General features: G+C 74.5%; 42 protein-coding genes and 1 pseudogene. 22 read left to right on the top strand and 21 right to left on the bottom strand.

Annotated elements, in window-relative coordinates:
* The 7 genes from ACFO4E_RS27285 to ACFO4E_RS27255 form a co-directional block, all read left to right on the top strand.
* Positions 1 to 274 (top strand): YciI family protein (locus tag ACFO4E_RS27285; protein WP_378579691.1); only part of this gene is annotated, 274 nt, incomplete at its 5' end.
* Entirely contained in the window at positions 271 to 1,500 is a 1,230-nt protein-coding gene (locus ACFO4E_RS27280) for an RNA polymerase sigma factor (protein WP_378579689.1), read from the top strand. The genes ACFO4E_RS27285 and ACFO4E_RS27280, both read left to right, overlap by 4 nt.
* Before the next feature lie 184 nt (positions 1,501 to 1,684).
* On the top strand, positions 1,685 to 2,326 hold the full coding sequence (gene mftR, locus ACFO4E_RS27275) for a mycofactocin system transcriptional regulator (protein WP_378579687.1): 642 nt from the start codon (positions 1,685 to 1,687) through the stop codon (positions 2,324 to 2,326).
* Between the two features lie 312 nt (positions 2,327 to 2,638).
* Complete coding sequence (gene mftC, locus ACFO4E_RS27270) at positions 2,639 to 3,889, top strand: mycofactocin radical SAM maturase (RefSeq protein ID WP_378579685.1); 1,251 nt, start codon at positions 2,639 to 2,641, stop codon at positions 3,887 to 3,889.
* A 138-nt stretch (positions 3,890 to 4,027) separates the two neighbouring features.
* Positions 4,028 to 5,266 (top strand): pre-mycofactocin synthase MftD, encoded by a 1,239-nt coding sequence (gene mftD / locus ACFO4E_RS27265; RefSeq protein WP_378579682.1) that lies wholly within the window; start codon positions 4,028 to 4,030, stop codon positions 5,264 to 5,266.
* A gap of 1 nt (position 5,267) precedes the next feature.
* Positions 5,268 to 6,056, top strand: coding sequence for a mycofactocin biosynthesis peptidyl-dipeptidase MftE (gene mftE, locus ACFO4E_RS27260; RefSeq protein ID WP_378579679.1), 789 nt, complete (start codon positions 5,268 to 5,270; stop codon positions 6,054 to 6,056).
* A 547-nt stretch (positions 6,057 to 6,603) separates the two neighbouring features.
* On the top strand, positions 6,604 to 8,307 hold the full coding sequence (locus tag ACFO4E_RS27255) for a glycosyltransferase (protein WP_378579675.1): 1,704 nt from the start codon (positions 6,604 to 6,606) through the stop codon (positions 8,305 to 8,307).
* Positions 8,308 to 8,384: 77 nt separating this feature from the next.
* On the opposite strand, the gene ACFO4E_RS27250 is transcribed toward ACFO4E_RS27255, so the two are convergent.
* Genes ACFO4E_RS27250 through ACFO4E_RS27240 form a run of 3 tightly spaced genes read right to left on the bottom strand, consistent with a single transcriptional unit; the run spans position 8,385 to position 12,894 of the window.
* Positions 8,385 to 10,565 carry a tripartite tricarboxylate transporter permease gene (locus ACFO4E_RS27250; protein ID WP_378579672.1) on the bottom strand — a complete coding sequence of 727 codons (2,181 nt, stop codon included), beginning with the start codon at positions 10,563 to 10,565 and terminating at the stop codon, positions 8,385 to 8,387.
* 2 nt (positions 10,566 to 10,567) lie between these two features.
* Positions 10,568 to 11,743, bottom strand: coding sequence for a hypothetical protein (locus tag ACFO4E_RS27245; RefSeq protein ID WP_378579669.1), 1,176 nt, complete (start codon positions 11,741 to 11,743; stop codon positions 10,568 to 10,570).
* Entirely contained in the window at positions 11,740 to 12,894 is a 1,155-nt protein-coding gene (locus ACFO4E_RS27240) for a PrpF domain-containing protein (RefSeq protein WP_378579666.1), read from the bottom strand. Before ACFO4E_RS27240 ends, ACFO4E_RS27245 begins: the two co-directional genes overlap by 4 nt.
* Before the next feature lie 149 nt (positions 12,895 to 13,043).
* Between ACFO4E_RS27240 and ACFO4E_RS27235 the strand changes: the two genes are divergently transcribed.
* A complete protein-coding gene (locus ACFO4E_RS27235) occupies positions 13,044 to 13,967 on the top strand; it encodes a LysR family transcriptional regulator (protein ID WP_378579664.1) in 924 nt (307 codons plus the stop codon).
* 84 nt (positions 13,968 to 14,051) lie between these two features.
* Here ACFO4E_RS27235 and ACFO4E_RS27230 read toward each other — a convergent pair whose 3' ends face one another.
* The 4 genes from ACFO4E_RS27230 to ACFO4E_RS27215 form a co-directional block, all read right to left on the bottom strand.
* The gene (locus ACFO4E_RS27230; RefSeq protein ID WP_378579662.1) at positions 14,052 to 14,963 is read right to left on the bottom strand and encodes a glycoside hydrolase family 16 protein; all 912 of its coding nucleotides are present in this window, start codon (positions 14,961 to 14,963) and stop codon (positions 14,052 to 14,054) included.
* Between the two features lie 303 nt (positions 14,964 to 15,266).
* Entirely contained in the window at positions 15,267 to 15,989 is a 723-nt protein-coding gene (locus ACFO4E_RS27225; RefSeq protein WP_378579660.1) for a sugar isomerase domain-containing protein, read from the bottom strand.
* Between the two features lie 29 nt (positions 15,990 to 16,018).
* On the bottom strand, positions 16,019 to 16,318 hold the full coding sequence (locus tag ACFO4E_RS27220) for a PTS sugar transporter subunit IIB (protein ID WP_378579658.1): 300 nt from the start codon (positions 16,316 to 16,318) through the stop codon (positions 16,019 to 16,021).
* Positions 16,315 to 17,796 (bottom strand): PTS transporter subunit IIC, encoded by a 1,482-nt coding sequence (locus tag ACFO4E_RS27215; protein WP_378579656.1) that lies wholly within the window; start codon positions 17,794 to 17,796, stop codon positions 16,315 to 16,317. The genes ACFO4E_RS27220 and ACFO4E_RS27215 overlap by 4 nt, the downstream gene beginning before the upstream one ends.
* A gap of 288 nt (positions 17,797 to 18,084) precedes the next feature.
* Between ACFO4E_RS27215 and ACFO4E_RS27210 the strand changes: the two genes are divergently transcribed.
* The gene (locus ACFO4E_RS27210) at positions 18,085 to 18,909 is read left to right on the top strand and encodes an ArsR/SmtB family transcription factor (RefSeq protein WP_378579654.1); all 825 of its coding nucleotides are present in this window, start codon (positions 18,085 to 18,087) and stop codon (positions 18,907 to 18,909) included.
* Between the two features lie 30 nt (positions 18,910 to 18,939).
* Here the strand turns inward: ACFO4E_RS27210 and ACFO4E_RS27205 are convergent, their stop codons facing one another.
* The 5 genes from ACFO4E_RS27205 to ACFO4E_RS27185 form a co-directional block, all read right to left on the bottom strand.
* Positions 18,940 to 19,941 carry an extracellular catalytic domain type 1 short-chain-length polyhydroxyalkanoate depolymerase gene (locus tag ACFO4E_RS27205; RefSeq protein WP_378579652.1) on the bottom strand — a complete coding sequence of 334 codons (1,002 nt, stop codon included), beginning with the start codon at positions 19,939 to 19,941 and terminating at the stop codon, positions 18,940 to 18,942.
* A 282-nt stretch (positions 19,942 to 20,223) separates the two neighbouring features.
* A complete protein-coding gene (locus tag ACFO4E_RS27200) occupies positions 20,224 to 20,448 on the bottom strand; it encodes a hypothetical protein (RefSeq protein WP_378579650.1) in 225 nt (74 codons plus the stop codon).
* Positions 20,449 to 20,491: 43 nt separating this feature from the next.
* Positions 20,492 to 21,835: a TRAP transporter large permease subunit gene (locus ACFO4E_RS27195; protein ID WP_378579648.1), complete on the bottom strand. Its 1,344-nt coding sequence runs from the start codon at positions 21,833 to 21,835 to the stop codon at positions 20,492 to 20,494.
* A 98-nt stretch (positions 21,836 to 21,933) separates the two neighbouring features.
* On the bottom strand, positions 21,934 to 22,815 hold the full coding sequence (locus tag ACFO4E_RS27190) for an HpcH/HpaI aldolase/citrate lyase family protein (RefSeq protein ID WP_378579646.1): 882 nt from the start codon (positions 22,813 to 22,815) through the stop codon (positions 21,934 to 21,936).
* The gene (locus ACFO4E_RS27185) at positions 22,812 to 23,999 is read right to left on the bottom strand and encodes a CaiB/BaiF CoA transferase family protein (RefSeq protein WP_378579644.1); all 1,188 of its coding nucleotides are present in this window, start codon (positions 23,997 to 23,999) and stop codon (positions 22,812 to 22,814) included. Before ACFO4E_RS27185 ends, ACFO4E_RS27190 begins: the two co-directional genes overlap by 4 nt.
* Positions 24,000 to 24,116: 117 nt before the next feature.
* On the opposite strand from ACFO4E_RS27185, the gene ACFO4E_RS27180 reads away from it, so the two are divergent.
* On the top strand, positions 24,117 to 24,845 hold the full coding sequence (locus ACFO4E_RS27180) for a GntR family transcriptional regulator (RefSeq protein ID WP_378579642.1): 729 nt from the start codon (positions 24,117 to 24,119) through the stop codon (positions 24,843 to 24,845).
* 188 nt (positions 24,846 to 25,033) lie between these two features.
* Positions 25,034 to 25,942 carry a hypothetical protein gene (locus ACFO4E_RS27175; RefSeq protein ID WP_378579640.1) on the top strand — a complete coding sequence of 303 codons (909 nt, stop codon included), beginning with the start codon at positions 25,034 to 25,036 and terminating at the stop codon, positions 25,940 to 25,942.
* A 56-nt stretch (positions 25,943 to 25,998) separates the two neighbouring features.
* Here the strand turns inward: ACFO4E_RS27175 and ACFO4E_RS27170 are convergent, their stop codons facing one another.
* Positions 25,999 to 26,697 (bottom strand): TetR/AcrR family transcriptional regulator, encoded by a 699-nt coding sequence (locus tag ACFO4E_RS27170; protein WP_378579638.1) that lies wholly within the window; start codon positions 26,695 to 26,697, stop codon positions 25,999 to 26,001.
* Positions 26,698 to 26,884: 187 nt separating this feature from the next.
* Here ACFO4E_RS27170 and ACFO4E_RS27165 point away from each other — a divergent pair, with 187 nt between their 5' ends.
* Positions 26,885 to 27,823 (top strand): NAD-dependent epimerase/dehydratase family protein, encoded by a 939-nt coding sequence (locus ACFO4E_RS27165; RefSeq protein WP_378579636.1) that lies wholly within the window; start codon positions 26,885 to 26,887, stop codon positions 27,821 to 27,823.
* 17 nt (positions 27,824 to 27,840) lie between these two features.
* Here the strand turns inward: ACFO4E_RS27165 and ACFO4E_RS27160 are convergent, their stop codons facing one another.
* Complete coding sequence (locus ACFO4E_RS27160; protein ID WP_378579634.1) at positions 27,841 to 28,458, bottom strand: TetR/AcrR family transcriptional regulator; 618 nt, start codon at positions 28,456 to 28,458, stop codon at positions 27,841 to 27,843.
* Positions 28,459 to 28,594: 136 nt separating this feature from the next.
* On the opposite strand from ACFO4E_RS27160, the gene ACFO4E_RS27155 reads away from it, so the two are divergent.
* On the top strand, positions 28,595 to 31,066 hold the full coding sequence (locus tag ACFO4E_RS27155; RefSeq protein ID WP_378579632.1) for a PEP/pyruvate-binding domain-containing protein: 2,472 nt from the start codon (positions 28,595 to 28,597) through the stop codon (positions 31,064 to 31,066).
* Positions 31,067 to 31,139: 73 nt separating this feature from the next.
* Here the strand turns inward: ACFO4E_RS27155 and ACFO4E_RS27150 are convergent, their stop codons facing one another.
* Positions 31,140 to 31,934 carry a YqeB family protein gene (locus ACFO4E_RS27150; RefSeq protein WP_378579629.1) on the bottom strand — a complete coding sequence of 265 codons (795 nt, stop codon included), beginning with the start codon at positions 31,932 to 31,934 and terminating at the stop codon, positions 31,140 to 31,142.
* Positions 31,935 to 32,029: 95 nt separating this feature from the next.
* The gene (locus tag ACFO4E_RS27145) at positions 32,030 to 32,257 is read right to left on the bottom strand and encodes a hypothetical protein (protein WP_378579626.1); all 228 of its coding nucleotides are present in this window, start codon (positions 32,255 to 32,257) and stop codon (positions 32,030 to 32,032) included.
* Positions 32,258 to 32,437: 180 nt separating this feature from the next.
* On the opposite strand from ACFO4E_RS27145, the gene ACFO4E_RS27140 reads away from it, so the two are divergent.
* The 7 genes from ACFO4E_RS27140 to ACFO4E_RS27110 all read left to right on the top strand — a co-directional run bounded on the left by ACFO4E_RS27140 (position 32,438) and on the right by ACFO4E_RS27110 (position 38,212).
* A complete protein-coding gene (locus ACFO4E_RS27140) occupies positions 32,438 to 33,619 on the top strand; it encodes a sensor histidine kinase (protein WP_378579623.1) in 1,182 nt (393 codons plus the stop codon).
* Entirely contained in the window at positions 33,616 to 34,302 is a 687-nt protein-coding gene (locus tag ACFO4E_RS27135; RefSeq protein ID WP_378579620.1) for a response regulator, read from the top strand. Before ACFO4E_RS27140 ends, ACFO4E_RS27135 begins: the two co-directional genes overlap by 4 nt.
* Before the next feature lie 74 nt (positions 34,303 to 34,376).
* A complete protein-coding gene (locus ACFO4E_RS27130) occupies positions 34,377 to 34,805 on the top strand; it encodes a hypothetical protein (RefSeq protein ID WP_378579617.1) in 429 nt (142 codons plus the stop codon).
* Positions 34,806 to 35,030: 225 nt separating this feature from the next.
* Positions 35,031 to 36,083, top strand: a complete 1,053-nt coding sequence (locus ACFO4E_RS27125) for a C40 family peptidase (RefSeq protein WP_378579614.1) — start codon at positions 35,031 to 35,033, stop codon at positions 36,081 to 36,083.
* A gap of 182 nt (positions 36,084 to 36,265) precedes the next feature.
* Complete coding sequence (locus ACFO4E_RS27120; protein WP_378579612.1) at positions 36,266 to 36,919, top strand: class I SAM-dependent methyltransferase; 654 nt, start codon at positions 36,266 to 36,268, stop codon at positions 36,917 to 36,919.
* A gap of 64 nt (positions 36,920 to 36,983) precedes the next feature.
* Positions 36,984 to 37,325, top strand: a complete 342-nt coding sequence (locus ACFO4E_RS27115) for a BlaI/MecI/CopY family transcriptional regulator (protein WP_378579610.1) — start codon at positions 36,984 to 36,986, stop codon at positions 37,323 to 37,325.
* Complete coding sequence (locus ACFO4E_RS27110; RefSeq protein WP_378579608.1) at positions 37,322 to 38,212, top strand: M56 family metallopeptidase; 891 nt, start codon at positions 37,322 to 37,324, stop codon at positions 38,210 to 38,212. The genes ACFO4E_RS27115 and ACFO4E_RS27110 overlap by 4 nt, the downstream gene beginning before the upstream one ends.
* Before the next feature lie 124 nt (positions 38,213 to 38,336).
* Here the strand turns inward: ACFO4E_RS27110 and ACFO4E_RS27105 are convergent, their stop codons facing one another.
* The 5 genes from ACFO4E_RS27105 to ACFO4E_RS27085 form a co-directional block, all read right to left on the bottom strand.
* Positions 38,337 to 40,688 (bottom strand): heavy metal translocating P-type ATPase, encoded by a 2,352-nt coding sequence (locus ACFO4E_RS27105; RefSeq protein ID WP_378579604.1) that lies wholly within the window; start codon positions 40,686 to 40,688, stop codon positions 38,337 to 38,339.
* Between the two features lie 49 nt (positions 40,689 to 40,737).
* Positions 40,738 to 41,718: a hypothetical protein gene (locus tag ACFO4E_RS27100; protein ID WP_378579601.1), complete on the bottom strand. Its 981-nt coding sequence runs from the start codon at positions 41,716 to 41,718 to the stop codon at positions 40,738 to 40,740.
* A gap of 225 nt (positions 41,719 to 41,943) precedes the next feature.
* Positions 41,944 to 43,296 carry an MFS transporter gene (locus tag ACFO4E_RS27095; protein ID WP_378579595.1) on the bottom strand — a complete coding sequence of 451 codons (1,353 nt, stop codon included), beginning with the start codon at positions 43,294 to 43,296 and terminating at the stop codon, positions 41,944 to 41,946.
* On the bottom strand, positions 43,293 to 44,447 hold the full coding sequence (locus ACFO4E_RS27090; protein ID WP_378579591.1) for a PLP-dependent cysteine synthase family protein: 1,155 nt from the start codon (positions 44,445 to 44,447) through the stop codon (positions 43,293 to 43,295). Before ACFO4E_RS27090 ends, ACFO4E_RS27095 begins: the two co-directional genes overlap by 4 nt.
* 171 nt (positions 44,448 to 44,618) lie before the next feature.
* Complete coding sequence (locus ACFO4E_RS27085; RefSeq protein WP_378579586.1) at positions 44,619 to 45,029, bottom strand: hypothetical protein; 411 nt, start codon at positions 45,027 to 45,029, stop codon at positions 44,619 to 44,621.
* Between the two features lie 503 nt (positions 45,030 to 45,532).
* On the opposite strand from ACFO4E_RS27085, the gene ACFO4E_RS27080 reads away from it, so the two are divergent.
* A complete protein-coding gene (locus ACFO4E_RS27080; protein WP_378579582.1) occupies positions 45,533 to 45,931 on the top strand; it encodes a hypothetical protein in 399 nt (132 codons plus the stop codon).
* Between the two features lie 134 nt (positions 45,932 to 46,065).
* Positions 46,066 to 47,263 (top strand): annotated as a pseudogene (locus tag ACFO4E_RS27075) (hypothetical protein); the annotation flags it as partial.

Raw genomic sequence — 47,263 nt, 5'->3', positions numbered from 1 at the left:
CGCGGAGGAGGGGTGCGTCGTCGACTTCGCCGCTGAGGACCCCATCGTCACCGACGGTCCCTACGGCGAGACCCACGAGCTGTTCAACGGCTTCTGGATCATCCAGACCGCCGGCAGGGACGAGGCCATGCAGTGGGCGAAGCGGGCTCCGCTCGGGGCCGGCTCGAAGCTGGAGGTCCGCCGGGTCACCGACGAGAGCGACTTCGCGGACTTCTCCGACAACGAGTACGTCCAGAAGGAGCAGGGCTGGCGCGAACAGCTCGACCAGCAGTGAGCGACGAGACACGGCGCAGCGTCGAGGCGATCTGGCGCATCGAGGGCGCCCGCGTCGTCGCCACCGTCGCCCGGATGGTGGGCGACGTCGGCCTCGCCGAGGACCTCGCCCAGGACGCGCTCGCCGACGCGCTCTCCCAGTGGCCGGAGTCCGGCGTCCCGCGCAACGCGGGCGCCTGGCTCACGGCCGTGGCCAAGCGCCGGGCGATCGACGGCTGGCGCCGGCGCGAACGCCTCGACGAGCGGTACCGGACCATCGCCCGCGAACTGGAGGACACGGCGGAGGACGAGTGGGAGCCGATCGGCGACGACGTGCTCAAGCTCGTCTTCGCCGCCTGCCATCCGGTCCTCTCCCGCGAGGCGCAGGTGGCGCTGACACTGCGGATCGTCAGCGGTCTGACCAGCGATGAGATCGCGCGGATGTTCCTCGTGCCGGTGTCGACGATGCAGCAGCGCATCGTGCGCGCGAAGAAGACGCTCACCGCGGCCCGGGTGCCGTTCGAGGTGCCCGAGCCGCACGAGTGGGGCGGGCGCCTGGCCGGCGTGCTCGCGGTCGTCTACCTCGTCTTCACCGAGGGCTACGCCGCGACATCGGGAGACCGGTGGATCCGGCGGGACCTCGCCGACGAGGCGCTGCGGCTGGGCCGGATGGTGGCGGCGCTGACCCCGCGCGAGCCGGAGGCGCACAGCCTGGTCGCTCTCATGGAGCTCCAGGCGTCCCGCTTCGCGGCCCGGGAGAGTCCCGGCGGCGACCCGATTCTCCTCGCCGACCAGGACCGGGGCCGCTGGGACCGCGGCCAGATCACGCGGGGACGCGCGGCGCTCTCCCGCGCCGACGCGCTGGGCCGCGGCCGGGGGCCCTACGCGTTGCAGGCGGCGATCGCGGCCTGCCACGCGCGGGCGGTGAGCGTCGACGCGACCGACTGGGGGGAGATCGTCACCCTCTACGAGGCGCTGGAACAGCTCACGAGGAACCCTGTCGTGACGCTGAACCGCGCCGTCGCGGTGTCGAAGGCGGCGGGTCCGCAGGCCGCGCTGCGCATCGTCGACAAGGAGGTCGACGCCGGCAAGCTCCGCGGCTGGTACCTGCTGCCGAGCGTCCGCGGCGAACTGCTCGCCCAGCTCGGCCGGCCCGACGAGGCCCGCAAGGAGCTGCTCCGCGCCGCCGGCCTCACCGGCAACGAGCGTCAGCGGGCCGTCCTGTTGGAGAAGGCCGCCGCGTTGTGAGCCGCCACGCCGGCCGGAGACCCGTCGGACGGGATCCCGGCCGGCGCGGCAGCGGAAGCTTGTCCTCCCGGAGCGGGGCACGGGTCGGCGGACGCGCCCCGTCCCGGCCGCCCGCACGGCGATCGCGCCGAACGGCGGCCTCGGGGGACTCGCAGGTGGTGCCGGGGCGTGGCAGCCTGGGCCCGTGGGAACCGAGAGCGGGGTGGCGACCGGTGGACGGCCGGTCATGGGGCGGCCGCGGGTGACGTCGCGGGCCGTGCTGGAGCGGCTGGCGTTCGACCTGTTCGCACGGCAGGGGTTCGACGCGACCACGGTCGACGACATCGCAGCCGCGGCGGGAATCGGGCGGCGGACGCTCTTCCGCTACGTCGCCTCGAAGAACGATCTCGTGTGGGGCGATTTCGAGCAGCACCTGGGGAAGCTGCGGAGGCTGCTGGACGCGTCCGATCCGCGGGCTCCGATGACGGACGCGCTGCGCCGGGCCGTCGTGGAGTTCAACCGGTTCGACCCCCGCGAGGTGCCCTGGCATCGGCAGCGTATGGAGCTGATCCTGGGCGTGCCGACGCTCCAGGCCGACGCGACCCTGCGGTTCGCGTCGTGGCGGGCGGTCGTCGCCGGGTTCGTGGCGAAGCGAACGGGCATCGCGCCGTCCGCGATGGTGCCCCGGCTGGCCGGCCACGTCCTCCTCGGGGCCTCCCTCACCGCACACGAACTGTGGCTGGAGGGCGGCCCCGATGCCGACCTCTCCGCCCTGCTCGACACGGCGATCCGGCGGTCGGGCGCGGGGCTGGCCGCACTCCTGGAGGGCTCCGCCACCGCTCCATGACCGGCCACCGGAACGCGACCACCGTGCACGTGAGAAGGAGTGGGCGCGGGGCCGGTGCGGAGGCGGATATCCGTCCTCGGGGATCGGAACGCGCCCCGCGTCCCGCCCCGAGGAGGCTCCCGCCTCGCGCGCCCCTGTCGCAGGGCGGCCGGGAACCGCCGCGGCGCAGGGTCCGCCGCGCCATGGCGGCCGCGATCCCCGAGGGGTTTCTTTTGGCACTCGATGCATTTACGATCCCCTCATACTCCGGAGATGTGAACCACGTCTCACGGTCGTGACCGGTCGCCGCACTGCCCCCGCGGAGGAGACGCCATGACCACCACGACGCCAGAGGGCTCCGCCCCCGCGCCAGGAGCGCGGCTGGCCGATCTGTTCGAGCGCGGGCTCGCCGCCCCCATCTGCCTGACCTGGGAACTCACCTACGCCTGCAATCTCTCCTGCGCGCACTGCCTGTCCAGCTCGGGCCGACGCGACCCGCGCGAGCTGAGCACGGCCGAGGCCAAGGCCGTCATCGACGAGCTCCAGGCCATGCAGGTCTTCTACGTCAACATCGGCGGCGGCGAGCCGACCGTCCGTCCCGACTTCTGGGAACTCCTGGACTACGCCACCGCCCACCGCGTCGGCGTGAAGTTCTCCACCAACGGCGTCCGGATCACCCCGCAGGCCGCGCGGCGGCTCGCCGCCGACGACTACGTCGACGTCCAGATCTCGCTCGACGGCGCCACCGCGGAGGTCAACGACGCGCTCCGGGGTCCCGGCTCCTACGACACCGCCGTGCGCGCCATGCGCAACCTCGCCGACGCCGGCATGGCGAACTTCAAGCTGTCGGTCGTGTGCACCCGGCACAACATCCCGCAGATGGACGCCTTCAAGGCGCTCGCCGACACCTACGGGGCCCAACTGCGCCTGACCCGGCTGCGCCCCTCCGGCCGGGGCGCCGACGTCTGGGACGACCTGCACCCCGCCCCCGGCCAGCAGCGCGAGCTGTACGACTGGCTGGTCGCGCACGGCGAGAACGTGCTGACCGGGGACTCCTTCTTCCACCTCTCCGCCTACGGCCGGGCGCTGCCGGGGCTCAACCTGTGCGGAGCAGGCCGGGTGGTCTGCCTCATCGATCCGGTCGGTGACGTGTACGCCTGCCCCTTCGCGATCCACGACGACTTCCTCGCGGGCAGCGTGCGCGGCCCCGGCGGCTTCGCCCGGGTCTGGCGCGAGTCCGAGCTGTTCCGCGACCTGCGCGCGCCGCAGACCGGTGGCGCCTGCGCGTCGTGCACGTTCTACGACACCTGCAAGGGCGGCTGCATGGCCGCCAAGTTCTTCACCGGACTGCCGCTGGACGGCCCCGACCCCGAGTGCGTCCGCGGCCACGGCGAAGCGCTGCTGGCCGAGCGGCCCGCGGACCGGGCGGGGATCCCCGCCCCGTCGGCCGACCATTCCCACCGCACCGCTCGCGCCGCCCGGCGCGGCCCCGTCCCGGTGACGCTGACCCGCCACCGCCCTCCGGACCGGCCGCCGGTGAGCGCGTGCGCCGAAGACCCCCTGGCGGGGCTGCGCGCCCCCTGACCTGCGCCGGGTCGTTCCCGCCCCGTCGACCGGCCGCCACCGCTCCCCGTTCCCGGTCGGGTGCGGGCCCGCGGCGAGCACCCGACCCGCACCCGCCCGGCCCGGACCGGCCCGGCTACAGCCGAGGAGACTCCCCCCATGCGAAGGAACCCCTGGTTCGAGACCGTCGCCGAGGCACGGCGCCGGGCCGAGAAGCGGCTGCCGGGCATGGTCTACGGGGCGCTGGTCGCCGGCTCCGAGCGCGGCCGGACGATCGACGACAACCTCAAGGGCTTCGCCGACCTCGGCTTCGCCCCCCGCGTCGCCGGGCACCACGCGGAGCGCGACCTGTCCACCACGGTGATGGGGGTGAAGACGTCGATGCCCGTCCTCATCTCGCCCACCGGGGTCCAGGCCGTGGACCCCGACGGCGAGGTCGCAGTGGCGCGCGCCGCCGCCGGCCGCGGGGTCATCATGGGGCTGAGCTCCTTCGCGAGCAAGCCCGTGGAGGAGGTCGTGGCCGCCAACCCCGACGTCTTCTTCCAGATGTACTGGAGCGGCGACCGCGACACGATGGCGCGGCGTATGGAACGGGCCAGGAACGCCGGCGCCAAGGGGCTGATCGCGACGCTGGACTGGTCGTTCTCCAACGGCCGCGACTGGGGCAGCCCCGCCATCCCCGAGAAGGTCGACCTCCGCACGCTGCTGCGGCTGGCCCCCGGAGTCCTGCCGCGCCCCGGCTGGCTGTGGCGGTACGCCCGGACGGGCCGCGTCCCCGACCTCACGGTGCCCAACCTCCGGCCCCCGGGCGGCGCGGCCCCCACGTTCTTCGGGGCCTACGGCGAGTGGATGCGGACTCAGCCGCCCACCTGGGAGGACGTGGCGTGGCTGCGCGACGAGTGGGGCAGCGGCCCCTTCATGCTCAAGGGGGTCACCCGCGTGGACGACGCCAAGCGCGCCGTCGACGCGGGGGTGACGGCCCTGTCGGTCTCCAACCACGGCGGCAACAACCTGGACACGACGCCCGCGACGATCCGCGTGCTCCCGTCCATCGCGGAGGCGGTGGGCGGCCAGATCGAGGTCCTGCTCGACGGCGGGGTGCGGCGCGGCGGGGACGTCGCCAAGGCGCTCGCCCTGGGCGCGCGGGCCGTGCTCATCGGACGCGCCTACCTGTGGGGCCTGGCCGCCAACGGACAGGCCGGGGTGGAGAACGTCCTGGACATCCTGCGGGGCGGCCTCGATTCCGCCGTCCTCGGCCTGGGCCGCTCCTCCGTCCACGACCTGTGCCCCGACGACCTCGTCATCCCGCCGGGGTTCCGCCTGACCCTCGGCGGCGGTGCCGGCCCTCCGGGGCGCGGCTCGGCCCCCGGCGGTGGCGCCGACGCGCCGGAGAGCTGAGGTGCGGGGCGACGACCTCGTGGGCGACGGCGATCTGGCGGCGGCCGTATGGCCGTCGGTCCCTGAAGGCGCCCTCGTGCTGGTCCCCGTGGGGTCGACCGAGCAGCACGGGCCGCATCTGCCGCTGTCCACCGACAGCGTGATCGCCCGGGCCGTCGCCGAAGGCGCGGCCGAAGCCCTGACGGGCACTCCGGTCGGCCCGCCGCTGGTGGCGCCGGTGATCGCCTACGGCGCGAGCGGCGAGCACGCGGGCTTCCCCGGCACCGTCTCGATCGGCCGTGCGGCGTTGCACGCGGTGATCGTGGAGACCGCGCGCTCGCTGGCGCTGTGGGCCGGCCGTGTCGTCTTCGTCAATGGGCACGGGGGCAACGTGCCGACCCTCGACGCCGCGGTGGGCCGGCTGCGCTCGGAAGGGCACGACGCCGTCTGGACGGGCTGCGGCGTCCCGGACGGCGACGCGCACGCCGGCCGCACCGAGACCTCCGCCATGCTGCACGTTGCCCCGCGCCTGGTGCGGCCGTTCGCTTCGGTCGCCGGTGATCCCCGGCCACTGGCGGAGCTGATGCCCGACCTGGTCGCGCGGGGGGTCCGGGCGGTGTCGCCATCGGGCGTCCTCGGCGATCCGGCCGGAGCCTCAGCGGAACAGGGCCGCGCCATCATGGCGTCCATGGTGGCGTCGGTCGCGGACCGGATCGGCGTCGGACGCGCCGATGCCCGAGGCCGGCTCCTCGTCCGCGACGACACGGCCGGCACCGGCGAGACGGGCGACGCTGTCGGACCGACCGCATGACCCGCGACGGGTGGCGGACGGATATCCACCGGTGCCGGCGGTCCCGGATCCGGCCCGCCACGGCCCAGGCGCGTGCCCCACTGTCCTCGCCCCGTCACGGCGACCCGCCTCGCGCCGCCGCGCGTGCGGCGGGCTCCTGGCCGAGTGCGGCTTGCGCCGGTCCGGCCACGAGACCGCGGCGCGTGCCGGCGCGAACGCGAATTCGCACGTGTCCGCTCTGGACCGGCGCCGTCTCGTCCGCGGGATCGGCGGCGGGCGATGGTCACCGCCGTTGCTTTGGGGGCCGGTCTCGGCCGGGGTGTCGAGGGCGTCGGAGGAGCGCGTTTCGCGTGTGGGCGTGGTCGGGTCCCGGTGGGTGGCGGGGTCTCGGCCCTCTCTCCTGCACGGGGTTCCCCCTTCATCGCGCGGGGAGGGCCGCCGGCCGCGCGCGTCCGGCGGGGCCCGTCGCTCATCGGCGATGCGATGAAGGCGTGGGCCCGGCCCCTTGTGTGTTCGGTCCCGGACGGCATCGGTCGACCGTCCGTCCATTCTGAGAGTGAGGCCGGCGATGTCCCCGCACACCGAGAACGCCGCCTCCGCCCTCGGCGGCCCGCCGATCGGGCGGGGGGCCGCCGCGCTCCCGGCCGGGTTCCGTATCGCCCTCGACCCGGGCACGGCCTTCTGGTCCGGCGGGCGGATGGCCACCGGTGGAGCGCCCTGGGCGGTGGTCCGGTTCGGTGCGGCGGCCGGACCCGGGTTGGCCGCTCTGCGCCGGGCGGGCCCCCGGGGCGTGGCCGTCACCTCCGCCACCGCGCGGGCGCTGGCACGTCGGCTGCTCGACCGCGGGCTCGCCCATCCCGTGCCCGAATCGCGGCCCGGGCCCCACGACGTGACCGTCGTCGTTCCGGCGTTCGGGCGGGCCGGGGAACTCGACCGCTGCTTGGCGGCCGTCGAGGGCGCCCGGGTGATCGTCGTGGACGACGGGTCCCCCGACCCCGGGGAGCTGCGCCGTGTGGCGGCGGCACACGGCGCGCGCCTGGTGCGGCACCGCCGCAACCGCGGGCCGGCCGCCGCACGCAACACCGGTGCGCGACTGGCGGACACGCCCTTCGTGGCGTTCGTGGACTCCGACTGCCGCCCCGAGCCGGGGTGGCTGGACATCCTCATGCCCCGGTTCGACGACCCGATGGTCGCGGCCGTGGGTCCGCGCGTCGTGCCGCGGCCCGCCGGCCCCGACCCGACCGTGGTGACGCCCGCCATCCTGGGTGGTCGCGTCGCCGCGGCTGCGGATCCTCGCGACGTAGCCGCGAACCTGGTTCCCTCCGCTGCCGCGGTCACCGGTGACGGCCTGCTGGCGCGGTACGAGGCCGCGCGGTCCGCGCTGGACATGGGGTCCCGGCCGGCTCTGGTGCGCCCAGGGGCGAGGCTCGGCTTCGTGCCGACCGCGACCCTCGTCGTCCGGGTGGCGGCGGTGCGGGGGCTCGTCTTCGACGAGGCGCTGCGGCTGGGGGAGGACGTCGACTTCGTCTGGCGGCTCACGGACCGCGGTTGGCACGTGCGCTACGCGCCCGAGGCACGGGTGGCGCACACCGCCCGCCTGGAACCGGTGGCCTGGGCGCGGCGCCGTCACGAGTACGGCACTTCGGCGGCGGCGCTGGCCGACCGCCATCCCGGGCGGCTCGCGCCCGCCCGGCCGTCGGCGTGGAATCTCGCCGTACTGGCCTGCCTGGCCTCCGGCCGCCCGCTCCCCGCCGCGGCATGTGCCGCCCTGGCCACGGGACTGCTCGCCCGCGGCCTCCGCGGTTCGCCGGGGCGCTGGACGATGAGCGCTGCGATCGTCGGGCAGGGCGCCGTCGCCGACGCCGCGGCGATCGGCCACGCACTGCGCCGTGAATGGTGGCCCCTCGGCCTCCTCTGCCTGGCCGCGAGCGGGGCCAACGGCGCCGCCCGTGCCGGGGCCGCCGCGATGCTCGCCCCCGTCGCCGCCGAATGGCTGACCGACCGGCCCGCCGTCGACCTCATCCGCTATACCGCGCTCCGGCTCGTTGACGACCTCGCCTACGGCTCCGGTGTCACCGCCTCCGCCTGGCGGCACCGGTCCCCGGCCCCTCTGCTGCCGCGCGTCCGCCTTCCCCTCCCCGGTCGGCGCCGGCGACGCCTCGGCGCAGCGGGCCCGCCGGGTGGGGACAAGGGGCGGGGCGTGCCGGGGAGTCCGGCCCGCGAGGCGGGCGGGCCCCGCCGGAGCGGCGCGTCCACGGGGGCAGGCGCGTGACCTGATGCGGGGGCAGGGCCTTGGTGGGAGGCGGGGCGGCGCGGCCGACGGGGACAGGGTCGGCCGGGCCCGTGCGGTCACATCGGGAACAGCAGCCCGAGCGGCAGGTCGACCGGGAGCAGGGCCGGGAGGATGCCCACCACCGCCGCCGCCACCAGGGTGTAGGCCACGACGGTCCGGACCCGTGCCCGCGCCACGTAGAGCAGGAACGCCGGCACGAACAGCAGCAGCGCGGCGACGTACCCGCCGAGGGCGACGAGGACGAGGAACGCGGCCATCCAGGCGAAGGTGCGCCCTGCGACCGCGACCTCCCGTCGCCCCGCGGCGGCGGTGGCCTCCGGCCGCGCCGCCGCGGTCGCGGGCCCGCGCTCTGCCGCTGCGACCAGGACCTCCGACGTCGCGCCGGCGGGCGTCGCACCGGTGTCACCCCCGGGGACGACCCCACCGCCGATGGCGGACGTGTCCCCGGAGCCGGAACCGGGGCCGTCGTCGGTGCCGGGCGTGTCATCCGGGTTCCTGCGGCGGCCGGCCTCCTGCCATTCGCGCCACAGCAGCCAGGCCGACACGATGGTGCCCGCCGCGCAGATGAGGCGCGGTACCAGCCGGGCCTCCTCCGAGTACGTGCCCGCTACGAGGAAGGCGGCGGCGAAGAGCACCAGCGCGCCCGCGGCGGTGAGCAGTGACCACCGCGAATCCGCGAGCACGGCCTCGTCGCGGGGCTCGCGGGACTCCGCTGCGCCGGGGCCGGTCTCCCGGGCCCCGGCCTGCCCCGCCTGTGCGGCCCGCGTGGCCCGCCGGGTGCGCAGGGCGCGGATGGCGGCGAGGACGCAGGGCGCGGCCAGGATCGCGAGGAACACCAGGACCCAGGGGCGCGCCAGCCAGTCGAGGCCGTCGTAGACCTGGTCGGTGAGGAAGTAGTACCGCTCCAGCGGGATCGCCAGGACGAAGCCGATGAGGAACGGGGCGCGCGGGAAGCCGGTGGCCTTGAGCAGCCACCCCAGGACGCCGAGGGCCAGCATGACCCACAGGTCGCCGATCTGGCCGCTCTCCTGGAACGCCCCCAGCAGCATGATCACGACGAGCCCCGGGCCGAGCACCGCGAACGGCACCTCGGTCAGGCGCGCCAGCCAGCGCGTGCCCAGGAAGCACAACAGGGCGCCGAGCACGCTGGCGATGGCGAAGGACCACACGATAAGGTACATCAGGTCCAGGTGGTCGGTGACGATGGCCGGGCCGGGCTGGACGCCGTAGGTCAGCAGCATCCCGAGGAGCATCGCCGCGGGCACCCCGCCGGGGATGCCGAACAGGAGGGTGGGGATGAGGTCGCCGGCCTCGACGGAGTTGTTGGCGCTCTCCGGCCCCACGATGCCGCGCGGGTCGCCCTTGCCGAACCGGCGCTTGTCCTTGGCCGTTGCGACCGCCTGCCCGTAGGCGAGCCAGGTCCCGGCGGTCGCGCCGATGCCGGGAAGGATCCCCGCCCAGATTCCGATGAGGGCCCCGCGCAGGACGTGGGCCCAGTGGCCCGCCCATTCGCGGATCCCGGCGATCCAGCCGCCGCCCAGGCGGACCTCGTGGCCCGTCGTGCCGCGCTGGCCCACCCGGGAGGCGATCTCGGCCAGGCCGAAGACGCCCAGCGCCACGGCGACCAGGGAGAAGCCGTCGCCGAGGAACAGGCTGCCGAACGTGTAGCGGTACTCGGCGGTGGTCGGCGAGGTGCCCACCATGCCCAGGAGCAGGCCGAGGAAGCCGGCCACCAGCCCCTTGGCGACGTTGCCCCGGGACAGCACGGCGGCGAGTGCGACGCCGAGCACGGTGAGCATGAACAGCTCGGGGCTGCCGAAGGACGTCACCAGCGGCCCGGCCAGCGGGATGGCGACGGTCAGGCCGATGGCGCCGAGCAGGCCGCCGGCCATGGAGGACAGGAACGCCAGGCTCAGCGCCCGCGCGGCCTGCCCCTTGCGGGCCATGGCGTAGCCGTCGAGCATCGTGACGCTGGCCGACGCCGATCCCGGGGCGCCGAGGAGGACGGCGGCGACGGTGTCGGAGGTGTGCACCACGGCCAGCGCCCCGATCAGCAGCGCGAGCGCCTGGGGCGCCTCCATGCCGAAGGTGACCGGCATGAGGACGGCAACGGCCCCGGTGCCGCCGAGGCCGGGGATGAGCCCGATGACGAGGCCGGCGACGACCCCGGCGAGGAGCATCACCAGCAGGGACGGGTCGGCCAGCGAGGTGAGTGCGGCCAAGGCTGCTTCGCCCATGGTCAGACCTCCTCATCCAGTTCGACGCCGTAGCCGGTCTCCAGCAGCGTTACGAGGTAGTCGCGGACGGAGCCGTCCACGCTGTAGGTGTCGCGGGTGCGCTCCGCGATGTCGGGGCGGGCCTCCAGGGGGTATCCGCCCAGGACCTCGGCGGCCTCCTCCTCGAACCCGCTGTCCTGGCTCAGCTCGTGGGCCGACGACCGCAGCGCCTCTACGGCCTCCTCGGGGGTGTCCTGCGGCACCCACATGGCCTTCTGGTAGGTGTAGGTCACGCCGAGCATGGTGCGGTAGGCCTCGTAGGCCTCGCCGTCGGGCTCGGATCCGTGCAGGCGCTCGTAGACCTCGGGCACGGTCTCCAGGTCGGGGAAGTTGGGGTCGCGGACGACCTCGCCGTTCTCGTCGAGCTGCCCGAGCGACATCAGCGGCACCGCCGTGCCGTCCTCCAGCAGCGGCTCCACCGAGGGGGCCCACGCGGACGTGGTCTGGTAGTCCAGGTCGATCTCCCCCCGCTGGAGGGCGAGGTTGACGGGGCCGCGGCCCTCGAAGCCGAAGACCGCTGTGGTCTCGACGCCGAGCAGGTCGAAGGCGACCATCGTCGTCAGGTCGAGGCCGGTGGGGCTGATGCCGCCGAACCGCAGCGGTCGGTCGGGGTCGGCGAGGTCGTCGACCCCGTCGATGCCCGCTCCGGTGCGGCCGTAGACGGCGCCGCCGGTGCCGTTGACGACGATGGGGGTCAGCCTGTCGAAGTCGTAGCCGACCTCGGAGCGGCCCAGGACCCAGGGGACGACGGTGGTCGCCGTGCTGACCAGGACCTCGGTGCCGTCGGCGGGGGCCGACCGGGCGAAGTCGTTGGTGGCGATGATGCCCTCGCCCCCGCCGTCGTTGAGCGGCGAGAAACCGGGCTGTCCGGGGACCGTGCGCATGAGCTCCTGGCCGACGAAGCGCGCCCAGGTGTCGGTGCCGCCGCCTTCGGCGAGCGGGATGACGACCTCGACGGTCGCCCCGGCGAAGTCGCCGTCGGCGGTGGAGGCATGGCGGGTGAACAGCTCGCCGCCGGCCAGGGCGGCGAGGAGGGCGAGGGCGGAGAAGCCCCCCATGACGGCCATGGCCGTCCGCGGCTTCGGCGGGGCCGGCTCCGCGGGGGTCTGGACCGGGTCCCTTTCGAGGACGTCGCTCATCGGACGGCCACCTCCTCTGGCAGGTGGTGATCATCGTGCCCCGGTCCGGCCGCTGTGACCAGGGGTCCGGGGCCGGACTCCGCTTCGGGGAGCACCAGGGTGGCCTCGGCGAGCCGCCTGGTGGTGCGGGTGACGGCGACGGCGAGCCGCCCCTCGTGGTCGCCCGTCCGCGTCGTCACCGTGCCCGCCGGGGTGGCGAGCCGAAGGTCGGTGCCCGTGGCGGTGCCGACCAGCCGGTCGATCACCGTGCCCGGGGTGCGCGCCGCGAGGGTGAGGCCGACACTGCCGGTGATGGCGAGCGCCGGGTGCGCCCGGCCCATCGACAGCATCCGCACCGCCAGGTCGGCGCCGTCGTCGTGCGGCTCGGCCACCAGGGCGAGTTTGGGGACGGCGCGTTCCGCGGCGGCGGGCGAGTCGGCCAGGCCGATCGCGACGGCGGCGTGGCGGCGCAGCGCGTCGAGGCGCGCCGCCAGGCCGGGCCGCGCGTCGATCTCGGCCGGCGACTCGTCGCCGGCCAGGCCGGCCGCCCGCGCGGCGAGGACGACCAGGGGCGCGCCGGCGTCGACGATCGTCACCGGGAGGGTGCCGTCGCCGTCGGGCAGTTCGTCGATGTGGGCGCCGGTGGGGAACAGCTTGCCGGTGGTCCGGCCGGCCGGGTCCACGAACCACATCCGGACCGGTACGCCGGGGAAGGGGACGCCGGGGATCCACGCCGAGCCGCGCTCGTCGGGGATCCCGCCGGGGGTGGGCACCTCCTGCACGATCAGCTGGCCGGTGTTGGTGTTGCGCACCCGCACGGTGGTGGAGCCGTCGCGCGGCGCCACCCAGCCGCGGCGCACCGCGTAGAGGCCCGCCACCGACGAGCAGTTGCCGCAGTTGCTGCCCCAGTCGACCACCGCCTGATCGGTGCCGACCTGCGCGAACGTGTAGGCGACGTCCGCGTCGTCCTCCTCGGCCGGGGAGAGGATGACCGCCTTGCTGGTGGTCGAGGTCCCGCCGCCCACGCCGTCGACCTGGCGCGGGTCGGGGCTGCCGAACAAGCGGGGCAGCACGTCGTCGAGCGGGCGGCCCACGGCGGTGAGGTCCGCGCGATCGAAGACCCAGCACTTGCTCGTTCCGCCGCGCATCCACGTGGACGCGATTTCCGGCATGGACTTCCTCCCAGGTCGTGGCCGGTGCGTGGACCGGCGTGTGGCGTGCACCACGATCATGGGGGCGGAGCTATGTGTAGCACCATCACAAATGTCTTCATGGTCATGTAGCGATGCTTAACTGGTGCTCGGAGGAGGCGGTGTTTGGCGTGCTGGATGTACGGCGGCTCGTGTTGCTGGCGAAGGTGATCGAGACCGGTTCGGTGACAGCGGCGGCGGGGGAGGTGAACTACACGCCGTCGGCGGTGTCGCAGCAGCTGAGGCGGCTGGAGGCGGAGGTCGGGCAGCCGCTGCTGCAGCGGCTGGCGCGCGGCGTCGTGCCGACCGAGGCCGGCGAGGTGCTGGCGGCGCACGCCCGGCGGGTCGAGGCGCAGCTGGCCGCCGCGGAGGCCGACCTCGCGGAGGTGGCCGGGCTGCGCCGCGGGAGCGTGGCGATCGGCACCTTCCCCACCGTGGGCAGCTCCCTGCTGCCGCTGGTGGTGCGCCAGTTCAAGGCCGAGCACCCGCGCATCCGGATCAGCGTGCAGAGCGCGCGGCTGGACCTGCTGATGGACATGCTCTCCAGGGGCGAGGTGGGCCTGTCGCTGCTGTGGGACTACGAGTGGAACCGGCTGCCCGGCGACGAGTTCGAGCTGACCGACCTGCTGGAGGACCCGACCGTCCTGGTGGTCTCGGCCGACCACCGCGTCGCCGCGCGGAGCACCGTCACGATGGCCGAGCTCGCCGGCGAGGAGTGGATCGTCCGCGAATCCGACCACCCGGTGGCGGAGGTGCTCGAACGCAGCTGCCGGGCGGCGGGGTTCAAGCCGCGGATCGCGTTCCACGCCAACGACTACCAGGAGGCGCAGGCGATGGTCAGCGTGGGCCTCGGTATCGCGCTGGCGCCCCGGACGGCGGTCGCCAACCGCAACCCCGAGGTGCGCGTCGTGTCGGTCGGCAGCACCGCGCCGTCGCGGCGGGTGGTCGTGGCGCGTCGGCGCGACCGCGTGAGCGCGCCCAGCGAGAAGGAGATGCTGCGGGTCATGCGGGAGGTCGCGGCGGACTACCGGAGGTCCTTCGGCCCGAGCGCGTGACGCGGGCCGTTCGCGCGCGGGCGCGCCCGCCCCCGGCGGGGGCGGGCGCGCCGTGGTGCCGGTGATCCCGGAGGGGCGCCGGGATCAGCTGAGGTCGTAGACCCGCACGTAGTCGACCCGCATCTCCTGCGGGAAGCGGGTGGTGCTGTTCGGCGGACCCGGCCAGTTGCCGCCGACGGCGACGTTGAGGATCATGAAGAACGGGTGGTCGAAGACCCACCGGTTGCCGCCGACGCTGGCGCGGGTGAACGTCTGGTAGGCGACGCCGTCGACGAACCAGGTGACGGAATCCGGCCGCCACTCGACCGCGAAGGTGTGGTAGGTGTCGGTGAAGCCCCAGCCCTGCGGGTGCTGGTAGTAGCCGGTGAGCGGGTTGCCGCCGGAGTAGCCGGGGCCGTGCAGGCTGCCGTGGACGCGGTGTGGCTCGTGCCCGACGTTCTCCATGATGTCGATCTCGCCGCTGTTGGGCCAGCCGACCTGGCCGATGTCGTCGCCGAGCATCCAGAACGCCGGCCAGACGCCCTGGCCGGTGGGGATCTTGATCCGGGCCTCGAACCGGCCGTAGGCCTGCGTGAACTTGCCGGACGTGTTGAGGCGGCCCGAGGTGTACTGGCAGGTGCCGTAGTGGCACTGGTAGTTGGCCGGGTTGCCCTGGCGGGCGGTGATCACCAGGCTGCCGGAGCCGTCGAGGGCGATGTTGTCGCGCCTGTTGGTGTAGTACTGCAGTTCGTTGTTGCCGCCGCCGCTGCCGTTGACCTCGATCTGCCACTTGGACGGGTCGGGGCCGCTGCCCGCGGGCCCGTTGAACTCGTCGGACCAGACGAGGGCCGCCTGCGAGGGCGCGTCCGCGGATACGGGGGCGGCGGCCGGGGTCTCGGCCGCGCGCGCCTCGTGCATGTTGTAGGCCGCGACCCCGGTGGCCGCCAGGGCCGTGGCCAGCAGAGCGGCCAAGAGCCGGCGCGGCGTCCGCGCCGCGCGTGGTGTCGTCGTGTGCATCGTTCTCCCGGTCCGGGGGACGGCCGGTCCGCATGCGATCGCGGTCGCAGCGGGGTGACGGGCCGGCCGGTCGCCCTTCGGTAAGGCGGGCCGCGGCCTCGCTCCCTTCGCCGTGCTTGGGGGTGGGCTTAGGGGGGTCGGCCCGGCACGCGGTGATGACGGAAGATCACGATTCGTCACCCTTTGAATTGATAGGAGACTTTACTGTTTGGTCCGGGTCCGCGCAAGAGGCCCGTGTGCCGGGGCGCGCGGGCTCGCGCGGACCGGGTGCGGGGCGGGGCGCGGCGATCGGGCCGCCCCGGGTCAGCCCAGTTCCGGGATGCGGCCGGCGTAGCGGTGCAGCAGCGCCGCGTTCGCCGCGTCGCCGTCGGCGGTGTTGGACGAGCGCCACAGCGGCAGTTCCAGGCCGGCGTCGGCGGCCCGCCGGTGGAGCCGGGCGAGCAGCAGGTTCCACAGGAACCCGTTGGCCAGCGTGGACATGGCGGCGGTCACCGGCTCCCCGGGCGGGTAGGCCGCGTCGCCGGGGCGGACCAGGGTGTCGAGGACGTGGTCGGCCTCGGCGTCGAGCGTGCCGCCCGCCCGCCGCGGTGCTGCCGCGCTGCACGCCCGCGACGTCACCGCGACCACGGGCAGGCCGCGCCGGCGCGCCTCCCGTGCCAGTTCGACCGGGTAGGGGTTCACCCCGGACGTGGAGAAGACGGCCACGACGTCGTCCGGTCCGGGCGCGGTCTCGGCGAGGACCCGGGCGGCCAGCCCGCTCGTGCGCTCGGCGGCGGTGCTCGCCCGCGCGCCGTTCAGCGGCAGCAGCGCGGGGCGGAACAGCGGACGCACCGGCGCCAGCCCGCCGGCGCGGTAGAACGCCTCGCCGACACCGATCATCGAATGCCCCGCGCCGGCCGCCAGCAGCAGGCCCGTGCGCCGGACCAGGCGGTCCAGCAGCAGGTCGGCCACGCCGCCCAGCGCGTCCTCGTTGTGCTCCTCGACGTGTGCCAGGTGGCGGAGCATGTCCTGGCCGAATTCCGACATGGTGCTCGCTTTCCCTCGGTCGGCGCGGATCACAGCCAGCCGTGCTCGGTCAGCCGCTCCCGCAGGGCGCGCACCAGGGCGTCCCGGTCGAGGAAGTCGTGCACGGTCAGGACCAGCGGGGCGAGCCGGCCCAGTTCGGCGGTGTGCATCCCCTGCCCGATGACGATATCGGGGGACATGCCGCGGGCGGCGGTGATGTCGGTGCTCTCGACCCGTGCGCTCACCCCCAGCTCGCGCAGCGCCTCTTCGGCGGTCATCCGCAGGATCAGGCTCGACCCCATGCCCGCGCCGCACACGGCGAGGACGTGCAGGGGAAGGGTTCGGGTCACGGTGCGGGCTCCTCTGGGTGCGGGGACGGGGGGCGAGGACCAGGCGGGGTCTCGTCGGCCGGGCCTCCGGGGGCGGACGCGCGCCGGTCCGCCCGGCGCGCGCGGACGGCCGGCCAGGCCAGGACGGCGATGGTGACGGCGGCGGCGAGGGCGGGCGCCGCCCACACGCTCGGCACGAGGTGGCCCACCGCCAGCAGCAGCCACGCGATGACGTACCAGTCGGGATCGGCCAGCGTCGCCAGCTCGGGCGCGGTGGAGCCGAGCATGCCCCAGGTCAGCGCCTGTCCGGCGGCGAGCAGCACGCCGTTGAGCACCCCGCCGATGACGGCGCCGCGCCACCCGGCGACCGCGTTGCCGAACACGCCCCCCGCCCCGCCGCCGAAGAACAGCATGATCATGGGCGGGACCAGGGTGAACCACCCCGTTGCGGCGAAGGCGATCAGCAGCAGGAGGAAGGTCGCCGTACTCGCCGCGAAGCCGATCATGACGGCGGTCGGCGCGAAGGGGAACACCGTGGGGATGTCCAGCGCCGGCCGGGTGCCCGGCGCCAGCTTGTCGCCGATGCCCTTGAACGCGGGGACGATCTCGGCGAGGAACATCCGGACGCCGAAGAGCAGGACGGCGATGCCGGCCGCGAAGCGCAGCGCGGCCAGCACGCCCCAGGACCACACGCCCACGCTCGCGCCCTCCGCGGCGTTGTACTCGGCCACGATGCCGGCGAGGACGCGGTGGTCGGCGAAGGCCATGGCGGTCAGCAGGATGGCGCCGATGACCAGCGCGGTGCTCACGTTGACGTCGGTGAGGAAGGAGAGCCGGCGGGGCGGCGCGATCCGCTCGGTTCCGTGCCGGTCCGGGTCGCCGAAGGGGCGCGCGACCGCGGCGGTGAGCAGCGCCAGCGTCGATGTGGTGTGGCCGAACCCGAAATCGTCCTTGCCGGTGACCCGCCGCATGAGCGGGCGCATCCACAGCGGTTGCAGCGTCCAGTAGCAGGCGGCCAGAACGGAGCCCGCGAGGACGAGGGCCGCCTGCGGCACGTCGTCCCCGTACGCCTCGACCAGGCACGCCGTGATGAGGGCGCTCACCCAGAACATCAGGTGCCCGGTGAGGTAGACGTAGCGTGCCGCGCTGAAGGCGCGCACCAGCACGACGTGCAGGAGGAAGCCGAAGGTGGTGGTCAGCGCCACCGCGCCGCCGTGGGAGGCGAGGAAGCCGTCGAGGGAGTCGTCCGCTGCGGGCGGCGCGACCCCCACGGCGCTGGAGACGACCTGCTGGAAGGCCGACAGCCCGCCGGTGAACAGGTCGACGCCGACGAACAGGATGACGATGCCGAGCGCGGCGCGCAGCGTGCCGCCGACGACCTCTTCGAGGGGTTTGCGCTGGAGGACGAGCCCGAGCAGGGTGATCAGGCCGATGAGGATGGCGACCTGGCCGAACACGTTGTCGGCCACCCAGATCAGGGCGTGTTCCGTGGACGGCATGGTGCCACCTCGGCGGGTCGGGGGCGCCGGGCGGCGGGGCCGCCCCGCGGGGGCGCCGGAGGGGGACCGGTGCCCTCCACCTGATCACAGTCCACCTACGCGCCCCGCGTCAAGACCTCGCGGCGGCCCCCTGTATCCGTCGCCCCCCGGCCCCGAGGAGAGGGGGCGCGAGTGGGCGGGCCGGCCTCCGGGCGCGGACACGCGGGCGCCGGCCGGTCGTTGACATGCAGCCTCACGGCTGCCTATTGTGCACATGCAGCCGTACGGCTGCGTATGTGGAGGTGCGGGATGGACGAGGTGTTCAAGGCGCTGGCCGATCCCAGCCGCAGGCGGCTGCTCGACAGCCTGAACACCCGCAACGGACAGAGCCTGCGGGAACTGTGCGCCGGCCTGGACATGGCGCGGCAGTCCGTCAGCAAGCACCTGGCGCTTCTGGAGGCGGCCGGCCTGGTGACCACGGCGCGGCGCGGGCGCGAGAAGCTGCACTTCCTCGACGCCGCGCCGATCAACGCCATAGCCGACCGGTGGATCCGGCGCTACGACCGCGAGCGCGCGACCGCGCTCGCCGACCTGAAGACGGCATTGGAGCAGACCGACATGAGCGGCGACGACGCGTTCGTCTACACGACCTACATCAGGACGACACCCGAACGCCTCTGGCAGGCCCTGACCGACCCGGCGTTCACCGCCCGCTACTGGGGGGTGTCCTTCGACACGGACTGGGCGGTGGGATCGCCCGTCACCTGGCGGGAGGCCGGGGGGACCGTCGCCGACCCCGCCCAGGTGGTCCTCGAATCGGTGCCGGGGCGCCGGCTGTCCTACACCTGGCACACCTTCACGCCGGAGTGGGCCGAGGCCGTCGGTGTGAACGCCGACGTGCTCGCGGAGCTGGCCGGCGAACGCAGGTCGAAGGTGACGTTCGATATCGAGCCCCTCGACGGGCAGGTCAAGCTCACCGTCGTGCACGACGACTTCGAGCCCGGCGGCACCCTGCGCACGATGGTCGGCCAGGGCTGGCCGCACCTGCTGTCCGGCCTCAAGACCCTGCTGGAGACCGGCGAACCGCTGCCGGACCCGGCCGCCGAGCCCGGCCCGGCCGGCCCGGGGGACTGACCCGCGGGCGGCCGGGGGCCGGGCGGCGCCTCATCCGACGAGGCCCCAGGACCGGGCGGTGTGATAGGTGGAGCAGATGCTGTCCAGGAAGTAGGCGGCGGCGGTGCCGCACTGGTCGGCACCGGATCCCGGGTCGACCGGCGTCCCGTGTCCCAGGCCGGCGATCAGGTACGTCGTGACGGCCGGGGTGCCGGACGCGTCGGCGTACTCCTCCACCGTGGTGCCGCCGGGCAGGCTCCGGGTCGAGGTCGGGGTCGGGGGCAGCCCCCAGACATCCGTCCACTGGTCGCGGGACTCGCGGGCGTTGGCGGGGACCACGGTCGTGTCCGCGGTGCCGTGCCAGACGGAGACGCGCGGCCACGGCCCGGTGTAGCCGGGGTTCTTGCCGCGGACCGCGTCGCCCCATTGCGCGGGCGTCCGGTCGCGTCCGGGGCTCTGGCAGGTGAACGCGGACAGGAGATCAGCGGCACAGCCGGCGGGCAGCCCGGCGACGACGGCGCCGCCCGCGAAGGCGGCGGGGTAGGCCGAGAGCAGCTCCGAGGTCATGGCGCCGCCCGCGGACAGGCCGGACACGTAGGTCCGGCGCGGATCCGCGCCGTAGGCGGCCTGCGCGTGGTCGACCATCTGCTTGACCGACAGCGCTTCGCCCGCGCCCGGGGCGGTGTCGCGCGGCTGGAACCAGTTGAAGCAGCGGGAGGCGTTGTTCGCCGTGCGCTGCTCGGCGTAGACGAGGACGATCCCGGCGGCGTCGGCGTACTTCTGCCAGCCGGAGTTGGCGTGGTAGCCGGCCGCGGTCTGGGTGCAGCCGTGGAGCAGGACGACGAGGGGCGCGCCGCTCCCGGCGCTGTCGGGCACGTAGGAGAACATCCGCAGCGCTCCGGGGTTGGTCCCGAAACCCGTCACCTCGGTGAGCGCGGCGGCCCTGGCCGGCGGCGCGAGCGCGGTGGCGGCGCACAGGAGCGCGACGAGCAGGGCGAGCAGGGTGCGGGTGCGGGTCGGCAGCGGAGAGCGGATGCGGGGTACGGACGGCATGGGGGGCCTCCGGAACGTGGGGGCGTGCGGCTTCGCCGGAGACGGCCGCCTCCCCCGGAGCGGCGGTCCGGTGGGCGCCGCGGGCCCGGAGGGGAGGCGATGTCCGGCGTGGGCATGAGGAACATACGAAAAACGTGACGCGTTTCACGCGTGTTCGGCCGCCACAATTCGCGGTGCCCGTGTGTGGCCGGCATCCATGGCGGGCCCCCGGTGCAGGACCGACTCCGCCGGACGCCCGGCGGCCGACCGCCGCCGGGCGTCACCGGGTCCTACACCCCCCGGTCAGTCGCCGCTCTCCCACTTCTCCAGGTAGGAGCGGATGAACGCGATGATGCCGGTGACGCCGGCCGCCGTGTAGACGGCCGGGCCGATGGTCTCCGCGGCGGAGACCACCGCCGGCCCCGCGCCGGCGGCCAGCGCCGCGGCCTGCGCCAGGACGAGGGCGAATCCGCCGATGAGGAACAGGCCGAGCCCGATCCGGAACGCGATGTCGAGTGCTTTGGTCATGGTCAACCCCTGGGGTTCGTCGTGCGGGCGGACGGGACGGCGGTCAGCCGGGGATCGGGAGGAAGCCGACCGCGACGAGCGCGCCGATCAGCAGGGTCGGCAGCACGTACCACAGCAGCAGCGGGACGAAGGTGCGGGCGGGGTCGACCCCCGCGATGCCGCTGGCGATGTAGATCGGGGCCGCACCGGGGGGCGAGGCGCCCTCGGTCGAGGCGAACAGCAGCACCACGACGGCGGCGACCGTCGGGGAGACCCCCGCGGCGACGAGTGCGGTGAAGGCCACCGAGCCCACCGCCACCATGGTCGCCGTGGCGGTCAGCGGCGCCGCGGCGGCCAGGACGATCACGCCGACGATGAGGGCCAGCACGAAGACGGGCGCCTCGATCATGGCGAGCAGGGCGCTCAGCTGGTCGCCCATGCCCAGTTCGCCGAGCACGGTGGAGGCGGCGAAGGCGAAGAACAGCACGGCGCCGATCACGCCGAACTTGGGACCGGCCGCACCGAGCAGCCCCCACCAGCCGCGCGCGCCGCGCGGCAGGTTCTTGCGGCCGACGAGCAGCGTGACCAGGATGATCAGCACCGGGATCCAGGTGATGATGCTGATCGCCTCCATCGTCCCGGCCCCGGCGTAGGAGTCCAGCCCCGATGCGATGGCACCGGTCGTCAGCACGACGGGGACCGCGATGCCGAGGAAGATGAGCAGCGAGTGCCAGCCCGCGGCGAAGGTGCGCCGCAGCGGCAGGACGTGCTCGGCGTCGACCGAGCCGATTCCGTATCGGCGCACGAGCACCCAGGTCAGCAAGAGGCGGTAGAGCACCAGCCACGCACCGCCGACGAACAGGGAGAGGAACAGCTCCTCGGCCGATACCAGCGCGCTCACCGCGCCCATCCCGGTGAGGATGAACAGCGAGGAGCTGGGCGGGATGGCGATCCCCAGCCCGGCGTTGCCCGCCACCATGGTGGCGGCCAGGCGCGGTTCGATGTTGGCGCGCATCATCCAGGGGATGGTGATGGTGCCGACCGTGGCGGCGTTGCCCGAGCCCGACCCGGAGATCGTGCCGAAGAGCGCGGAGGCGAGGGTCGAGACGTAGGCGGGTCCGCCGCGCATCCGGCCGAGCATCGAGTTGAGCATGTCGACCAGCCGGTCGACCAGCCCCGTCCGGCTGAGCAGGAAGCCCATGAAGACGAACGCGGAGGCGGCGAAGACGACCTCCTCGGTCGCCGCGGAGGCGATCCCCGCCCAGATGAGGCCGGGGGCGTCGGTGCCGCCGAAGAGGGCGACCACGATGAATCCGAGGAGCATCGCCTCGCCGATGCCGCGTTTGACGACGACGTTCCACACGATGATGACGCTGATGTAGGCGACGAACGCCCAGAGGCCGATCATGGTTCTCCTAATCCCGTCAGCCGGGGGAGGGTGTCGGGGCGGGGCCCCTGGAGGGGCCCGGTGCGCGCGGTGCGCGCCCGGGCGGGGAGCCGGAGGCGCTAGAGGGCGTCCCGGCCGAGCTGGTCGGCGAGCGCGAGCGTGCGCAGCGCCGACGCGACAATGGGGGCGTCGATGAAGCGGCCGTCGGGGAGGGCGATGGCGCCGGCCCCGTCGGCCGCCTGCCCCTCGGTGGCGGCGACGACCTCGCGGGCGCGGGCGACGTCGCCGCTCGTGGGGGTGAACGCGCGCCGGATCACGGGGATCTGCCGCGGGTGGATGGCGGTCCGGCCGAACATGCCCAGGTCGCGGCCTGCCCGGCATGACGCCAGCAGGCCCTCGGTGTCGGCGACGTCGACGTAGGCCGCCATCGCCGGGGCGGGCAGCCCCGCCGCCGCGGCGGCCAGCACGATCCGCGAGCGCAGCCAGCCGTAGGCCCCGTCGCCGCGCAGCCCGAGGCCGGCGCCGAGGTCGGCCTCACCCAGCGCCAGCGCTTCGGCGCGGGGGTGGGCGGCGATCGCCGCCGCGTTCTCCACCCCCGCCGCGCTCTCCAGCAGGCAGTGCACGGGGGTGGCGGCGCCCACGTGTGCGACGACGGCGTCGACGTCGTCGGGGGAGTCGACCTTGGGCACCCGGACCGCGTCGGGAGCGGGGACCCCGGCCAGGGCGTCGAGGTCGCGGCCCCCGTGCCGGCCGCGTGGCGCGTTGATGCGGACGTGCACCTGCGGGGCGGGCCGGCCGGTGGTGCCGGGCTCCCGGTCCGCGCGCTCGGCGAGGAACCGCGCGATGTTGGCGCGCGCGGCGCCCTTGGCCCCGGCCAGAACGGCGTCCTCCAGGTCGAGGATGACGGCGTCGGCGCCGGCGGCGATCGCCTTCTCGAAGCGGTCCGGCCGGTCGCCGGGGACGTAGAGCCAGGTGACGATCGGTGCGGCGGCCGCACTCATGCGACCACCCCCGCGGCGCGCAGCCGGGCGATGTCGCCGGGCGTGTAGCCGAGGCCGCCGAGGACCTCTTCGCTGTGCGCGCCCATGGGCGGCCCGGCCCAGCGGATCTCGCCCGGGGTCTCCGACAGCCGGAACGGCACGTTCTGCATGGCGACGGTGCCCAGCTCCTCATCGGGGATGTGGACGATGGAGCCGAGCGCGGCGTACTGCGGGTCGGTGCTGATGTCGCGGACGTCGTAGATGGGGGCGATGGCCGCCTGGGCCTGCTCGAAGGCGTCGATCACCTCTTCGGCGTCGCGCTCGGCGATCCAGCCGCCCACCGCGGCGTCGAGTTCGTCGGCGTGCTCGGCGCGGCTGCGCCCCGACGCGAACCACGGCTCATCGACGAGATCGGGCCGGCCCACGAGGCGCACCACGCGCTCGGCGACGGACTGGGCGCTGGTGGAGATGGCGAGCCAGCGGCCGTCGCGGGTGCGGTAGATGTTGCGCGGTGCGTTGCTGGAGGACCGGTTGCCGGTCCGCTGGGGGACGGTGCCGAGGGCGTGGAACGCGGTGATCTGCGGGCCGAGGACGGTGAGGATCGGCTCGATGATCGCGAGGTCCACCACCTGTCCGCGCCCGGTCTGCTCGCGGGCCTGGAGGGCGACCATCACCGCGTAGGCGACGGCGAGGGCGGCGATCCCGTCGGCGAGGGCGAGCGGGGGCAGGGTCGGCGGGCCGTCGGGTTCGCCGGTCATGGCGGCGAAGCCGCTCATCGCCTCGGCAAGGGTGCCGAAACCGGGGCGGCCGGACATGGGCCCCTCCTGCCCGAAGCCCGTGACGCGGGCGATCACCAGCCGGGGGTTGGCCTCCCACAGGCGCTCGGGGGAGAGGTTCCACCGCTCCAGGGTCCCGGGGCGGAAGTTCTCGATCAGCACGTCGGCGTCGGCGAGCATCCGCAGCGCGACCTCCTGGCCCTCGGGGGCCGAGAAGTCGACGGCGGTGACGCGCTTGTTGCGCGCCAGCATCTTCCACCACAGGCCGATCCCGTCCTTGGCCTGCCCGTGGCCGCGCGCAGGGTCGCCGCGGCGCGGATGCTCGACCTTGACCACGTCGGCGCCGAAGTCGCCGAGGTAGGTGGCCGCCATGGGGCCGGCGAACAGGGTCGCCGCGTCGACGACCCGAATGTTTCCGAGCGGTTTCATAGGCTGCATCTTATAAAGTATGCAATCTTGGTCAACCCCCCGTGTGACCCGGATCGCAGGTCCCGCTCCTCTAGACTGGCGGCGCACACCGCGAGACAACCGCTAGGAGACCGGCCGTTGGCTGCCCGCAGGACCAGCAGTCCGGGAGCATCGGGGAACGTCCACCTCCCGCCGGCCAGCAAGGCGGACTACGTCCACGCGACCCTGCGCCAGGAGATCCTGAACGGGGCGCTGCCTCCCGGCAGCGCCATCGGCCAGGAGGACATCGCCACCCGGCTCGGCGTCTCCATCACCCCGGTGCGCGAGGCGCTGCGCCGCCTGGAGAGCGACGGCCTGATCTCCTACCGGGCGCACCACGGCGCGACCGTCTCCGAACTCCGCGCCGACGCCGCCGAGGAGCTGTACCTGCTGCGCGCCGCCGTCGAAGGGCTCACCGCGCGGCTCGCCGCCTCCCGGATCACCGAGCGGCAGCTCGGCGGTCTGCGCGAGGTGCACGAGCGCATGCTCGCCGCCGATCCGCACGCAGACGGCCGCGATCTCGCCGAGGACAGCCGCCTGTTCCACCAGACCGTCGCCGAGATCGGCGGCCCCGCGTTCCTCGCCGCGCACGTGGCGTCGATCCGGCAGAACAACCCGGTGCCGCTGTCGGTCTCGCTGTGGAACGACCCGGACAACGCGCGCCGCTTCCTCGACGCGCACGACCGGCTGCTGCGCGCCCTCGCGGAGCGCGATGCGGCCGCCGCCGAGCGGATCATGGCCGAGCACATCAGCGCCGGCGCCGCCGCCCGCACCGCCGCCGGCCAGGCCCCGCCCGGGCCGCCCGCCCCCGGGGCCGCGGGGGAGTGACCCGGCGCCGCCCGGCCGAGTGGTCGTGCGGCGTGCGAGCATGGGGCGGCCCGCCCGTCCGTCCGCCGGTCGGCGCGTAATCCGGTGGTGTGCCGGGGCCGTGCGGGTTAGGGTCGGCGCGCGCGGCACCCCCGCCGCCGCGAAGACCCGGATCCGGCCGCGTCCGGACCCCTGGAGACGGAGCCGCCGTGTCCCGCCCCGATGAACGCCCCGCGGAGCTCCCCCGCCCGATCGACGTGCGCGTCGACCACAGCGAGGGCAGCGGCGCCGACCGCGTCCGGGTCCGGTTCGACATCGCCTTCGAACCGCTGCCGGCGAACGTGCGCGACGACTTCGCGTTCGCCGCGCGCCTCCCGGCCTCGGACCCGGCGCCGCCCGAGTGGCGCGCGCGCAGGCTGGGCTCGGAACTGGACCGCGAGTGGGAGACCGCGTGCTGGGCGGCCGGCCCGAAGCGCGGGCGTCCGGTGCGCACGCGTGCCGTGCTGCGCCGCTTGGAGTGGGACGCCGCCGACCCCGATCCTGATGCCGACGCCCTGACCCGGGTGCTCGACCAGGCGGCCGCCCTCGCCGCACGGGAGGCGCACCGGGCGCTCACCGAGGGGGACGGGCCCCGGGCCGTCGGCCGCAATGCCCTGCCCCGACCACCCGCTCTTCCGCGCGCGGTGCCCGGGGTGTACGTCCGCCACATCATGCAGACGGGCTGCCCCGGCTACTTCGCCATGGTGTGGGCCGACGCCGAGCCGCTGCCCGGTGACGCGGCGGAGGACATCGCCTTCACCGACGACCTGCCCGCCCGCCCCGCGGACGGCCGGGAACCGCTGCCGCCCGAGTTCACCGCGGCGTTCGGCACCGGTGTCCGCGACGCGCTGGCGCTGCGCGGCGGCGGCCGATCGCCGTTCGCCGTACACGTGGTGCTGCGCGATGCCCTATGGCACGAGGTCGACTCCAATGAGTACGCGTTCCGGGCCGCGGGCCGGCTGGCCGCGAAGGAGATCCTCGACTGCGTCGCCGAGGGCCGTGCCCCGCGCCCGGTCGGCCGCGGATCAGGGCGCCTGACCGCGGTTCCGCCCATGCCGCGGACACGGACGGCCCGCTGACCCGGCCGCCCCCGTGCCGCGTCCGCACAGGGCGGCGGCGCGCGGCGGTCCCGGCGTCAGCCGGGGAGGCCGATGACGCCGGCGAGGCAGCGGGCGTGGTGGTCGAAGGCCGGTGTGCGGTCGGCGATCACGTTCTCGAACTGGCCGGACAGCTCGAAGCCGATCCACCCGTACAGAGCGGTCCAGGCGGTGATGGCGCGGGCGATCACGTCGTCGGGGGCGTCGGGGATGAACTCGCGGACGTTCTCGGCGTCGGCGCCGAACGAGCGCGGCGGGGCGGGGGCGCGGGCAAGGGGGGTGAGGGCCCCGGCGCGGTGGGCGTCGGCGACGATGGCCCCGAAGACGGTGGTGTCGCGGACGGCCGCGGGGACGGTGTCCCGGGGGGCGCGGTAGCCCGGCACGGGTGAGCCGTGCAGCAGCGCGTATTCGTGCGGGTGGGCCAGGGCCCAGTCGCGGACCGCGTGGCACGCCGCGAGCCAGCGCGCCGTGTAGGCGGTGCGGTCGCGGGCGGCGTCCGCCTCTTCCACCGCCGCGCCGACGGCGTTGTAGCCGTCGATGATCAGCGCGGTCAGCAGGTCGTCGCGCGAGGGGAAGTACCGGTAGATCGCCGATGACGCCATGCCCATCTCCCGGGAGACGGCGCGCAGCGACAGTCCCCCCGCCCCCGCTGTGGCCAAGTGGCGTCGTGCGGTGTCGGTGATCTCGCGGGTCAGTTCCTCGCGGACGCGTTCGCGTGCGGTTCGGCCGGCGCTCATGGCGACGACGATATCAGAGCACCGGAATGAAACGAGAGCACTGCTCTTGCTTTTTTCCGGCGCAAGAGAGAGCATTGCTCATGGTCCGGATCGTCGATCCGGATCGAGATCACCTGTCGCGGCCACCGTGGAGCACATGGGTCGGCGGCGGGCGGCCCCCCAGGACGCATCCGAGGAGACACGGACCATGGGCAAGCACATCGTCGTCGGAGCAGGCCAGGTCGGTGCGCACCTGGCCCGGACCCTGCTGGAGCAGGGGCACGAGGTCGTCGTCGTCAGCCGGTCGGGCTCCGGTCCCGACGGGGTCCAGCGGGTGGCCGCCGATGCCGCGGACACCGAACGCCTCACTGCCCTCACCCGAGGCGCGGACACCCTCTACAACTGCGCGAACCCCCGCTTGCACCGCTGGCTCCAGGACTGGCCCCCCATGGCCGGATCCATGCTCGCCGCCGCGGAGGCCGCCGGTGCCGGGTACGTCATGCTCGGCAACGTCTACGGCTACGGCGTGCCCGACGGGCCGATGCGCGAGACCGACCCCTACGCCCCCACCAGCGCCAAGGCGGGGGTCCGCGTGCGGATGTGGCAGGACGCGCTGGCCGCCCACGACGCCGGGCGGGTGCGGGCGACCGAGGTCCGGGCCAGTGACTACTTCGGCCCGGGCTGCCTCGGCCAGTCGCACCTCGGCGAGCGCTTCGTCCCCAGGATCCTGGCGGGCAAGCGCGTCCCTTACGCCGGCGACCCCGCGCAGCCCCACAGCTGGACCTACGTCACCGACGTCGCCCGCGCCCTGGCCGCCGCGGGTAGCGGCGACCGCGCATGGGGCAGGGCGTGGCACGTCCCGACCGGGCCGGCGCTCTCGGCCCGCGAGGTCGCCGAACGGATGAGCGCCATCGCCGGTGCCCCCGCCCCGAGGGTCACCGCGCTGCCGCACTGGGTCATGCGCGTGCTGGGCACGGTCTCGCCCATGCTGGGCGAGCTGGAAGCCGTCCGCTACCAGTTCGTCCGCCCGTTCGTCGTCGACTCCAGCGAGTTCGAAACGGCCTTCGGCCTGGCCCCGACCCCCATGGACGAGGCGCTGGCCGCCACGGTCGCCTGGTGGCGCGACCGGTTGGGCGCCGCCGCCTGAACCGGCGCCGCCACCGCCTATCGCGTGCCCGGGCCGGCCCCGAACAGGGAGTCCAGGTGGGCGTCGAGGGCCGCGAGCGCGTCGTCGGCGGGGAGCTGCCCGCTCAGGGCGTGCACGCCCAGCCCGTCGACGAGCGCGAGCAGGGCCGCCGCGGCGCGCGCGGGGTCGGCTCCGCCGACTCCGCCGGCGCGGATCCGGTCGGCCAAGTGGGCTCGCATGCGGGCCGCCGACGTGCGCAGCCCTTCGGCGAGCGCCGGCTTGGTCGCGGCGTAGGCGAGGAACGCGAGGGCCACATGGCCCTCGCGTGAGCGCTGCTCGTCCAGCGGGAGCAGCTGGACCAGCAGCGCGCGGACGTCGTCCCGGGCCGACGGCGCGCCGCGCCGGGCCCCGCCGCCGGTCCCGCCGCCACCGGCGGCGGCCATGCGCTCCTGGATGCCGTCCATGACGACGTCGAGGGCGAACGCCATCATCTCGTCCTTGGTGCGGAAGTAGTGCTGCACCATACCCGTCGACACCCCGGCCTCCGCGGCGACGTGGCGCAGGCTGACGGCCTCCAGCCCTTGGGAGGCGGCGAGGCGCATGAGGGCGTCGGCGATCTGGGTCCGCCGGGCGCGGTGGTCGACTCTCTTGGGCACCCGGGCATTTTACATTGCAGTCGTATTGACACGTCCTCGCGGAGCTTTTACATTGCGTTCGTATTGTAAAAACAGCCCGAGGGCCGTCCGGCGGGCAGGCGCCGCCGGACGGCGGGGGAGGTCGAGGGGGACCGCGATGAACGTGATCCGGCTGTCGGAGATCACCGACGGCATGGCGGACCTGGTCGGGGGCAAGGCGGCGGGGCTCGCGGCGATGATCGCCGCGGGCGAGAGGGTGCCGGACGGCTTCTGCCTGACCACCGCGGCCCACCGGGCGGCGGCGGTGCCCGAGGAGGAGGTCGCCGCCGCCTACGAACGGCTCGGCGGCGGGCCGGTCGCCGTGCGCTCCAGCGCCACGGCCGAGGACCTGCCGCACGCGAGCTTCGCCGGGCAGCAGGACACGTTCCTCGACGTCAACGGCGCCGACGACGTCGTCGGCGCCGTACGCCGGGTCTGGGACTCCCTGCACAGCGAGCGGGCCACCGCCTACCGCGAGGCCCAGGAGATCGATCCCGCGACCGCCGCCATGGCCGTCGTCGTGCAGCGGATGGTCGGTGCGGCGGCCGCCGGGGTGATGTTCACCGCCAACCCCCTCACCGGCCGCCGCACCGAGACGGTCGTCGACGCCGTCGCGGGCCCGGGTACGGCCGTGGCCGACGGCACCGCCGTCCCCGACCACTACGTGCTGGACACCGCCACCGCGGACGCGGCCACCGGGGAGCGGGGCTGCCTGGGCCGGCGTGACCTCGACGCCCTGCGGCGGGCCGGCGCGCGCCTCCAGGCCCTCTTCGGCGCCCCCCAGGACGTCGAGTGGGCGATCGACCACGACGGCGAGCTGTGGCTGCTGCAGTCCAGGCCGATCACCACGCTGTTCCCCCTCCCGTCGGACTCCGGGCACCCGCAGCCGCGCGTCTACCTGGAATTCGGCCATGTGCAGGGGATGCTCCAGCCCTTCACCCCCATGGGCATGTCCGTGCTGAAGGTGGTGGCCGCCGGCATCGCCCGCTCCTTCGGCGTCCCGGCCGACCCCGTCGAAGGGCCGGCCGCGGTCGTCGGGATCGGCGGACGCCTCTACGGCGACCTGACCGATCTCGTCCGCAGCCCGTGGACCCGTGCGCGGCTGCCCGAGGCGATGGGCGTGGACTTCGGGCCGCGGGCGCAGGCCGTCGTCGAGCGGGTGATGGCCGATCCGCGCTTCGCCGCGCGGCGGGGCCGGCCGGTCCGTGGGCGCACCGTGCTCACGGTGGCCCTGCGGACGGTCCCCCGCGCCCTGGCGGGCATCGGGCGGGCGCTGGCGCGCCCGGAAGCCGCCCGCGACCGCGTGGCGCGCGCGATCGGGGAGATCAGAAGGGAGGCGGACGCCCCGCCCGGCCCGATGACCGCGTCCGAGCGGTTGGATTCCGTGGCCGCCGCCGACGCGCCCTTCCCGTCCGGCGACGCGCTGGTCTGGCCGGTCGCGACCGCCCTCCTGGTGACGGCGCTGCCCGGGGCCCTGCTCCGGGGCGTCGCCGACGGCGCCGAGATGAACACGGTCCTGGGCGGGCTGTCGCACAACGTCACCACCGAGATGGACCTGGCGCTCTGGCGCCTGGCCGAGGGTGCCGCCGGGCACCGCGCGCTGCTGTCGGACACCCCGCCGCACCGGCTCGCCGCCATGTACGCCGCTGGCACGCTGCCCGATATCGGCCTGCCCGCGTTCCTGGACGCCTACGGCCACCGCGCCGCCGCCGAGGTCGACGTCGGCGTGCCCCGCTGGGAGGAGGACCCTGCTCCGCTCTTCGCCGCGATCGCCAACTACCTGCGCGTCACCGACCCCGAGCAGGCCGCCGACCGGCGGTTCGCACGTGCCGGGGCCGCGGCCGAGGCGACGATCGAGCGGGTACTCGAACGGGCACGCCGCGCCCGGCCGGTGCGCGGCCGGCTGGCCGGTGTCCTCCTGCGCCGGGCCCGGGTCCTGGCCGGCCTGCGCGAGGCGGGGAAGTTCGCCGGCCTGTACCGGCTCCGCCGGATGCGCCGCGAGCTGCTGCTGGCCGGGGAGGAGATGGCCGACCGGGGGCTGCTGGAGGACGCCGGGGACATCATGTTCCTCACCCTCCCCGAAGCGCGGGCGGCGGTCGACGGGGGAGCCGGCCGGACAGCGCTGGTGGCCGCCCGGAAGGACCTCCACCGGCGCGAGCTGCGCCGCCGGAGCGTCCCCGTCGCCCTGCTGTCCGACGGCACGGACCCCGAGGCGCTCGCGCCCCCCGATCCCCCCGGTGCCGGCGCCCTGAGCGGGACGGCGGCGGCCGCGGGCCGGGCCACCGGGCCCGCCCGCGTCGTCCACGACCCGGCCGGTGCCCGCATCGAGCCCGGCGAGATCCTGGTGGCCCCGGCCACCGACCCCGGCTGGACGCCGCTGTTCCTCACCGTGGCCGGACTGGTGACGGAGACCGGATCGGCGATGGCGCACGGTCCCACCGTGGCCCGCGAGTACGGCGTCCCCACGGTCGTCTGCGTCCGCGACGCCACGCGCAGGATCCGCACCGGGCAGGTCGTCACGGTCGACGGCACCGCCGGAACCGTCACCGTCGGGCCCGGGGACGCGGCCGCCTCTCCCGTGGACCCGTGACCCGGCGCGGCCCGGCCGGGGCGGTGCGAAGGGGGCGGCGGGGCGCCGCCCGTGGCCGTCCGGCCCGGCCGCGTCAGCGCTCGCCGTCGCCGTCGCCGTCGTCGTCGTCGTCGCCGTCGCCGTCGCCGTCGCCGCCGTCGAGCGGGGAGCCGGGCGGTCGGCCGGTGCGGCGCCAGAACTGGCGGCCGCCCTCGTCGCGCACGACGACGCCCAGCGCGGCCAGCTCCTCCCGCAGCTGCTCGGCGTCCGCGGCCTCGTCCTTCTCCAGTGCCCGTGCGCGGGCCTTGAGGAACGCGTGGGCCTCGGCGGAGAGGCCCGGGTGGCCCACGACCCAGCGCCGGAACTCGCCGCGGTGCGGGTCGGCCTCCGCCCACGGGTAGCCGTGGGCCGCGAAGGCGGCCGCCAGCCGCTTCGCGTTCGGGAGCTCGCCGCTTTCGGCGGCGAGCTCCTCGGTGTCCGGGCCCAGGAGGACGAGCCGCCTGCCGTCCAGGAACACCGCGCCGACCGACGCGGCGTGCACGTCGTGGCGCCGGTCGCCGCGGGCGATGGCGACCTGGTCGTCGCCGACGGTGACCGTCACGTAGTCGCCCTCGGCGAGCAGTGCCAGCGCCAGCCCGCCGAGGACCCCCAGTACGGCGCCCCCGATCGGGACGCGCCCCTCGGGGAACGACGTGATGAGTTCGAGGGGCCCCTCGAACGGGGTCCACGGCAGCGCCAGCGCCCACCCGGCGGCGAGCGCCAGCAGCCACGCGGCCCCGGACCCGATTCCGGCGCCCAGCAATGGGGCGCCCGCCCAGGTGAGGACGCGCAGCCCGGCCGACGGGCCGAGAACGGTCGCGGCACGGGACGGCGGCACAACGGGCGGCATCTCCAGGTCTCCTCTGCTTCCGGTATATGTGCGATCCGCGGGGGTCTGCTTCCGGTCGCCCGGATCCGCCGCCTCCCGCGCCGGCGCCCGGGCCACTAGGCCCGGATCCGGGTCGCGGCGGCGAACACGCTGATGCCCAGGACCGCGATGACGAGGTTGGCGAACAGCTCGTAGCCGGCAAGGGCGTCCACATGCGGGATGACGAACCGGTTGACGACGTTGAGGAAACCCATGATCGGCTGGTGGCCGAGCAGCCGGTCGACGGTCCCGCTGACCCCTATCGCGGCGATGACCAGCCCCGCCGCCTGAATGGCTTTGCGCATGCCTCCGACGCTAGGCAGCGGGGGCGCGGCGGCGCATCGGCCGACGGCGTCGGACCGCACCGACCGGAGGCGCCGATCGCGACCCCCGGGTCATCCCGAAGTATCGGGCTCTGCGACGGGGGTCGCCGATTCCCTCCGGACCGCGGAGGGCCGCCGCCCCGGCCGGTAGGTTCGGGGAGCATGAACGGTTCGGCGGGCGGGTACCCGCCCCGACGCGGCCTGCGCGACTGGGCCGTGGACATCTGCCTGTTCCTGCTCGCCGTGGGCTACGGCGTCGCCTGGTCGCTGGAATCCCTCGCCGACCCCGCGCAGCCGCCGGCGCCGGCCTGGAGCCAGGTCCTCACCGCGGGGGCCTGCGCCGCCCTCTGGCTTCGGCGCCGGTGGCCGGTGGGGCTCGCCGTGGCCCTGGTGCCGGTGTCGACCTTCGCCGACCTCGCCGCCGGGGCTCAGCTCGTCGCGCTGTTCACCGTCGCGATCCACCGGCCGGTGCGCTACGCGGCGGGTATCTGCGCGGCGATCATCGTCTTCCGGGCCGGCTTCCTCGCGCTGTTCGTCATGCTCCGCCGCCCGCCGCCCGACGTCCCGCTCTCCTGGATCCTGGCGTTCACCGCCATCACCAGCCTCGCCGTCGTGGGGTGGGGGCTGTTCGTCCGGCACCGGCGCCAGCTCGCGCTCTCGCAGCGCGAGCGCGCCGCCCGGGCCGAGACCGAGGCCCGGCTGCGCGCCGAACAGGCCCAGCACCACGCCCGCGAGGAGATCGCCCGGGAGATGCACGACGTCCTCGGCCACCGCCTGTCGCTGCTGAGCGTGCACGCCGGAGCCCTGGAGTACCGCCCCGACGCCCCGGCCGAGGAGATCGCCCGCGCGGCCGGGGTGATCCGCGAGAGCGCCCACCAGGCACTCCAGGACCTGCGGGAGGTCATCGGCGTGCTGCGCGCCCCGGTCGGCGAGCTGCCGCAGCCCACCCTCGCCGACCTCGCGGAGCTCGTCGCGGAGTCCCGCGCGGGCGGGATGCGCGTGGACCTGAGCGAGCGGATCCCCGTCGGCGTCCCCGGCGGCATCGGCCGCGCCGCCTACCGGATCGTCCAGGAGGGGCTGACCAACGCGCGCAAGCACGCGCCCGGCGCCGGGGTGGCGGTCGCCGTGGCCGGCGCGGCGGGCGAGGGGCTGACCGTCGAGGTCCGCAACACCGCCCCCGAGACCCCGCCTCCGGTCCCGCCCGGGACCGGCCCGCCGCCGCTGCCCGGCCGCGGCCTGATCGGGCTGGCCGAACGCGTCTCGCTGGCCCAGGGCCGCCTGGAGCACGGACACACCGCCGAGGGTGGCTACCGCCTGCACGCCTGGCTACCCTTGCCGCCATGATCGCCTCCGAACCGCCGCCGGCCATCGGCGTCCTCATCGTCGACGACGACCCGCTGCTGCGCGCGGGGCTGGCGATGATGCTGGGCGGAGCGGGGGACATCCGGGTCGTCGCCGAAGCGGGCGACGGCGGCGAGGTTCCCGCGCTCGTGGAGCGGCACGCTCCCGATGTGGTCCTCATGGACATCCGGATGCCCGGCACCGACGGCCTGAGCGCGACCGAGGCGCTGCGCTCCCGCCGCGGCGCCCCGGAGGTCATCGTCCTGACCACCTTCGACGCCGACGAGCACATCCTGCGCGCCCTGCGGGCCGGGGCCGCGGGCTTCGTCCTCAAGGACACCCCGCCCGCCGAGATCGTCGACGCGGTGCGGCGGGTGGCCCGCGGCCACCCGGTGCTGTCCCCGGCGGTGACCCGCCGGCTCATGGACCGGGTCGCCGAATCCGGCCGCGACCGGCGGCGCGGCCGTGCGCAGGAGCGCCTCGCGCTGCTCAACGACCGCGAGCGCGAGATCGCCGTCGCGGTGGGGGAGGGCGGGTCCAACGCCGAGATCGGCGCGCGCCTCTACATCAGCGTCCCCACCGTCAAGACCCACGTCTCGCGCGTCCTCACCAAGCTCGGCCTCAACAACCGCGTCCAGATCGCCCTCCTCGTCCACGACGCCGACCTCCTCCCCGGCGGCGAGTGACCGCCCGCCCCCGGCGATGGGCCGCGACCAGGGCGGGGCTCACAGCGGGGCGGGAGTTGTGTAGCCTTCCTGGCGTGTCAGCGCAGATCGCGGGATCGACCGGGCGCCCCCTCGCCAAGGGGCTGCTCGCCGTGCTCATGGCAGGGGCCTACCTGCTCTGCCTGATCTGCCACGCCCCCGGACTGTCCGCGGCCGCCGCGGCGCACCCGGCCGCGCACACGGCCGCGGAACCGGCGCAGGAGGCGCAGGCCGGCGAAGGGCGCGATGCCGCCGCCGGCCACGGGCACGCCGAACCCGGGCACTGCGACGACAGCGGCATCGCGGCGGCGGGCCAGCCGGGCGGCGGCCTCCAGCTGCTGATGCTCCTCGGCCTGGCCACGCTGGCCGCCTGGGTGCTGTGGTCCTTCCCGCCGCGTACGCCCGCGTGGGCGCACCCGCGGCCGTGGCGGCGCCATCCCGGAGGCTCGCGCCTGCTGATCTCCATCTGCGTGTGCCGGGTGTAGGCCGAACCCCGCGCCCTTTCTCCCTCCGTCCGGCGGCCGCGTCGCCGGACGATCCGCGCCCGGGCCCGCCCGCGCACGGTACCCGCGTGTACCGGCGCCGAGGCGCCCGCGGCGACCACGCACGCCCGCGCGTGCCCCTCCCCGGCGGACGGCCGCCGCGCACCGCCACCGGTGCGCCGCCGTGCCGGGGACCCCCACCGAACCGCCTGATGGAGCCATCCACCCATGACCGATGACAGACACGCCACCGACCCCGCGCCCGCCGCGAAGCCGGCCGCCGGCCGCAGCGCCCGGCGCCCCGACCGGGCCGTCATCGCCGGCGTCGGCGTGCTCGCCGCCGGCAGCCTGCTGCTGCCCGCCGGCGTCGCCAACGCCGAGCCCGAGCCGACCAAGGAGGAGGTCGAGGACCGCATCGAGGAGCTGACCGAGGAGGCCAGCACCCTGGTGCAGGAGTACAACCAGGCCGAGGAGGACCTGGAGGCCGCTGAGGAGAAGGTCGCCGACCTCGACGACGAGATCGGCGACGAGGAGGAGCGCTACGACGAGCTGCGCGCGGAGGTGGCCGGGTTCGCCGGGGCCGCCTACCGCTCCACCGACGTCGGCGCCACCTCCACCGTGCTCACGGTGGAGGACCCCGAGGACCTGCTGGACCAGTCGGCGGACCTCGCCTACCTGTCGGAGAACCAGCGCGCCAAGCTGGACGACTTCACCGGCTCCTCCGAACGCCTCATCGGGCTCAAGGACGAGGCCGAGGACGGCAGGGACGAGGCACAGGACCGGGCCGACGAACTGGCCGAGCAGCAGGAGGAGATCGAGGACGCGCTCGCCGAGCAGGAGGAGCTCCTCGCCGACTTCGAGGGCGAGAACCCGACGGCGGGGGAGGCCGACGGCTCCGGCGGGTCCTCCTACAGCGGGTCGGCGTCCGGCAACGCCCGCACGGCGCTGGACTTCGCCTACAGCAAGATCGGCACCCCGTACCTGTGGGGCGGCACCGGGCCCAACGGCTACGACTGCTCCGGCCTGATGCAGGCCGCATGGGGGTCGGCCGGGGTGAGCCTGCCCCGGACCACCTATGACCAGTTCAACCTGCCCAACAAGGTGTCGCGCGCCGACCTCCAGCCGGGCGACATCATGTTCTTCTTCGACGACCTCGGCCACAACGGGATGTACGCCGGGAACGGGCAGATGGTGCACGCGCCCAGCAGCGGCAAGACGGTCTCCGTGGTGAACCTCGCGGACTACTGGGATTCCCAGTTCGTCGGGGCCGTCCGTCCCTGACCGGGGCGGGCGATGGCGGGGGGCCGCACAGCGGCCTCCCGCCACCCCTGGCAGTGCGCGGCGGCGTCCCCCGTGGGGCGGACGCCGCCGCGCGGGGCCGGAACCGGACAACGGCTGGCCCGTGTCTACTACACGCGCGTAGTATCAACTACGCGAGCGTAGGAGATCGGGAGGGGCCGCAGATGACACACCCGGAGCACCGCACGCCCGACGAGGTCACCGACCGGATCAGGCGGCACTGGGATCGGCAGGCGGGCGGATACGACGCGGCCATGACGCGCGTCGAGCGCCTCCTGTTCGGCGACGGACGGGCGTGGGCCTGTTCGCGGGCCACGGGGCGGACCCTGGACGTCGGCGCGGGTACCGGCCTCAACCTGCCGCTGTACCCCGCCGGCGTGCGCCTCACCGCCATCGACCTCAGCCCCGCCATGCTCGCAGTCGCCCGCGCACGCAGCGCGGAGCTGGGCATCGACGCCGACCTGCGGGTCGCCGACGCCGAGCGGCTGCCGTTCGACGACGCCGCGTTCGACACGGTGGTCTGCACACTGGCGCTGTGCTCGGTCCCCGACGTCGACCTCGCCCTCGCCGAGATGCGGCGGGTCCTGCGCGCCGGCGGGCGCCTGGTGCTGCTCGACCACGTGCGGCCGACGCTGGCGCCGCTGCGCTGGCTGCTGCTCGCGATCCAGTGGAGCATGAACCGGATCGAGCCAGGCAACGGCGAGCAGATGATGCGCCGTCCGCTCGTCAACGCCCGCGAGCTGGGCTTCGAGATCGAGGAGCGGCACCGGGCCAAGGGTGGGGCGGTCGAACGCGTCAGCGCCCGCAAGCCCGATTAGGCTCGGAACGGCCCGCGGAACGCACGGCGCCGCCCCCGTCGTCGGCGCAGGAGGAGGGGTGTGGATGCTCGGGGAGCTCGAATCCCGCGTGATGCGCGTCCTCTGGGACCGCCGTGAACCGATGACCGTCCGCTCCGTCCTGGAACGGCTCAACGAGAGCGGACCCCGGCCCGTCGCCTACACCACGGTGCTCACCGTGATGAGCCGCCTGGCCGACAAGGGAGCGCTGGTGCGCACCGCCGCGGGGCGGGGCCACCTCTACACGGCCGCGGCGGCCGACGAGGCCGCCCTGGCCGTCGACGACGTCCTGCGCACCTACGGCGACTCCGCGGTCAGCCACTTCCTCGACCGCGCGGCCGGCGACCCGGAGCTGTTGGAACGGCTGCGCAGACTGGCCCGGGAATGAGCGCCCGGCCGGGTCCGCGGGCGCGGTCCGCCGACGCGCCGCTGTGGTCGATGATCGCCCTGGCCTGCGGGGTGCACGGCGCGTTCGCGACGGTCGCCTGCTGCCTCGCCGCCGCGGTCGCCGCCCGGCTGGCCGCCACCGGCTGGCCCCCGCTGTGGGAGGGGCACCCGCCGATGTGGCCCGCGGCGGCGATCGCGCTGCTGTGGTCCGCGGGCTGGCTCCACCGGCTGGTCGCCGCCGCGCGCCTGCTGGCGGCCGCGCGCCGGCTGCGCGCCTCCCTTGCGGGGGCCCGGGTGGAGCCGCCGGAGAGGCTGGCCCGCCTGGCGGCGGAGTGCGGCCTGGAGGGCCGCGTCACGGCGGTGTCCTCCGGCGGGATGTTCGCCTTCACCCACGGGCTCCTCCACCCCCGCGTGGCGGTCTCCACCGGGCTGCTGGCCCTCCGCGACGAGGAGTTGCGCGCGGTCCTGCTGCACGAGGGCGAGCACGTCCGCAACCGCGACCCCGCGAAGGCCGTGCTCGCCTCCCTGGTCCACGCGCGCAACTTCTACGTCCCCTTTCTGGGCGCGTGGAGGTGGCGCTTCATCGCGGCGCGCGAGCTCGCCGCGGACCGCGTGGCGCAGGCGGGGGTGGGCAGGGGGCCGGTGGCCGGTGCCCTGCTGCGGGTCGCCGAAGGACCCCCGTGGAGCGCCGGGGCCGCCGTGGCGGCCATGGGCTCCGCCGGGCTGCTGGAGCTGCGCGTCCGGCGGCTGGAGGACCCGGGGGCCCCGATCCCCGTCCCGGGCCGCTTCGACCGCGTGTGGGCGGTGGCGGCCGGCTCGGTGCTGGTCGCGGCGTTGGTGTGGGCCGTCTTCTTCCTCTCCGCCTACCCGCCGCCCTGCCGGATGTGACGCGGAGGCGGCGGCGCGCCCGCTCCGCCGGCCGGCGCCCGGAGCGCGGCACGCCCGTGGCGGTCCGATGCCGTGACGGCGGATGCCCCCGGACCGGGGGTCCGGGGGCATCCGCCGCCGAGGGTCACGCCGCGTGAGCGGTCTGCCGCCGGTCGGCGGCCGCGGGCGCCGCGGCCGGCGCGGGGCCGCCGTTTCCGGCCAGCGGCCGGAAGCCGCGCAGCCGCAGGCTGTTGCTGATGACGAAGACGGAGGAGAAGGCCATCGCCGCACCGGCGATCATCGGGTTGAGCAGGCCGGCGGCGGCCAGGGGCAGCGCCGCCACGTTGTAGGCGAACGCCCAGAACAGGTTGCCCTTGATGGTGGACAGGGTCCTGCGGGAGAGCCGGATGGCGTCGGCCGCCGCCCGCAGGTCGCCGCGGACCAGGGTCAGATCGCTCGCCTCGATGGCGGCGTCGGTCCCGGTGCCCATGGCCAGCCCCAGGTCGGCCTGCGCGAGCGCGGCGGCGTCGTTGACGCCGTCGCCGACCATCGCCACCGTGCGGCCCTCGGACTGGAGCCGCTTGACGACGGCGACCTTGTCCTCGGGCAGCACCTCCGCCACCACCTCGTCGATACCGACCTGGTCGGCCACCGAACGGGCGACGTCGGCGGTGTCGCCGGTCAGCAGGATCGGGGTGAGCCCGAGGCCGCGGAACTGCTCGACGGCCTGGGCGCTGGTGGGCTTGACGGCGTCGGCGACCACCAGCACGGCGCGGGCCCGCCCGTCCCAGCCGACCGCGACCGCGGTGCGGCCGCCGGCCTCGGCGCCGGCCTTGGCCCGCTCCAGGCCGGCGGGCAGGTGCTGGGACCAGTCGGCCAGCAGCGAGGTGCGGCCCACCACGACCGCGTGGCCGTCGACGACGCCCTGGACGCCCAGCCCTTCGACATTGGCGAAGTCCTCCACCCGGCCCAGGTCGCCGGTCCGCTGCACGGCGGCCGTTGCGATGGCGCGGGCGATGGGGTGCTCGGAGGCGTCCTCCAGCGCTCCGGCGAGCCGCAGCACCTCGGCCTCGTCCTCGCCATCGGCGGTGTACACGTCGGTGAGCGTCATGCGGCCGGTGGTGACGGTGCCGGTCTTGTCCAGGACGATGGTGTCGATGCCGCGCGTGGTCTCCAGGACCTCGGGACCCTTGATGAGGATGCCGAGCTGGGCGCCGCGGCCGGTACCCACGAGCAGGGCGGTGGGGGTGGCCAGGCCCAGCGCGCACGGGCAGGCGATGATCAGCACCGCCACGGCGGCGGTGAACGCCGCCGCGACCGGGGCGCCGGTGCCGATCCAGAAGCCGAGCGTGGCGATCGCGAGCACGATGACAATGGGCACGAAGACCCCGGAGACCCGGTCGGCGAGGCGCTGTACCTCGGCCTTGCCGTTCTGCGCGTCCTCGACCAGCCGCGCCATCTGCGCGAGCCGGGTCTCGGCGCCGACGCGGGTGGCGCGCACGACCAGCCGGCCGCCGGCGTTGACGGTGGCCCCGGCCACCGCCGAGCCCGGGCCGACCTCGACCGGGACGGACTCGCCGGTCAGCATGCTCATGTCGACCGCGGAGGTGCCCTCTTCCACGGTGCCGTCGGTGGCGATCTTCTCGCCGGGGCGCACCACGAACAGGTCGCCCGGTGCGAGCCGGTCGATCGGCGCGCGTTCCTCGCGACCGTCGCGCAGCACGGCGACGTCCTTGGCGCCGAGGTCGAGCAGCGCGTGCAGGGCGGCGCCGGCGCGGCGCTTGGAGCGGGCCTCGAAGTAGCGGCCGGCCAGGAGGAAGGTGGTGACGCCGGCGGCGACCTCCAGGTAGATGTTGGCGGCGCCGTCGGTCGGGGTGATGGTGAGTTCGAAGGGGTGGACCATGCCCGGTTCGCCGGCGGTGCCCCAGAACAGCGCGTACAGCGACCAGGCGAACGCCGCGATCGTGCCCAGCGAGACCAGGGTGTCCATGGTCGCGGCGCCGAGCTTGAGGTTCTTCCACGCGGCGATGTGGAACGGCAGCGCACCCCAGACCAGCACGGGTGCCGCGAGCGCAAGTGAGGCCCACTGCCAGTAGGTGAACTGGAGCGCGGGAACCATGGCCATGGCGATGACCGGGACCGACAGGGCGGCGCTCACGAGCAGGCGGGTGCGCAGCGGCTCCGTCGGGTCGGCGGTACCGGCGTCGTCCCGCGCGCCGCCGCCGGCGGCGCCGGGGCCCTCGGGGGCGGGCGGTGCGGGCAGGGAGGCGGTGTACCCGGCCTTCTCCACCTGGGCGATCAGGTCCTCGGCGGCCACCGGGGCGCCGTCCACCACCACCTGCGCCTTCTCGGTCGCGTAGTTCACGGTGGCGGTGACGCCGTCGATCCTGTTCAGCCGCTTCTCGACCCGCATCGCGCAGGAGGCGCAGGTCATGCCGCCGATCGCCAGTTCGATCCGGTGCTGATCCGGTGCGCGCTCTTCGGGTTCCGCGTTCATCGCTGCTCCATACGTCGTCGGGGGACCGGGCGGGGTCGTGGTCCGGGGGTCAGTGGGTGTGCTCGGCGCTCTCGCCGGCGTCGTCGGCGGGGCCGTCGCCGTCGCCGTCGGCGCCGGCGGTCGCGGTGAACTCCGCGGTGCGCACCTCGCCGTCGTGCCGGAAGTCGAGGAAGAGCCGGTAGTCGCCGGCGGAGGGCACCTCGGTCTGGAAGGCGATCCGCGGCCCGGGTTCGGTGGCGCCGTCGCCGGGGGCGCCTTCGGGGTGGACGTGGAGGTAGGCGAGGTCGCCGTCGCGCAGCGCGACGAGGTGGCCGTAGGCGCCGAGATAGGGTTGCAGGTCGGTGACCTCCTCGCCGTCCTTGCTGACGGTGAGTGCCAGTTCGCCGGTGCGCCCGGGGACGAGGTCGCCGTCGAGGGTGACGGTGTAGCCGTCGACCTCCGCGGTCCTGCCGGGCTCCGGCAGGGGTTCGGGCTCGTAGTCGCCGGGGACGTCGAGGTCGGCGCCGAGGGTGAGCCCGTCGTCGCGGCCCCGCGGGACGAAGTCCGCGAACATTCTATAGGGCCCGGGGGTATCCAGTTCCATCGAGATGCTCCACGTGCCGTCCTCCGCCATCTCCGGGTGGACGTGCTGGAACCCGGTGAGGTCGCGGCCGACGACGATGAGGTGCATCCGCTTGTCGTGCGCCGTCGTGAATCCGGTGACGGGGTCGCCATCGGGGCCCAGGACGCGGAAGGACAGCCGTTCCTCCTCGCCGGCGCTTCCGGGGGCGTCCACCGGGTCGAGCGTGTACCCGTCCTGGGAGATCTGGAGGCCGGACGGGGTGGGTGCCGCGGCGGCGGCCTGGCCCGAGTCGTCCCCGCCGTGCCCGCCGTGTCCGCCGTCCGGGGCGGCGGCCGGGTCGTCCCCGTGTCCGTTCCCGGCCGCCACGGCCGGGAGCAGGGGGCCGGCGAGGGTTCCGGCGCCCGCCGCGCCGCCGAAGGCCACTACGAGGCCCATCCCGTAGATCCCCAGTTTCGCGGGAACGTTCATCGTCCACCCTCTCGTCTCGTGGCCGGCCTCTCCGGCGGCGGCCCGCCGCAGCAGGGTCCCCTGCCCGATGCCTTCATGGATACTATACCCCCCTAGGGTATGTAAAGCGCGGAAGGGATCCCGGGAGCGACAGCCGTTCCCCCGGGGGGGCGGAGCGACGGACCGGCGCGCCGCCCCCCGGACGGGACGGTCCCCGATGCCTCCACCGGGGACCGTCCGGGCGGGCTAGTTCTCGCCCTCCGCGGATGCGGCGGCGGCGAGGGCGGGCTGCCGAGCGGATCCGGTCCGCGGCGCGAGTCCCCCCGATCGGCCGATCAGCGCCATGGCCAGGGCCCCGACGGCGCCGAGCGCCGCCAGCCCGAGCCAGGGCACGGTCGCGGCGAGCGGCGGCGCCAGGCCGAGCGCGGCCCCGACCACCAGGTTGCCCACAGTGATGGCGATGCCGGAGACCGTGTTGTAGAGCCCGTAGTGCGTCGCCACGAGGCGGTCTCCGGACAGCCGCACCACGGTGTCCATCTCGAAGGGGTAGACGAGCGCGCCCCCGAGCCCGAGCAGGGCGGCGGTGAGCAGCGCCGGGACCGCCACGAGCGCGGCCGCGGCCAGGGGCGCGGTGTCGGTGCCGCGCACCGCGGCGGCCAGGGGCGGGGTGGCGAGGATGGGCAGGAACGCCGCCGTCATCACCGCGAGCCCGCGCGGGATCGCCCGCGCGGCGTCCCAGCGGTCCTTGGCCCAGTCGGTGATCCGGACCTGCCCGGCGATGGCCACCAGCGCCGAGACGGCGAAGAGCGCGGCGACCGCGATGTCGCCGGCGTCCGACCCCAGGCCGGCGGTCGCGACGGCGTCCTGGACCGTGAGCGGGACCGCCAGGTAGATCTGGAAGTTCAGCACGTAGGACCCCGCCATGGCGACGGTGAACGCGGCGAAGGCCCGGTCGGACGCGACACGGCGCCAGTCGCCGAGCACCCCCGCGACGCCCGCGCGCCGCTCCTCCTCCGGCTCCGGCGCCCGGCGCGGTGGCAGCGCGCGCGCCTGGAGCACGGTGAGCCCGAGGAACAGCGTGGCGGCCACCCCCGCCACCAGCGTGAAGTCCACGGCGATGAGCGCCATGCCGATGAGCGGGCCGATGAGGATGCCGGTCTGGTAGAACACGTTGAACAGCGCGAACGCCTCCATGCGGCGCTCACCGGCGTCGGCCGCCAGGTAGGCCCGCACGGCGGGGTTGAACAGGGCGCCGGCGAACCCCGTGGCGGCCGACGCCGCCAGCAGCACGGGGAGCGAATCGGCGAAGCCGAGCGCGGCGAACCCGACCGTGCGCAGCGCGCACCCCGCGAGGATCGCGGGCTTGTAGCCGAGCCGGTCGGCGATGCTGCCGCCGACCAGGAACATCCCCTGCTGCGTCAGGTTGCGGACGCCCAGGACGAGCCCGACCGCCCACACCGCCATGCCCACGCTGTCGGTGAGGTGGAACGCGAGGTAGGGCATGAGCATGTAGAAGGCGGTGTTGATGGTCAACTGGTTGATCATCAACAGCCGCACGCTGGTGTCGAAGCCGCGGAAGCGCCGCCAGGCCGCGATCATCGCCGCGCCTCCCCGTCCGCTCCGGCGCCGGCCGCGGCCGTGCCGCGCGGGTCGACCACGCGCGTGCACCGGGTCCAGCCGGTCACGACCCGCTCGCCGGGGTCGGAGATCTCGTGCGGCTCGTCGGGGACCGGACCGTCGAGGAGCCCGTGCCGGGCGCAGTACTCGTCGTTGAAGACGGTGTCGAAGTACCGCTGCGGGCCGTCGGGGAAGACGGCGACGATGCGCTCGGCCGCCGGTCTCGTCCGCGAGAGCCACCGGGCGACCGTCGCCACCGCCCCGACGCTCCACCCCCCGCTGGCGTAGTGCGACGCGGCCAGGGTCCGGCAGGAGCGGACGGCTTGGGCGGGGTCGACCCAGTGCACCTCGTCGAAGGCGCGGTAGTCGACGTTGCGCGGGTGGATGCTGCTGCCGAGCCCCCGCATGATGCGGGGGCGGGCCGGCTGGCCGAAGATGGTCGAGCCGATGGTGTCGACCCCGACGACCCGCAGGTTCGGGAAGAACGCGCGCAGGGCGCGGGACACGCCGGCGGAGTGGCCCCCGGTGCCCACCGCGACGACCAGGGTGTCGACGCGTCCCATCTGGGCGACGAGTTCGTGGGCGAGCGGCGCGTAGGCCGCGACGTTGTCGGGGTTGTTGTACTGGTCGGGGCAGTAGGCGCCGGGGTCGTCGGCGAGCAGTTCGGCGACGCGGTCCCGCCGGGCCTGCTGCCAGCCGCCGGTCGGATGGGGGTCGGTGACCGTGTGCACGGTGGCCCCGTAGGCCGCGAGCAGCCGCGCCATCAGCGGCTCCATTCCGGGGTCGGTCACCAGGGCGACGGGGTGGCCGTGGGTGATCCCGGCGAGGGCGAGGCCGAGCCCCAGCGTTCCGCTGGTCGACTCGATGATCGTCGCTCCGGGGGCCAGCTGTCCGCGTTCGCGCGCCCGTTCGACCATGTAGAGGGCGGTCCGGTCCTTGATCCCGCCGGGGTTGTGGCCTTCGAGTTTGGCCCAGAAGCCCTGCCGGCGGCCGCAGTAGGGCTCGCCGATCCACAGAACGGGGGTGTTGCCCACGACCCCCGCCGGCGTGTGCTGCGGAAGGGTCGGGGGTGTGGCGACCAGGCGTCCGGGACTGATTTCGGGCATGGCGTGGCTCAGCATGGTGGTGTTCATGGCTCTCTCGGCTCAGTGCGTCCGCGAGCGGACACGTCGATGACCAGGCCGGGCGTGGGGTCCTCGGCGCTGTGGAGGCACGCGCGGCCGGCGGGGCCGGCCCGCGCGCGGAGGGGAGTGCGCGGTCGCCGTTCCGGAGGTGCGATCACACCCGGACGGGACGACGCTCCTCTACACCCGCCACACGCACAGGGCGAGCAGGAGGTGGGCGGCGTTGCGCCTGCGCGAGCGCCGGGTGCCCGCTGCGAACGCGAGCCGGCGCAGGACGGGCGCCGCGTAGAGCGCGGCGACGACGGCGAGGCCGGCCCCCAGGAGCAGCTGGAGCAGGTTCCAGGCCGGGGTGCGCTGGTCGGTGCCGTCGTCGGTGCCGTCGGCGCAGTGGTGCCCCTCGCCGAAGGCGTGGGTGTGCGCCGTGCCGTCGGTGACGGTGTGGTCGGGGGCGGCCGCCGTGCGCGCGAGTGTGGGCGTCTCGGCGGCGTCCGCAGGATGCCCGGCCGCGCAGAGCGCGTGGACGACGACCGCGATGGCGAGCAGCACGACCCTGAGGCCGTGCCGCTGCGGTGACGTCATCGTTACACGCACGGCCAGAACTCTACTCAACGTAACGAACACGTTGCGCAGTCATCACGGACGGGCGGTAAGTGAGGAGTGTCACTTTCGGCGGCCGCCCCGGCATGTCGCGGGCGCGGCCCTCCGAGCAGGAGCCGCACCCCGCGCACCGACCTGCGGCGGAGCAGGCGGCGTCCGCGACCGTGACCGCGACCGTGACCGCGGACGGGTTGACCTCGCCCTTGGGGCAAGGCACATGCTGAAGGCGGGCCGGTTCGCTCCACACCCGAGAAAGACGATGCGCACCAGCCTGACCAGTGGGGGAATTCCAGTTGCTCGCCGGCTTGTCGGCCAAAGCGTAGGGCGTCGGTGACGCGGTAGCCCCGCCGTGTGCGGCACATCGATGCGTCAACCGCAAGCCCTTCGCCGCTCCGACAACATGCCGTTCCTGGAATGGCCTCGCAGGACATGTAGCGCGCCAAATTCCGAGGGCCGCACCCGGGCCCGTCCGGAACCGAGGAGCGAGGAGAGCGAAAGTGGCGGAGAAGACCGAGATCACCTTCGGGTACCTGCGAGAGTTCCGCGACGAGAAGGTCACGAAGATACTCAAGGGACTGAAGGAGCAGAAGGCCGAACTGGAAAAGTACATCGATTCCGGCGAAAGCCCAAAGTTCGACACACTGTCTATCAACGGAATCCGCGCCGGGAACCCGGAACTGTTCGAGGCCGCTGGTGAGATCGCCCTGACCATCAACACGTCGGTGATCCATATGCGCGAGGAAATCGAGTACCTCATCGAGCAGTTCGAGGGCCTTGACGACCGGTTGGAGGAGGCCCATATTCGGTTCGCCGACGCCGAGGCCGACTCCGTGATCACCGCCGAGCAACTGAAGGTCCTCATCGACCCGGGCTCGGCCGGATCCGGCCGAGCCTGAAGGCGATGTGGTCGGCGCCCGCGACGGAACGGCGACAGGAAGCCGAGCGGGCGTCAGCCGGGGATTCGGCCGACCAGAGGGCCATCCGGCGGAGTGTCGGACGCATCGACCGTGGGGGAGTGTGAGGAGGTGGCATGCCCGAAGAGTACGAAGAGGACATCTGGGACGAGGACAACGACGACGTCGGGAGCGAGGAGCCGAAAGTTCCCCATGGTGGAGCTCCGCAGAACGCGGAACTCCACACGGTGCTGAACATCTTCGCGGACCCCGCGATGGACGACCCGGTCCCGCCTATGATCTCCGCCGAGAGGGTCATCGAGGCCGACTGGTTCTCCAGCTTCAGATCCGATCAGACGAGCCCGGACGGCCTGGACTACTGGCTGAAGACGGACCTCACCTCGAGCGAATCCAGGCGTAGAGGGACCGGGTCGATGGATGGCGGTTATCAGCCCAATACCACCAGCACCACGACGACGACCTACTACTCCGGGGTCACCTTCGACGGCGGGTTCTACGGATTTCCCGCCTGGCAGAACTTCATCGACAACATGCAGGGCATCCTCAACGAGCCGCTGGGGTCGGAGGCGGGAACCAGCTCTTCCTACAACGCGTCGCGGTTCAACAGCCTCGCCGACGCGCTGACGGAACTGAACACCTGGCTGACCAGTGCCTCCGGCGACCTGAAAAAATGGCACCAGGAGACCCGCGACGAACTCGAGGGGGCGACCGCCGACGTCTTCGTCCAACACCTCGGGTTCATGTTCTTACGTTTCCAAACGCTGCAGGAACAGGTCTCCGCCTATCCCGAGGCATTGCGCGACACGCGTGCGACTGTCCACCCCACTGCTGCGGACGACTTCCACAAATTGTACGAAGAGTGGACGGGCGGAGACCACTGGCATCCGCGTGATCAGATCAAGAAGTGGTTCGACGAGAACCAGGACTCCATCACCCTGAACAAGGGCGACGACTCCAGTTACATCGATGAGTACGGGCCGGCCAACTCTGCGGACACCTGGCACAAGATCCAGGACGAGATCAAGAAGAACTGGCTCGACAACATCAAAGCGTTCATGATCGGTGCCGCCGAACGCATGGGCAGCATCGTGAGCGGCTACGACTCCAACCAGCGCGTGTTCGATGACAACAAGATCGAGCCCCCCAAGGCGCTGACGCTGGACTGGTCGGGTGTGGGCGGCGGTGGTGGCGGTGGGGGCGGTGGTGGTGGCGACGGTGAGAACGGTCCCTCCGACATCGAGAACGAGTACAACGAGACGCTGGAGGAGTGGTACCGCAAGCAGATCGAGTGGCTGGAGAACAACCCGCCCGGCG

Source organism: Nocardiopsis mangrovi (assembly GCF_042653925.1).
Lineage (GTDB): Bacteria > Actinomycetota > Actinomycetes > Streptosporangiales > Streptosporangiaceae > Nocardiopsis_B > Nocardiopsis_B mangrovi.
This window is presented reverse-complemented; position numbering and strand designations above follow the sequence as displayed.

What these genes read in the sequence shown, in the direction of transcription:
- mftC (WP_378579685.1), top strand. Translation starts at nt 2,639, where the DNA reads ATGACCACCACGACGCCAGAGGGCTCCGCCCCCGCGCCAGGAGCGCGG.
- mftD (WP_378579682.1), top strand. Translation starts at nt 4,028, where the DNA reads ATGCGAAGGAACCCCTGGTTCGAGACCGTCGCCGAGGCACGGCGCCGG.
- ACFO4E_RS27255 (WP_378579675.1), top strand. Translation starts at nt 6,604, where the DNA reads ATGTCCCCGCACACCGAGAACGCCGCCTCCGCCCTCGGCGGCCCGCCG.
- ACFO4E_RS27250 (WP_378579672.1), bottom strand. Translation starts at nt 10,565, where the DNA reads ATGGGCGAAGCAGCCTTGGCCGCACTCACCTCGCTGGCCGACCCGTCC.
- ACFO4E_RS27245 (WP_378579669.1), bottom strand. Translation starts at nt 11,743, where the DNA reads ATGAGCGACGTCCTCGAAAGGGACCCGGTCCAGACCCCCGCGGAGCCG.
- ACFO4E_RS27240 (WP_378579666.1), bottom strand. Translation starts at nt 12,894, where the DNA reads ATGCCGGAAATCGCGTCCACGTGGATGCGCGGCGGAACGAGCAAGTGC.
- ACFO4E_RS27230 (WP_378579662.1), bottom strand. Translation starts at nt 14,963, where the DNA reads ATGCACACGACGACACCACGCGCGGCGCGGACGCCGCGCCGGCTCTTG.
- ACFO4E_RS27225 (WP_378579660.1), bottom strand. Translation starts at nt 15,989, where the DNA reads ATGTCGGAATTCGGCCAGGACATGCTCCGCCACCTGGCACACGTCGAG.
- ACFO4E_RS27215 (WP_378579656.1), bottom strand. Translation starts at nt 17,796, where the DNA reads ATGCCGTCCACGGAACACGCCCTGATCTGGGTGGCCGACAACGTGTTC.
- ACFO4E_RS27210 (WP_378579654.1), top strand. Translation starts at nt 18,085, where the DNA reads ATGGACGAGGTGTTCAAGGCGCTGGCCGATCCCAGCCGCAGGCGGCTG.
- ACFO4E_RS27205 (WP_378579652.1), bottom strand. Translation starts at nt 19,941, where the DNA reads ATGCCGTCCGTACCCCGCATCCGCTCTCCGCTGCCGACCCGCACCCGC.
- ACFO4E_RS27200 (WP_378579650.1), bottom strand. Translation starts at nt 20,448, where the DNA reads ATGACCAAAGCACTCGACATCGCGTTCCGGATCGGGCTCGGCCTGTTC.
- ACFO4E_RS27195 (WP_378579648.1), bottom strand. Translation starts at nt 21,835, where the DNA reads ATGATCGGCCTCTGGGCGTTCGTCGCCTACATCAGCGTCATCATCGTG.
- ACFO4E_RS27190 (WP_378579646.1), bottom strand. Translation starts at nt 22,815, where the DNA reads ATGAGTGCGGCCGCCGCACCGATCGTCACCTGGCTCTACGTCCCCGGC.
- ACFO4E_RS27185 (WP_378579644.1), bottom strand. Translation starts at nt 23,999, where the DNA reads ATGAAACCGCTCGGAAACATTCGGGTCGTCGACGCGGCGACCCTGTTC.
- ACFO4E_RS27170 (WP_378579638.1), bottom strand. Translation starts at nt 26,697, where the DNA reads ATGAGCGCCGGCCGAACCGCACGCGAACGCGTCCGCGAGGAACTGACC.
- ACFO4E_RS27165 (WP_378579636.1), top strand. Translation starts at nt 26,885, where the DNA reads ATGGGCAAGCACATCGTCGTCGGAGCAGGCCAGGTCGGTGCGCACCTG.
- ACFO4E_RS27155 (WP_378579632.1), top strand. Translation starts at nt 28,595, where the DNA reads ATGAACGTGATCCGGCTGTCGGAGATCACCGACGGCATGGCGGACCTG.
- ACFO4E_RS27150 (WP_378579629.1), bottom strand. Translation starts at nt 31,934, where the DNA reads ATGCCGCCCGTTGTGCCGCCGTCCCGTGCCGCGACCGTTCTCGGCCCG.
- ACFO4E_RS27145 (WP_378579626.1), bottom strand. Translation starts at nt 32,257, where the DNA reads ATGCGCAAAGCCATTCAGGCGGCGGGGCTGGTCATCGCCGCGATAGGG.
- ACFO4E_RS27140 (WP_378579623.1), top strand. Translation starts at nt 32,438, where the DNA reads ATGAACGGTTCGGCGGGCGGGTACCCGCCCCGACGCGGCCTGCGCGAC.
- ACFO4E_RS27135 (WP_378579620.1), top strand. Translation starts at nt 33,616, where the DNA reads ATGATCGCCTCCGAACCGCCGCCGGCCATCGGCGTCCTCATCGTCGAC.
- ACFO4E_RS27125 (WP_378579614.1), top strand. Translation starts at nt 35,031, where the DNA reads ATGACCGATGACAGACACGCCACCGACCCCGCGCCCGCCGCGAAGCCG.
- ACFO4E_RS27120 (WP_378579612.1), top strand. Translation starts at nt 36,266, where the DNA reads ATGACACACCCGGAGCACCGCACGCCCGACGAGGTCACCGACCGGATC.
- ACFO4E_RS27115 (WP_378579610.1), top strand. Translation starts at nt 36,984, where the DNA reads ATGCTCGGGGAGCTCGAATCCCGCGTGATGCGCGTCCTCTGGGACCGC.
- ACFO4E_RS27110 (WP_378579608.1), top strand. Translation starts at nt 37,322, where the DNA reads ATGAGCGCCCGGCCGGGTCCGCGGGCGCGGTCCGCCGACGCGCCGCTG.
- ACFO4E_RS27105 (WP_378579604.1), bottom strand. Translation starts at nt 40,688, where the DNA reads ATGAACGCGGAACCCGAAGAGCGCGCACCGGATCAGCACCGGATCGAA.
- ACFO4E_RS27100 (WP_378579601.1), bottom strand. Translation starts at nt 41,718, where the DNA reads ATGAACGTTCCCGCGAAACTGGGGATCTACGGGATGGGCCTCGTAGTG.
- ACFO4E_RS27095 (WP_378579595.1), bottom strand. Translation starts at nt 43,296, where the DNA reads ATGATCGCGGCCTGGCGGCGCTTCCGCGGCTTCGACACCAGCGTGCGG.
- ACFO4E_RS27090 (WP_378579591.1), bottom strand. Translation starts at nt 44,447, where the DNA reads ATGAACACCACCATGCTGAGCCACGCCATGCCCGAAATCAGTCCCGGA.